The sequence below is a fragment of the Nonomuraea cavernae genome (assembly GCF_014646355.1).
GTDB lineage: Bacteria > Actinomycetota > Actinomycetes > Streptosporangiales > Streptosporangiaceae > Nonomuraea > Nonomuraea cavernae.
In genome coordinates, this window is sequence record NZ_BMNH01000004.1 from 1 (window position 1) to 57671 (window position 57671).

The 57671-nt window shown below is 71.3% G+C and carries 45 protein-coding genes and 2 pseudogenes; 24 read left to right on the forward strand and 23 right to left on the reverse strand.

The window, feature by feature from the left end:
• Nucleotides 1–97: 97 nt before the first annotated feature.
• The gene (locus tag IEY82_RS09260; RefSeq protein WP_189123622.1) at nt 98–859 is read right to left on the reverse strand and encodes an IclR family transcriptional regulator; all 762 of its coding nucleotides are present in this window, start codon (nt 857–859) and stop codon (nt 98–100) included.
• Between the two features lie 371 nt (nt 860–1230).
• Between IEY82_RS09260 and IEY82_RS09265 the strand changes: the two genes are divergently transcribed.
• The 4 genes from IEY82_RS09265 to IEY82_RS09280 all read left to right on the forward strand — a co-directional run bounded on the left by IEY82_RS09265 (nt 1231) and on the right by IEY82_RS09280 (nt 5736).
• Nucleotides 1231–2214 carry a carbohydrate ABC transporter permease gene (locus tag IEY82_RS09265; protein ID WP_189123623.1) on the forward strand — a complete coding sequence of 328 codons (984 nt, stop codon included), beginning with the start codon at nt 1231–1233 and terminating at the stop codon, nt 2212–2214.
• Nucleotides 2198–3067: a carbohydrate ABC transporter permease gene (locus IEY82_RS09270; protein WP_189123624.1), complete on the forward strand. Its 870-nt coding sequence runs from the start codon at nt 2198–2200 to the stop codon at nt 3065–3067. Before IEY82_RS09265 ends, IEY82_RS09270 begins: the two co-directional genes overlap by 17 nt.
• A 39-nt stretch (nt 3068–3106) precedes the next feature.
• Nucleotides 3107–4390 carry an ABC transporter substrate-binding protein gene (locus IEY82_RS09275; protein ID WP_189123625.1) on the forward strand — a complete coding sequence of 428 codons (1284 nt, stop codon included), beginning with the start codon at nt 3107–3109 and terminating at the stop codon, nt 4388–4390.
• Between the two features lie 65 nt (nt 4391–4455).
• The gene (locus IEY82_RS09280) at nt 4456–5736 is read left to right on the forward strand and encodes a Gfo/Idh/MocA family protein (protein ID WP_189123626.1); all 1281 of its coding nucleotides are present in this window, start codon (nt 4456–4458) and stop codon (nt 5734–5736) included.
• Between the two features lie 98 nt (nt 5737–5834).
• Here IEY82_RS09280 and IEY82_RS09285 read toward each other — a convergent pair whose 3' ends face one another.
• From IEY82_RS09285 to IEY82_RS09300, 4 genes are read right to left on the reverse strand one after another with little or no spacing between them, the layout of a single operon-like run.
• Complete coding sequence (locus tag IEY82_RS09285) at nt 5835–7745, reverse strand: DUF6807 family protein (protein WP_189123627.1); 1911 nt, start codon at nt 7743–7745, stop codon at nt 5835–5837.
• Nucleotides 7746–7790: 45 nt separating this feature from the next.
• Nucleotides 7791–8876: a mandelate racemase/muconate lactonizing enzyme family protein gene (locus IEY82_RS09290; RefSeq protein ID WP_372459697.1), complete on the reverse strand. Its 1086-nt coding sequence runs from the start codon at nt 8874–8876 to the stop codon at nt 7791–7793.
• Nucleotides 8869–9753, reverse strand: a complete 885-nt coding sequence (locus tag IEY82_RS09295) for a 5-dehydro-4-deoxyglucarate dehydratase (RefSeq protein ID WP_189123628.1) — start codon at nt 9751–9753, stop codon at nt 8869–8871. The genes IEY82_RS09290 and IEY82_RS09295 overlap by 8 nt, the downstream gene beginning before the upstream one ends.
• On the reverse strand, nt 9750–10637 hold the full coding sequence (locus IEY82_RS09300; protein WP_189123629.1) for an NAD-dependent epimerase/dehydratase family protein: 888 nt from the start codon (nt 10635–10637) through the stop codon (nt 9750–9752). The genes IEY82_RS09295 and IEY82_RS09300 overlap by 4 nt, the downstream gene beginning before the upstream one ends.
• Before the next feature lie 211 nt (nt 10638–10848).
• On the opposite strand from IEY82_RS09300, the gene IEY82_RS09305 reads away from it, so the two are divergent.
• Nucleotides 10849–11820: a LacI family DNA-binding transcriptional regulator gene (locus tag IEY82_RS09305; protein WP_189123630.1), complete on the forward strand. Its 972-nt coding sequence runs from the start codon at nt 10849–10851 to the stop codon at nt 11818–11820.
• Nucleotides 11817–12758, forward strand: coding sequence for an aldose epimerase family protein (locus IEY82_RS09310; RefSeq protein ID WP_189123631.1), 942 nt, complete (start codon nt 11817–11819; stop codon nt 12756–12758). The genes IEY82_RS09305 and IEY82_RS09310 overlap by 4 nt, the downstream gene beginning before the upstream one ends.
• On the opposite strand, the gene IEY82_RS09315 is transcribed toward IEY82_RS09310, so the two are convergent.
• Entirely contained in the window at nt 12740–15211 is a 2472-nt protein-coding gene (locus tag IEY82_RS09315; protein WP_189123632.1) for a SpoIIE family protein phosphatase, read from the reverse strand. The genes IEY82_RS09310 and IEY82_RS09315 overlap by 19 nt on opposite strands.
• A gap of 96 nt (nt 15212–15307) precedes the next feature.
• On the opposite strand from IEY82_RS09315, the gene IEY82_RS09320 reads away from it, so the two are divergent.
• From IEY82_RS09320 to IEY82_RS09355, 8 genes are all read left to right on the forward strand, one after another.
• Nucleotides 15308–19948, forward strand: a complete 4641-nt coding sequence (locus IEY82_RS09320) for a HAMP domain-containing protein (RefSeq protein WP_444544201.1) — start codon at nt 15308–15310, stop codon at nt 19946–19948.
• Nucleotides 19945–20565: a response regulator gene (locus IEY82_RS09325; protein WP_189123634.1), complete on the forward strand. Its 621-nt coding sequence runs from the start codon at nt 19945–19947 to the stop codon at nt 20563–20565. Before IEY82_RS09320 ends, IEY82_RS09325 begins: the two co-directional genes overlap by 4 nt.
• A gap of 50 nt (nt 20566–20615) precedes the next feature.
• Nucleotides 20616–23123, forward strand: a complete 2508-nt coding sequence (locus IEY82_RS09330; RefSeq protein WP_189123635.1) for a DNA translocase FtsK — start codon at nt 20616–20618, stop codon at nt 23121–23123.
• Nucleotides 23124–23201: 78 nt separating this feature from the next.
• On the forward strand, nt 23202–23969 hold the full coding sequence (locus tag IEY82_RS09335; protein ID WP_189123636.1) for a helix-turn-helix domain-containing protein: 768 nt from the start codon (nt 23202–23204) through the stop codon (nt 23967–23969).
• Nucleotides 23970–24014: 45 nt separating this feature from the next.
• On the forward strand, nt 24015–25424 hold the full coding sequence (gene rimO / locus IEY82_RS09340) for a 30S ribosomal protein S12 methylthiotransferase RimO (protein WP_189123637.1): 1410 nt from the start codon (nt 24015–24017) through the stop codon (nt 25422–25424).
• Nucleotides 25421–25993 carry a CDP-diacylglycerol--glycerol-3-phosphate 3-phosphatidyltransferase gene (gene pgsA / locus IEY82_RS09345; RefSeq protein WP_189123638.1) on the forward strand — a complete coding sequence of 191 codons (573 nt, stop codon included), beginning with the start codon at nt 25421–25423 and terminating at the stop codon, nt 25991–25993. Before rimO ends, pgsA begins: the two co-directional genes overlap by 4 nt.
• Before the next feature lie 2 nt (nt 25994–25995).
• Nucleotides 25996–26487, forward strand: a complete 492-nt coding sequence (locus tag IEY82_RS09350) for a CinA family protein (protein WP_189123639.1) — start codon at nt 25996–25998, stop codon at nt 26485–26487.
• A 286-nt stretch (nt 26488–26773) separates the two neighbouring features.
• Nucleotides 26774–27130 carry a helix-turn-helix domain-containing protein gene (locus tag IEY82_RS09355; RefSeq protein WP_113701653.1) on the forward strand — a complete coding sequence of 119 codons (357 nt, stop codon included), beginning with the start codon at nt 26774–26776 and terminating at the stop codon, nt 27128–27130.
• Here the strand turns inward: IEY82_RS09355 and IEY82_RS09360 are convergent.
• The 6 genes from IEY82_RS09360 to IEY82_RS09385 all read right to left on the reverse strand — a co-directional run bounded on the left by IEY82_RS09360 (nt 27127) and on the right by IEY82_RS09385 (nt 33620).
• The gene (locus tag IEY82_RS09360; protein ID WP_189123640.1) at nt 27127–27906 is read right to left on the reverse strand and encodes a DNA-formamidopyrimidine glycosylase family protein; all 780 of its coding nucleotides are present in this window, start codon (nt 27904–27906) and stop codon (nt 27127–27129) included. The two genes, IEY82_RS09355 and IEY82_RS09360, sit on opposite strands and share 4 nt — an antisense overlap.
• A 163-nt stretch (nt 27907–28069) precedes the next feature.
• The gene (locus tag IEY82_RS09365; RefSeq protein ID WP_189123641.1) at nt 28070–28519 is read right to left on the reverse strand and encodes an RrF2 family transcriptional regulator; all 450 of its coding nucleotides are present in this window, start codon (nt 28517–28519) and stop codon (nt 28070–28072) included.
• A gap of 8 nt (nt 28520–28527) precedes the next feature.
• A complete protein-coding gene (locus IEY82_RS09370) occupies nt 28528–30552 on the reverse strand; it encodes an endonuclease/exonuclease/phosphatase family protein (protein WP_189123642.1) in 2025 nt (674 codons plus the stop codon).
• 206 nt (nt 30553–30758) lie between these two features.
• Nucleotides 30759–31976, reverse strand: coding sequence for an aminopeptidase (locus IEY82_RS09375; RefSeq protein WP_189123643.1), 1218 nt, complete (start codon nt 31974–31976; stop codon nt 30759–30761).
• Nucleotides 31957–33102, reverse strand: a complete 1146-nt coding sequence (locus IEY82_RS09380; protein WP_189123644.1) for an MFS transporter — start codon at nt 33100–33102, stop codon at nt 31957–31959. Before IEY82_RS09380 ends, IEY82_RS09375 begins: the two co-directional genes overlap by 20 nt.
• Entirely contained in the window at nt 33099–33620 is a 522-nt protein-coding gene (locus tag IEY82_RS09385; protein ID WP_225262514.1) for an ArsR/SmtB family transcription factor, read from the reverse strand. Before IEY82_RS09385 ends, IEY82_RS09380 begins: the two co-directional genes overlap by 4 nt.
• Nucleotides 33621–33720: 100 nt before the next feature.
• Here IEY82_RS09385 and IEY82_RS09390 point away from each other — a divergent pair, with 100 nt between their 5' ends.
• Nucleotides 33721–34902 carry an ROK family transcriptional regulator gene (locus IEY82_RS09390; RefSeq protein ID WP_189123645.1) on the forward strand — a complete coding sequence of 394 codons (1182 nt, stop codon included), beginning with the start codon at nt 33721–33723 and terminating at the stop codon, nt 34900–34902.
• On the opposite strand, the gene IEY82_RS09395 is transcribed toward IEY82_RS09390, so the two are convergent.
• The 4 genes from IEY82_RS09395 to IEY82_RS09410 form a co-directional block, all read right to left on the reverse strand.
• Nucleotides 34892–36331 carry a glycoside hydrolase family 3 protein gene (locus IEY82_RS09395; protein ID WP_189123646.1) on the reverse strand — a complete coding sequence of 480 codons (1440 nt, stop codon included), beginning with the start codon at nt 36329–36331 and terminating at the stop codon, nt 34892–34894. The genes IEY82_RS09390 and IEY82_RS09395 overlap by 11 nt on opposite strands.
• Nucleotides 36332–36406: 75 nt before the next feature.
• Nucleotides 36407–37258: a carbohydrate ABC transporter permease gene (locus tag IEY82_RS09400; protein WP_189123950.1), complete on the reverse strand. Its 852-nt coding sequence runs from the start codon at nt 37256–37258 to the stop codon at nt 36407–36409.
• Entirely contained in the window at nt 37258–38259 is a 1002-nt protein-coding gene (locus tag IEY82_RS09405; RefSeq protein WP_225262516.1) for a carbohydrate ABC transporter permease, read from the reverse strand. Before IEY82_RS09405 ends, IEY82_RS09400 begins: the two co-directional genes overlap by 1 nt.
• A gap of 11 nt (nt 38260–38270) precedes the next feature.
• Nucleotides 38271–39593 carry an extracellular solute-binding protein gene (locus IEY82_RS09410; RefSeq protein ID WP_189123648.1) on the reverse strand — a complete coding sequence of 441 codons (1323 nt, stop codon included), beginning with the start codon at nt 39591–39593 and terminating at the stop codon, nt 38271–38273.
• A 140-nt stretch (nt 39594–39733) separates the two neighbouring features.
• Here IEY82_RS09410 and IEY82_RS09415 point away from each other — a divergent pair, with 140 nt between their 5' ends.
• The 4 genes from IEY82_RS09415 to IEY82_RS09430 all read left to right on the forward strand — a co-directional run bounded on the left by IEY82_RS09415 (nt 39734) and on the right by IEY82_RS09430 (nt 43738).
• A complete protein-coding gene (locus tag IEY82_RS09415) occupies nt 39734–40882 on the forward strand; it encodes an ROK family transcriptional regulator (protein ID WP_189123649.1) in 1149 nt (382 codons plus the stop codon).
• A 12-nt stretch (nt 40883–40894) separates the two neighbouring features.
• The gene (locus IEY82_RS09420) at nt 40895–41557 is read left to right on the forward strand and encodes a M15 family metallopeptidase (protein WP_189123650.1); all 663 of its coding nucleotides are present in this window, start codon (nt 40895–40897) and stop codon (nt 41555–41557) included.
• A 27-nt stretch (nt 41558–41584) separates the two neighbouring features.
• The gene (locus IEY82_RS09425; protein WP_189123651.1) at nt 41585–42526 is read left to right on the forward strand and encodes a DUF5996 family protein; all 942 of its coding nucleotides are present in this window, start codon (nt 41585–41587) and stop codon (nt 42524–42526) included.
• 126 nt (nt 42527–42652) lie between these two features.
• Nucleotides 42653–43738, forward strand: a complete 1086-nt coding sequence (locus IEY82_RS09430) for a carboxylate-amine ligase (protein ID WP_189123652.1) — start codon at nt 42653–42655, stop codon at nt 43736–43738.
• A 117-nt stretch (nt 43739–43855) separates the two neighbouring features.
• On the opposite strand, the gene IEY82_RS09435 is transcribed toward IEY82_RS09430, so the two are convergent.
• The 4 genes from IEY82_RS09435 to recA form a co-directional block, all read right to left on the reverse strand.
• Nucleotides 43856–45901, reverse strand: a complete 2046-nt coding sequence (locus IEY82_RS09435) for a gamma-glutamyltransferase family protein (RefSeq protein WP_189123653.1) — start codon at nt 45899–45901, stop codon at nt 43856–43858.
• A 206-nt stretch (nt 45902–46107) separates the two neighbouring features.
• The gene (locus tag IEY82_RS09440; protein ID WP_189123654.1) at nt 46108–46935 is read right to left on the reverse strand and encodes a DUF5919 domain-containing protein; all 828 of its coding nucleotides are present in this window, start codon (nt 46933–46935) and stop codon (nt 46108–46110) included.
• 134 nt (nt 46936–47069) lie between these two features.
• Nucleotides 47070–48047, reverse strand: coding sequence for a recombination regulator RecX (gene recX, locus IEY82_RS09445; RefSeq protein WP_189123655.1), 978 nt, complete (start codon nt 48045–48047; stop codon nt 47070–47072).
• Between the two features lie 11 nt (nt 48048–48058).
• Nucleotides 48059–49153, reverse strand: a complete 1095-nt coding sequence (recA, locus tag IEY82_RS09450; RefSeq protein ID WP_189123656.1) for a recombinase RecA — start codon at nt 49151–49153, stop codon at nt 48059–48061.
• Nucleotides 49154–49413: 260 nt separating this feature from the next.
• On the opposite strand from recA, the gene IEY82_RS09455 reads away from it, so the two are divergent.
• The gene (locus IEY82_RS09455; RefSeq protein WP_225262519.1) at nt 49414–49713 is read left to right on the forward strand and encodes a hypothetical protein; all 300 of its coding nucleotides are present in this window, start codon (nt 49414–49416) and stop codon (nt 49711–49713) included.
• Here IEY82_RS09455 and IEY82_RS09460 read toward each other — a convergent pair.
• Nucleotides 49696–49890, reverse strand: coding sequence for a DUF3046 domain-containing protein (locus IEY82_RS09460; protein WP_189123657.1), 195 nt, complete (start codon nt 49888–49890; stop codon nt 49696–49698). The genes IEY82_RS09455 and IEY82_RS09460 overlap by 18 nt on opposite strands.
• A 43-nt stretch (nt 49891–49933) precedes the next feature.
• Between IEY82_RS09460 and IEY82_RS09465 the strand changes: the two genes are divergently transcribed.
• Nucleotides 49934–50128: a hypothetical protein gene (locus IEY82_RS09465; protein ID WP_189123658.1), complete on the forward strand. Its 195-nt coding sequence runs from the start codon at nt 49934–49936 to the stop codon at nt 50126–50128.
• Nucleotides 50129–50137: 9 nt separating this feature from the next.
• On the opposite strand, the gene IEY82_RS09470 is transcribed toward IEY82_RS09465, so the two are convergent.
• Nucleotides 50138–50668 carry a VOC family protein gene (locus IEY82_RS09470; RefSeq protein ID WP_225262521.1) on the reverse strand — a complete coding sequence of 177 codons (531 nt, stop codon included), beginning with the start codon at nt 50666–50668 and terminating at the stop codon, nt 50138–50140.
• A 167-nt stretch (nt 50669–50835) separates the two neighbouring features.
• Between IEY82_RS09470 and IEY82_RS40270 the strand changes: the two are divergent.
• Nucleotides 50836–54333: pseudogene (locus IEY82_RS40270) on the forward strand (DEAD/DEAH box helicase); the annotation flags it as partial.
• On the opposite strand, the gene IEY82_RS40275 reads toward IEY82_RS40270, so the two are convergent.
• A complete protein-coding gene (locus tag IEY82_RS40275; protein WP_372459699.1) occupies nt 54291–54842 on the reverse strand; it encodes a phage baseplate assembly protein V in 552 nt (183 codons plus the stop codon). The pseudogene IEY82_RS40270 and the gene IEY82_RS40275 sit on opposite strands and share 43 nt — an antisense overlap.
• Here IEY82_RS40275 and IEY82_RS40500 point away from each other — a divergent pair.
• Together IEY82_RS40500 and rny are read left to right on the forward strand one after the other, a co-directional pair.
• Nucleotides 54796–55437, forward strand: a pseudogene (locus tag IEY82_RS40500) (Lhr family helicase); the annotation flags it as partial. The gene IEY82_RS40275 and the pseudogene IEY82_RS40500 sit on opposite strands and share 47 nt — an antisense overlap.
• A 454-nt stretch (nt 55438–55891) precedes the next feature.
• Nucleotides 55892–57520 carry a ribonuclease Y gene (rny, locus tag IEY82_RS09480; protein ID WP_189123659.1) on the forward strand — a complete coding sequence of 543 codons (1629 nt, stop codon included), beginning with the start codon at nt 55892–55894 and terminating at the stop codon, nt 57518–57520.
• Nucleotides 57521–57671: the final 151 nt, after the last annotated feature.

The following is a 57671-nucleotide window of genomic DNA, read 5'->3' on the forward strand; positions in this document are numbered from 1 at the left end:
CCTCAATGCCGTTATCTGGCACAACTGGAACATCGGCGCACCCGTGAAACGATCCCTGATCGCCTACGATCACTAAGCCGAATTTCACATCAGCGATCTAGCGGATGCCCTCCCGCCTGAGAGTGGCGGCCAGCTTGCGGGTGTGGTCGATGACCGCGTCGGTGATCTTCTCGACCTCGGCGGGAGGCAGGCTCACCGGCATCGAGCAGCTGATCGCGTCCGTGGCGGGGATGCGGTAGTCGACGGCGACCGCCACGCAGGCCACGCCGGGGGTGCCCTGCTCCCGTTCGTAGGCCCAGCCTCGGGTGCGGACCTGGTCGAGCTCACCGGTCAGCTCGGCCAGGTCGATGATCGTGTGCTCGGTCATGACCGGCATCGGGTCGGGCATGAGGGCGGTGACCTCGTCGTCGGTGAGCTGGGCGAGCAGCGCCTGCCCGAGCGCCGTCACGTGGGCGGGCAGCCGGCGGCCGACCCGGGGGATCACGTGGTGCGCCTCGCGCGACTCGCGGGTGGCCAGGTAGAGGACGTGCGCGTCGTCGCGGCGGGCGAAGTGGGCGGTCTGGCCGGTCTCCGCGCGGAGGTCCTCCAGGGTCTGCTGGGCGAACGGCAGCGCCGGATCCTTGTCGAGGTAGGCCGTGCCGGTCAGCAGGGCGTGCGGGCCGATGCCGAACACGCCTCTGGCCCTGTCGGTCTCCACCCAGTTGAGCTCGACCAGCGTACGCATCAGGGCGTGCAGGCTGCTGCGGGGGAAGCCGGTGCGCTGCTGGAGCTCCGACAGGGTCAGGGGCTCGGGGGAGGTGGCGAGGGCCTCCAGGATGCGTACGGTCCGCTCGGCGGACTTGACCAGCTGCCGCTCCATGATCGCCCCATCTAGCCGACAACTCCGAAATGTCAGGATAGAGGATGGCGTCCAGATATCTGGACGCCATCGTTCGCGCTCAACGATCTGGGCGGCAGCCGGTCAGGGGCCGCGCCTCCGGCGAGGTTCCTGTCGGCGGTCACGCTCCCAGTGTGCAACCGGTTGTAGGACATCCGAGTATGAGCAAAAACGTTAACCGCGTCCCGCTGGCTGCTGTGCGCATCTGAACAGGGATTTCTTGGTTAACGATATATCGGTAACGGGTTTGTAACGCCTGCAAAGGGTTGACGGAACTTTCGCGTCCCCTATAGGAAGGCGCTATCCGATCCCGCCGCGCCGGGCAGGCCCTGGAATGAGGGATGTATGCATCCATGTCCGACTCAGTCTCCGTAACGCCGGAACGCGCGCCCGTGGCCCAGCCGCCTCCGCAACCGCCCGGGAGGCGGCGTCGCGTCAGACAGGTGAACGTTCACAGGAGGCGCGAGGCCCGCACCGCCTACGTCTTCCTCGCGCCCTGGTTCATCGGCCTGTTCGTGATCACCGTCGGCCCGATCCTGGCCTCGCTGTACCTGTCGTTCACCGACTACAGCCTGCTGGAGCCGGCGACGTTGGTCGGGCTGGACAACTACGACAAGATGTTCACCGAGGACGATCGGTTCCTCGCCTCCCTGAAGGTGACCACGATCTACGTGGTCGTGTCGGTGCCGCTCCAGCTGGCCTTCGCCCTGGCACTGGCACTGGCGCTGGACCGGGGGCTGCGCGGCCTGCCGTTCTACCGCTCGGTCTACTACCTGCCCTCGCTGCTCGGCGGCAGCGTCGCCATCGCCATCCTGTGGCGCAAGATCTTCGGCACCGAGGGCCTGGTCAACTCGCTGCTGGGGCTGTTCGGCATCGAGGGCACGGGCTGGGTGTCAGACCCCGACACCGCGCTCGGCACGCTGATCATCCTGCACGTGTGGACGTTCGGGGCGCCCATGGTGATCTTCCTGGCCGGGCTGCGGCAGATCCCGCAGAGCTACTACGAGGCCGCGGCGGTCGACGGGGCCAGCAGGATCCGTCAGTTCTGGTCGATCACGCTGCCCCTGCTGACTCCGATCATCTTCTTCAATCTCGTGCTCGAAGTGATCAAGTCGTTCCAGTCGTTCACCCAGTCGTTCATCGTCAGCGGCGGCTCCGGAGGGCCGGCCGACTCCACGCTCTTCTACACGCTCTACCTCTACCTGAAGGGCTTCAAGAGCTACGAGATGGGCTACGCGGCCGCCATGGCGTGGGTCCTCCTGCTCCTCATCGCCGGCTTGACCGGCGTGAACTTCATCGCGTCGAAGTATTGGGTCTTCTATGGCGACACGAAGTAACGCGGCCCCGTTCCTGTTCCGCCCGTTACCGCGGGGCGGCCGGCTGCTCAAGCACCTCCTGCTGATCGGGTTCGGCCTGATCATGCTCTATCCGTTGTTCTGGATGGTGTCCAGCTCGCTGAAACCGGAGGAGCTGATCTTCCGGGAGCCGGGCCTGTGGCCGAGTGAGGTCACGCTGGACAACTACGGCGAGGGCTGGACCGCGCTCAAGCACACCTTCGGCTACTACCTCTGGAACTCCGCGGTCATCACCGGCCTGTGCGTGGCGGCCAATCTGGTCGCCTGCTCGCTGGCCGCCTACGCGTTCGCCCGGCTGGACTTCCCGCTGAAGAGGCTCTGGTTCGCGATCATGCTCGGCTCGATCATGCTGCCGCACCACGTGACGGTCGTGCCGCAGTACATCGTCTTCGCCGAGCTCGACTGGATCAACACGATCTGGCCGCTGGTCGTGCCCAAGTTCCTGGCCACGGACGCGTTCTTCATCTTCCTGATGGTGCAGTTCATCCGCACCCTGCCGAGAGAGCTGGACGAGGCCGCCGCCATCGACGGCGCCGGCTACTGGCGGATCTTCCTGCGGGTCATCATCCCGCTGTGCACGCCGGCGCTCGCGACGACCGGCATCTTCACCTTCATCTGGACCTGGAACGACTTCTTCAGCCAGAACCTCTACCTGACCAACAGCGACAACCTCACGGTCGCCGTCGCCCTGCGCCAGTTCCTGGACTCCAGCGGGGAGTCGTCCTGGGGGCCGATGTTCGCGATGTCCATCGTCTCGCTCGGGCCGATCTTCGGGTTCTTCCTGGCCGGACAGAAGTACCTGATCCGTGGCATGGCGACCACCGGTCTCAAGTGATCCTCCACACCCCCCAACTCTCCAAGAGGAGGTAGAGCTGTGAATCCCAGCTCTCGCAAGAAGATGTGGACGGCCGTGGTCGTCTCCGCCGCGCTCATGACCGGGGCCGGCGCCTGCGGCGGCGACGGCGGTGGCGAGGCGGCGGGCGGTGACAAGGTCCGGATCACGTTCGCCTACTGGGGCAGCGACGCCCGGCAGAAGCTCACCGACCAGGTCATCCAGAAGTTCGAGGAGAAGAACCCGACGATCGACGTCGAGGGCGACTTCTCCAACTGGGACAGCTACTACGAGAAGATCGCCACCAAGGTCGCCGCGAACGACGCCCCCGACGTCATGAGCATCGAGATCCGCGGCCTGAGTGAGTACGCGGGCCGTGGCGCGCTGGCCGACCTGTCCGGCAAGGTGCCCGCCGCCGACCTCGACCAGCAGGTCCTCACCAGCGGGCAGATCGACGGCAAACAGTACGCCATCCCCACCGGCGTCAACGCGTTCTCCATGATCGCCAACCCCTCGGTGCTGGAGAAGGCGAAGCAGAAACTGCCCGACGACAGCTCCTGGACCTGGGACCAGTGGATCGGCCTGGCGAAGGACATCTCCGGCGCGGGCGGCGTGACCGGCGCCGAGTACAACCCCAACCCCGCCTGGCTGCAGATCTTCGCAGCCCAGCGCGGCGAGAAGATGTACGACGGCACCAAGATGGGCGTCTCGGCCGAGACGTTGAAGGCCTGGTGGTCGATCCACCAGCGGCTCATCGAGACCAAGGGCTCGCCCGACGCCGCCAAGAGCGCCGAGATCGGCGCGACCGGCCCGGAGCAGTCGCTGCTCGGCACCAACGCCGGCGCGATGGGCATGTGGTGGAGCAACCAGCTCAACGCCCTGTCCAAGTCGTCGGGCCAGGAGCTCACCCTGCTGCGGATGCCCAAGGCGGAGGGCGCGAGCACCAGCGGGATGTTCCTGCAGCCGGCCATGTTCTACACCGCCTCGGCCAAGTCGGAGCATCCGGCCGAAGCCGCCAAGCTGATCGACTTCCTGGTCAACGACCCCGACGCGGCCGGCATCCTGCTGAGCGACCGCGGCCTGCCGACCAACGCCAAGGTGCTCGCCGCGGTGAAGGACAAGCTGCCACCCGTCGACCAGAAGACGCTGGCCTTCGTCGACCAGGTCAAGAGCGAGCTGAGCCCGATCGTCGCCCCGCCGAAGGGCGCGCTCCAGATGGAGGACATCCTGAAGCGCAACACCGAGGAGCTCCTCTTCGGCAAGGTGACCCCGGACCAGGCCGCCCAGAAGTTCCTGGCGGAGGCGAACGCCGCCATCGCGGGCTGACCACCTCCGCCCGGCCGGGGGCCCCGCACGGCTCCCGGCCGCCATCCCGGACTCGGGGAGAGCAGTTGAGCACCAGGTACGCCTTCGTCGGGCTCGGCCACCGTGCCCAGATGTACGTCGACGCGCTGCTGGGCGACTGGCGCGACACCGGGACGATCGTCGCCTTCTGTGACACCAACCAGACCCGCATGGACTACTACGTCGAACGCGTCGGCCGCCCGGTGCCGTGCTTCGCGCCGCACGACTACGGCAAGCTGCTGGAGACGGCCGACGCCGTGGTGGTCTGCACGATCGACGCCACGCACGCCGGCTACGTATGCGCGGCGCTGGACGCCGGGCTGGACGTCATCGTGGAGAAGCCGCTGACCGTCGACGCCGAGAGCTGCGCGGCCATCGCCGAGACGGCCGAGCGTGCCCCGGGCCGGCTGGTCGTGACGTTCAACTACCGCTACTCGCCGCGTAACTCGGCGGTGAAGCGGCTGCTCGGCGACGGGGCGATCGGCGACGTCACGTCCGTGCACTTCGAGTGGCGGCTCGACACCATCCACGGCGCCGACTACTTCCGGCGCTGGCATCGCGACCGCGCCAGCTCGGGCGGGCTGCTGGTGCACAAGTCCACTCACCACTTCGACCTGGTCAACTGGTGGCTCGGCGCGGTGCCGGAGCTGGTCTTCGCGCAGACGGAGCTGCGCTTCTACGGCCAGGCGCTGCCCCGGGGGCCGCGTCCGGCGCGCGGCCAGGGTGCGCCGGGCCTCGGTACGGACCCGTTCATCCTGGACATCTCCGCCGACGAACGGTTGCAGCGGCTCTACCTGGACGCCGAGCACGAGGACGGCTACCTCCGTGACCAGGACGTCTTCGGCCCCGGCGTGACCATCGACGACACCATGGCGGTCCTCGTCCGTTACGCGAACCGGGCCACGCTCACCTACTCGCTCACCGCGTACGCGCCGTCCGAGGGGTATCGGGTCGTGTTCAACGGCACCGAGGGACGCGTCGAGCTGGAGGTGTGCGAGCGGCCCTGGACCCCGCCGCATGCCGCCGTGGACCCGAGCGCGGCGAGCAAGGAGCACGTGACCGGTTCCTGGGAGCGGCTCACCCTGCACCGTCACTGGCACCCGCCGGAGGAGGTGCCGATCGAGCAGGGGGGCGGCGGCCACGGAGGCGGCGACCGGCTCCTGCTCGACGACGTCTTCCGCGGTCCCGGCGACGACCCTCTCGGCCGCCCGGCCGGTTACCGCGACGGCATCCGGAGCGTCCTGGTCGGCGTGGCGGCCAACCGCTCGGCCGCCACCGGCCGCCCCGTCCGCCTCACCGCCGACGGCACCCGCCTGACCGGCACGTGAGCCGCGCCGGCGGCGGAAGCGCCCATCGGCTCGCCGGAGGGCCGCGCGATCCAGCGGTCACGCACCGGGCCGGCCGCCGAGCCGGGCCGGTGGCGGGCTCAGAGCTCGGCGGCCAGGGCAGCGGCCTGCTCGGCGGACAGGCGGCCGTCGGCCACCGCCACCGCGACGCCGCGGGACAGCTCGGCCCCGAACTCCAGCGGCGTGTCCCAGGCCAGGGCGGTGCCGACCCCCGGATACTCGGCGACCCGGACGAACCACGGGTCGCCCGAGTCCTGGGCGAAGACGCGGTCCTGGGCGAAGACGAGCGTCCAGTCGTCGGACGCCAGCGCCAGCCAGGGCGCCCGGGAGCCGTGGACGCGTGACTCCCCCTCGGCCGAGGCGGTGAACACGCGCACCCGGCGGGAGGCGACGGGCGCGCGCCAGAAGAAACCGCCGTATCCGGCGCCCGCCCGGCCCTTGGTGGCCGAGCTCCGCACGGTCAGCGGCCGGCCGGTGAGGTTGCGCAGGGTGAAGGCGAACCGCAGCGCCCAGCCGCGCGACAGCGGCGCGGCCCGGACGGTCCGTTCCTCCCGGACGAGCGGTTTCTCGCCCGGCCGCTCCCACAGCAGCGTCTCGGTGAACCCCGTGGCGTCGCGCCCGGCGAACGACACGTGCCGCTGCACGCCGTGGTCGTCGAGCCAGGTGGGGCCCTGATCGCGGACGTACGTGCGACCGCCCCAGAAGTTGCGGCCGCCCAGGTCGGTCACGGCGAGGCCCGCGCCGAGGTGATGCGGATGGTCTTCGGGCCGCTCCTCGGTCACCACCACGCCGCCGAGGGTCCGTACCGGATGCAGGTAGGGGCGGGGCGCGGCGGTGAGCGGCAGCTCCGGGCGGGTGACGTACTCCGCGACGACCGCGCCCGAGACGGCGAGCGGCACCGCCCAGCTCACCCCGAGCTCGGAGAAGAGAGCCAGCCGGTCGGCGCAGGCGCCGACGACGCCCGCGATGCCGGGCAGCACGGGGCCGTCACCGGAGCGGTCCTGGTGGTCCTCGGCGATCGGCAGCGGGTCGGGCGCCAGCCTGATGGCCTCCATGACCCGCATGAACCCGCCCGTCCGCTGGATCGGCACGAGCAGACCGGCGCCCGAGCGGACGTGCTCGACCAGGTTCTCCAGCAGGTCGGTCCGCTCGTAGCGGCGCACCGGCCCGTCGTCCACCTGGACCTCGTCCGTCGTGTACGTGAGCCTGATCCGCCCCCGCTCACCGTGGACCAGCACGTATGGTTCGTCCCGCTCGGCCGCGCAGAGGGTCACGGCGGCCACGATCGGCAGGCCGCTCACCGTGATGATCCGGACGGCCGACGTGTCGTCCGACTCGATGGCGTTGGCGTGGAACAGCTCGGCCTCCACCGACGCGATGGCGTCCCGGTCCTCGGCTCCCGCCACGGCCAGCGCGGTCGCCAGGGCGTGCGCGAACGGGTTGGTGAGCGCGCCGTCCACCACGTCGGCGCCGTCCAGCCGGCGCCGGCCCGACCAGGCGCTCCGGGTGAAGTAGGAGGCGGGCCGCGGCCACGAGCCGGCCACCCCGACGCCGGTGACGCGGCCGATCGCGCCGCTCGCGACCAGCTCGCGCACCGCCGGGACGGCCGCCGAGCCGAGGCTCTGGAACCCCACCTGGCAGGCGAGCCCGGCCTTGGCGGCGGCCCGCTCCATCCGGTCGAAGTCGGCCAGCGTGGCCGCCGTCGGCTTCTCCACCAGCACGTGCGCGCCCGCGTCGAGCGCGGCCAGCGCGAGCTCGGCGTGCGTCGGGATCGGGGTGGCGAGGATCGCGATCCGCGCGCCGGTCCGTGCGAGCAGGCCGGCCAGGTCGGCGGAGAACTCCGGCGTGCCGAGCCCGGCCAGCGACGCCGGGTCGACCGGCCGCACGTCGCAGATCCCGGCGAGCTCGATGTCGGGGGCCAGCCGCCGCAGCCGGTCCAGGTAGTGGGAGCCGTAGCCGTGGGCCCCGGCCAGCACGACACGCGTCGTCACCTGGTCACCTCTCTCAGCGCCTCTCTCGTCGTCAGGGTTCTGTGGTCAGGGCTCTTGTCGTGAGGGCTCTTGTCGTGAGGGCTCGTCGCTCCAGTGGAACCCGAGGCCCCGGTGCTCTCCGGCTCGCAGCTCCGCGCCGCGGACCTGGACGGGGTACGGCTCGGCCAGCAGGCCGAGGGCCGCGAACGAGGCGTCCTCCACCTCCTCGGCCAGGCACGGCAGCGGCAGCGCCAGCGCGAGCTGCCCGGACAGATCGGGCAGCAGGTGCGGATGGACCGGCACGTCGAAGGCCCGGGCCAGCTCGGCGATGCGCAGGAACGGGGTGATCCCGCCCACCCTGACCACGTTGGGCTGCACCACGTCGCACGCGCCCGCCACCAGCAGGTCGCGGAAGCCGTAGACGGTGTAGACGTTCTCGCCGACCGCGAGGGGCACGCCGGTCGCCCGCCGCAGCTCGACGTGCGCGGCGACGTCGTCGGCGGGCAGCGGCTCCTCCAGCCAGTGCGGGTCGTAGGGGGCGAGGGCCTCGGCGGCGCGGCGGGCGCGGTGCAGGTCCCAGCGCTGGTTGGCGTCGATCATCAGCAGCGTCTCCGGCCCGATCACCTCGCGGACCGCCGCCACCCGCTCGACGTCCTCGCGCAGGGCGGGCCGGCCCACCTTGATCTTGACCGCCGGGTAGCCGGCCGCCTTCCACCGCCCGGCCTGCGCGACCAGCTCCTCCAGCGAGTAGTGCAGGTTCACGCCGCTTCCGTAGACCGGCACGCTGTCCCTGCGCCTGCCCAGCACCTCGACCAGTCCGCGTTCGCCGCAGCGCAGGTCCCACAGGGCGAGATCGAGCCCGGCCAGCGCGATCGTGGTGACGCCGCCGGCCCCGGCCTCGCGCAGGTGCCGCCAGAGCAGGTCCCACACCACCTCCGGGTGCGGATCGAGGCCGATGACGGCCTCCCGGATGTCGTGCTCCAGCAGCGCGTGTACGGCCCGCGCCCCGATCCGCGGCGTCCAGGAGAACCCGGTGCCCGTCCGGCCGTCGTCCAGGGTCACCTCGACGACCAGGACGTGGTTGGCGGGTACGTCGGGCCCCCACGGGCGGGGCAGCGTGGCCGTGCGCGACCGTACCGTGAGGTCACGAATCACGGGCACCCGCCAGCGTCCGCCCGTGCGCGATCAACGCCTCCAGCTCGGCCACGTGCTCGGCCGTGGGATCCACCAGCGGCGGCCGGACCGGCCCGGTGTCCAGGCCGCCCAGCCGCACCCCGGCCTTGACCAGGGACACCGCGTAGCCGGGGACCTTCGAGCGCAGCCGTACCAGCGGCTCGTAGAACTCGGTGAGCAGATCGGCGGCGCCGTCGCGGAAGGCGGTGGCGATCTCCGGAGCGAAGGCGAAGACCGCGGAGGAGTAGAGCTCCACCCCGATGCCGCGGTAGGCCCCCATGGTCAGCTCGGCCGTCGGCAGCCCGTTGAAGAACCGGAAACCGTTGCCGACCTCGCGGCGCACGGCCAGCACGGTGCGCTGGATCAGGTCGATGTCGCCCACGCCGTCCTTCAGGCCGATCACACCCGGGATCCGGGCCAGCTCCACCACCCGCTCGGGCGAGAGCACCACCGCCCCGCGCTGGTAGACGATGAGCGGCAGGATCTCCGCGACCGCCCGCACGTAGGCGGCGAATCCCTCCTCGGTGCCCGTCGACAGGTACGGCGGCATGAGCAGCAGCCCGTCGGCCCCGGCCTCGCGGGCGGCCCTCGCCTGCCGCAGCGCCGTGCCGAACGGCCCGCCCGCCCCCGCGAACACCGGCACCCGCCCCCGTGCCGTCTCGACCGCCACCCGCACCACGGCCGCGTGCTCCGACTCCGACAGGGCGGCGAACTCACCCGTGCCGCAGGCCGCGAACACGCCGCCGGGGCCGTGTTCGAGCCCCCGCCGCAGGTGCTCGGCCAGCACCTTCTCGGCCAGCTCGCCGTCGTTGTCGAAGGGGGTGATGGGGAAGAAGAGGATTCCGCTGAGGTTCATCTGATCTCCAGTTCGCTGCGCCAGCTGCGCTTGGCGGTCCAGCCGAGCATGCGTTCGGCCTTGGCCGAGGTGAAGGCGGGGGAGGTGCCGGTCAGCCGCGCGGCGGTCGCGGCGGTCGCGGGGTTGACCGTGGGAAGCAGCTCCGCCAGGGGCTCACGGGCCAGCGCGTCCGCCGCGCCGGCGAAGAACACCTCGCCGCTGGGCAGCTCGAAGAGCCGCTCGGCCAGTACGGCGATCAGCTCGGAGGCGTCCCGGGCGTCGATGTAGTTGAAGAGCGACGCCCCGGCGATGTCCGGCCGGTCGAGTCGTTCGGCCATCGTGTGACCGGACTGGGTGGGCGCGCCCGCCCACTCCTCGGGGGCCACCACGAAGCACGGCCGCACCGCGGCGAACCGGGTGGCCGAGCCGCGCGCGAACGCCGCCATGGTCTGCTCGGCGGTGAGCTTCGACAGGCTGTAGGAGTTCCACGGCTCGGTGGGGTGCTCCTCGTCGATCGGCAGGTAGCGGGGCCGCCAGCCGCCGGGGGCGCCGTAGCCGATGACGGTCGGGCTGCTGGCCACCACGACTCTGCCGACGCCGAGGTTGCTCGCCGCCGCGCACACGTTGAAGGCGAGTTGCGTGTTGGTGCGGAAGGTCAGGCCGTCGGTCCGGCTGAACGGGGTCGCGATCGCGGCCAGATGCACGACGACGTCGGGCCGGAAGCGCGCCATGACGTCGTGGGTCTCGCCCAGGTCGGTCAGGTCGGCCGGCAGCGTGACGGCCGCCTCGTCGGGGGTGCCGGAGCCGACGTCGACGCCGACGACCTCGTGGCCCGTCCGCGCCAGGGTGGCGACCACACTGCGCCCGAGTCGGCCGGCGCTGCCGGTCACCAGTGTTCGTGTCATCGGGTCTTCCACCACTCCTGGGATCTTGCAGCAACCGGTTGCAAAAAGTATTGAGGTTCGGCTTCGAAAACGTCAAGCAGTGAGACCGTCACCAGAGCACGACGAGTGGTCACATGAGGGATAGGATGCGAGGCAGGGCGGGTCGATCGTCGATTGACAACGATACAAACGCTTGCACTAAAGTACAGGTCATGGTCGGAGGAGGCCCAGCGTGGCGGTGACGATTCGCGACGTGGCCCGGGTGTCCGGAGTGCACGTCTCCACGGTGTCACGCGCCTTCTCCGCGCCCCACCTGGTCAACCCCGAGACCCGGGTCAGAGTGCTCGCCGTCGCCGACGACCTGGGTTACCGGCCCAACCGGGCGGCCCGGGCGCTGACCACCGGCCGCACCCACAACCTCGGCCTCATCGTGGCCGACATCGCCAACCCGTTCTTCCCGCCCCTCATCAAGGCGGCGCAGGCGCAGGCCAGACTACGCGACTACCACGTGTTCGTGGCCGACACCGATGAGGACCCCAAGGTCGAGGAAGAGCTGATCCAGACCCTCACCAAGCAGGTCGACGGCGTGCTGCTGTGCAGCCCCCGCCTCACCAACCGCACCATCGAGCGGCTGCGCCAGGAGGTGCCGTTCGTCCTGGTCAACCGCCGGGTCAAGGGGATGGCCACGGTCCTGATGGACGTGGGGCGGGGGGCGCGGCTCGCCGTCGAGCACCTCACCGGGCTCGGCCACCGCCGGCTCGCCCTGGTCACCGGCCCCAGCGGGTCGTGGACCAGCAAGGAGATGCAGGAGGCGGCCGCCGCGATGAGCGAGGTCGACGTCGCCTTCCTCGGCCCCAATCCGCCGACCGAGCAGGGCGGCCGGGCCGCCGCCGCCGAGGTGATCGCCTCCGGCGCGACCGGCGTGCTCGCCTACAACGACCTGGTCGCCATCGGCCTCATCGAGGGGCTCGCCGAGCGCGGCGTGCACGTGCCCGGCGACATCAGCGTGATCGGCGTCGACGACATCGTGGCCGGACGCCTCGGCCGGCCGAAGCTGACCACCATCGCCATGCCGACCGCCACCGCCGGGCGCATCGCCGTCGACATGCTCCTCCAGTCGGTCGATTCCGAGGTGGCCACCGGGGTAACGATGCTGGAGACCGCGCTGATCATCCGCGAATCCACGGGAGAGGCACACTCATGACGTTCGGAACCATGCCGTCGGGAGAGCGCGTGGAGCGCTTCGAGTTGTCCTCCGGGCCGTTGCGGGCCGCCGTGCTCAGCTACGGCGCCGTCCTCCAGACACTGGAGGTGTACGGCCTCAACGTCGTCCTCGGGCTCGACACGCTCGACGACTACCTGACCCGCAGCCGCTACTTCGGAGCCGTCGCCGGCAGATACGCCAACCGCATCGCGGGCGGCCGCTTCGCCCTCGACGGCACCGAATACCAGGTGCCGGTCAACGACGGCCCCAACAGCCTCCACGGCGGAGTCCACGGCTTCGACAGCAAGGTGTGGACCGTCGCCGACGTCACCGGCTCGTCCATCACGCTCACCCTCACCAGCCCCGACGGCGACCAGGGCTATCCGGGCACCCTCAACGCCTCGGTCACCTACACGCTCGAGGCCGAGGCGATCCGCCTCGACTACACCGCCGAGACCGACGCGCCGACCGTGCTCAACCTGACCAATCACTCCTACTTCAACCTGGCCGGCCGCGGCGACGTGCTCGGCCATGTGGTCCGCATCGACGCCGAGCACTACCTGCCCGTCGACGCGGTCAAGATCCCCACGGGCGAGCTCGCGCCGGTCAAGGGCACGCCGTTCGACTTCACCGAGCCGCACGCCATCGGCGAGCGGCAGGGCGGCGCCTACGACCACTGCTTCGTCCTCGACGGTGGCGTCACGGTGGTCGAGCCCGAGACCGGCCGCACCATGGAGGTCACCACCACCGAGCCGGGCGTGCAGTTCTACGCGGGCGGCATGCTCGACCCGGCCGCCACGCCCTACGGCCCGCACGCGGGGCTCTGCCTGGAGACCCAGCACTTCCCCGACTCGCCCAACCAGCCCGGCTTCCCGTCGACCGTGCTGCGGCCGGGCGAGCGCTTCACCTCCAGCACCACCTACCGGTTCACCGGCTGACCGGCGCGCAGCGTCGCCGTGGCCCGGAGCACCAGCAGGGCCACGTCGTCGCCGACCGGCTCCGGGCCGAACGAGTCGACCGCCTGTCGCACCCGCTCCGCGACGGCGTGCGCGCTCAGCCCCGTACAACCCGACAGCAGCCGGGCCAGCCCGTCGTCGTCGTCGAGCAGCCGGTCGCCGTCGCGCCGCTCGGTCACCCCGTCGGTCACGCACAGCAGCACCTCACCGGGCGCCAGCTCGAACGTCTCCACGAAGAACCTGGCCTCGTACTCGATGCCGAGCAGTAGCTGCGGGCTGGCCACGGCCCGCACCTCGCCGTCCGCGCGCAGCAGCAGGGGCGGCGGATGCCCCGCCGAGGCGATCGTGCACAGCGCCCCGCCCTGCGGCAGCGGGGTGAGCTCGCCGCACAGCAGGCTGAGGAAACGTCCCTCCTCGTTCTCCTCCAGCAGCGTCTCGTTCAGCCGGTGCAGGATGTCGGCCACCGTGTAGTGCTCCTTGGCGAGCAGGCGTACGGCATGGCGGGCCAGCCCCGTGACGGCCGCAGCCTCCGGGCCGCTGCCGCACACGTCGCCCAGCGCGAAGCACCAGTGGTCGCCCACCGTGAACAGGTCGTAGAAGTCGCCGCCCACGTCGGCGCCCTCCTCGGCGGGCTCGTACACGACGGCCGACTCCAGGCCCGGCATGGTGGCCACGCCCATCGGCAGCAGGCTGCGCTGCAGCACCCGCGAGGTGGTCGCCTGCCGGGTGTAGAGCATGGCCGTGTGCAGGTTGAGCGCGACCAGCCGGCACAGGTCGGCCAGCAGGTCGGCCACCTCCAGCGGGAGCGTCGGCTCGACCCGTCCGATCACCAGCGCGCCGTGCGACCGGCCCTGGATGAGCAGGGGGAACGACAGCACGCTCTCCGCGCCGACCGGCCAGCTGATCTCGCCCAGCGTCGCCTGCGGGACGGACGGCAGCGACGTGCGCAGCGCGGCGTTGTGCCGCTCCTCGGTGTGCCAGACGTGCGCCAGCCTGGTCATGCCCGTCAGGTCGGTCAGGTAGACCGCCGCCCAGTTGGCGATCTTGGGCACGACCAGCTGGGCCGTCAGCGCCGCGATCAGCTCCTCGTCGTGCACGCCCGCCAGCAGCTCGCCCGCCTCGGCCAGGAACGAGAGCCGGCCCCGGTGGGCGCGCTCCTGCTCGGCGGTCCGCTCGCGCTGCACGGTCACCGCCACCTGGTCGGCGATGTGCTGCAGGCTGACCGTGAGCTCCTGGTCGAACCTGCCCGGCTCGGCGGCCGCCGCCACCAGATAGCCGATCACCTCGCCTGACACGCGCAGCGGCGCGCACACCAGCGACCTGGCCCGCAGCTGCTCGGCCAGGGCCACGTCTCCGGCCAGCAGGTCGTCGACGACCGCGGGCGCCGTGCGGTCCACGCCGAACAGCCCCGCCGCCACCAGCCCGACCAGCCCCGCCGTCGCGCCCGCCCCGGCCGCGACACCGAACCGGTTGCCGCTCTCACCGCGCAGCAGCACGTACGAGGCGTCGCCGCCGCTGGACGTGTGGACGATCTGGGCGATGGTGTCGAGGACCTCGGCGAGCGGCCGGTCGCGGTCGAGCAGGTCCTTGATGCGCCTGCCCGGCTCCCGCCTGAGCGGTGCCGGCGGGCCGGCCAGGACGTACCTGTGGTCGTTGGCCACCACCATCCAGATCGCCCGGCGGTCCCTGGCGCGGCCCTCCGTGCGTAGATGGGAGATGTAGACCGGGACCAACCGGCCATCGCGGTGGCGCATCCGGGACTCGCCGCGCCAGCGGCCGAGGTTGAGCGTGTCGGCCAGCGACAGCGAGTAGGAGCCGTGCCCGCGCCAGGCGACCAGCTCCGCCAGCGGCCTGCCCGTGGCCTGCTCGGACGGCCAGCCGAGCAGTGCCTCGGCTTCGGGATTCCAGGAGACCACGCGCCCGTCGAAGTCGGCCACGATGACCCCGACGTGCAGGGTCTCGACGGGCGCGGCGGCCGCCGCCGGCGCCGCGGCCGGAGTGCCCAGCGCGACCTCGTGGGCGCCCGATCCGTCGGCGAACTCCATGCGGACCCACACCCGTTTGGCGGTGCCGGAGTAGGTGACGCCCCACGCGTCGGCGAGCAGGCCGGCCAGCGCGAGCCCGCGCCCGGAGGTGGCCATGGCGTCGCCGGGCGGCGAGCCGGTCGCCGGGATGGTCCGCGTGGGGTGGTGGTCGTCTACCTCGATCTCCAGCCTCGGCGGCGCGGCGTGCGCGTCCAGGCGGCAGGTCAGCTCGATGCCGGTGCCCGCGTGCACCACCGCGTTGGTGACGAGCTCGCTGGTCAGCAGCACGGCGTCCTCGGCCAGGTGGCCCAGGTGCCACTCGCCGAGCACCTGGCGGACGAAGCGGCGGGCGGCCGCCGGGGCATGGGGCGTGCCGTCGAAGCCCGTGCTCGACACGCGGGTGGTATCCACTATCCGTCCTAGAACATCACTCGATGTGGCAGTTCGGTCACTCTCAGGGTGGCAGACTGTGGGCCGTTCATGCCTCCACTTGTGAAGAAGGCAGCCGTGGTCGCGCAGCTGGAACCCCCTCTCGCCCCCGACACCCTGCGGCAGGCGGACCTCAGGCCGCTGCTCGTGGCCCTTCAGCGGCTACGTGACGGCAACTTCCGGGCGCGCCTCGACCTGCCCTCAGATCCCTTCCTGGCCGAGCTGGCGATGGCCTTCAACCAGGTCGTCGACCGCAACGAGCACCTGACCGGCGAGCTCACCCGGGTCCGCGTCGAGGTGGCCAGGCAGGGCCACCTCGACGAGCGGCTCACCCCGAGCCCCGGCGCGGGCGGCTGGGCGGTCAACGTGACGGCCGTCAACGCGCTGATCGACGCGCTGGTGATCCCGGCAGCCAAGGCCACCCGGGTGCTGAACGCCGTCGCCGACGGCGACCTGTCGCAGCGGGTCGACCTGCAGGAGGACAACCGCCCGCTGCGCGGCGGCCTGCGTCTGATGGGCAAGGCGGTCAACCGGATGGTCGACCAGCTCGCGCTGTTCTCCGGCGAGGTGACGCGGGTGGCGCGCGAGGTCGGCACCGAGGGGCGGCTGGGCGGCCGGGCCAAGGTGCAGGGCATGTCGGGCAGCTGGCGCGACGTGACCGAGGCGGTCAACGCCATGGCGGCCCGGCTGACCGCGCAGGTGCGCGACATCGCGGTGGTCACCACGGCCGTGGCCAGGGGCGACCTGACCCGGCAGGTGACGGTCGAGGCCACCGGCGAGCTGCTGGAGCTCAAGCTGACCGTCAACACGATGGTCGACCAGCTGTCGGCGTTCGCCAGCGAGGTGACGCGGGTGGCGCGCGAGGTCGGCACCGAGGGGCAGCTGGGCGGCCGGGCCGAGGTCAAGGGGGTGCTCGGCACCTGGAAGGACCTCACCGACAACGTCAACTTCATGGCGTCCAACCTCACCACCCAGGTCCGCTCGATCGCGCAGGTCACGACGGCGGTGGCCAACGGCGACCTGTCGAAGAAGATCACGGTCGACGCGCGGGGCGAGATCCTTCAGCTGAAGGACACGATCAACACGATGGTGGGGCAGTTGTCGGCGTTCGCCGACGAGGTGACGCGGGTGGCGCGCGAGGTCGGCACCGAGGGGCGGCTCGGCGGTCAGGCACAGGTGCGCGGGGTGAGCGGGGTGTGGAAGGACCTCACCGACAACGTCAACTTCATGGCCTCCAACCTCACCACCCAGGTGCGCGACATCGCCCAGGTGGCCACCGCGGTCGCCCAGGGCGATCTGAGCCGCAAGATCAGCGTGGACGTCAAGGGCGAGATCCTTCAGCTGAAGGACACCGTCAACACGATGGTCGACCAGCTGTCGGCGTTCGCCGCGGAGGTGACCCGGGTGGCGCGCGAGGTCGGCAGCGAGGGCCGGCTCGGCGGTCAGGCGCAGGTGCGGGGGGTGAGCGGGGTGTGGAAGGACCTCACCGACAACGTCAACTTCATGGCCGACAACCTCACCACCCAGGTGCGCAGCATCGCCCAGGTGGCCACCGCGGTCGCCCAGGGCGACCTCAGCCGCAAGATCACGGTCGAGGTCAAGGGTGAGATCCTGGAGCTGACCAACACCATCAACACGATGGTCGACCAGCTGTCCGCGTTCGCCGACGAGGTGACGCGGGTGGCGCGCGAGGTCGGCACCGAGGGGCAGCTGGGCGGGCGGGCCGAGGTCAAGGGCGTCTCGGGCACCTGGAAGGACCTCACCGACAACGTCAACTTCATGGCCGACAACCTCACCAGTCAGGTGCGCAACATCGCGCAGGTCACGACGGCCGTGGCCGACGGCGATCTGTCGAAGAAGATCACGGTCGACGCGCGGGGCGAGATCCTTCAGCTGAAGGACACGATCAACACGATGGTCGACCAGTTGTCCGCGTTCGCCGGCGAGGTGACGCGGGTGGCGCGCGAGGTCGGCACCGAGGGGCGGCTCGGCGGTCAGGCGCAGGTGCGGGGGGTGAGCGGGGTGTGGAAGGACCTCACCGACAACGTCAACTTCATGGCCTCCAACCTGACCAGCCAGGTGCGCAGCATCGCGGCGGTCGCGACCGCCGTGGCCAACGGCGACCTGTCGAAGAAGATCGACGTCGACGCGCGGGGCGAGATCCTCGAGCTCAAGACCACCATCAACACCACCGTCGACCAGTTGTCCGCCTTCTCCGGCGAGGTGACCCGGGTGGCCCGCGAGGTCGGCACCGAGGGCAGCCTGGGCGGTCAGGCGCAGGTGCGCGGGGTGAGCGGGGTGTGGAAGGACCTCACCGACAACGTCAACTTCATGGCGTCCAACCTGACCAGTCAGGTGCGCAACATCGCGCAGGTCGCGACCGCCGTGGCCAACGGCGACCTGTCGAAGAAGATCGACGTCGACGCCCGGGGCGAGATCCTCGAGCTCAAGACCACCATCAACACGATGGTCGACACCCTGTCCTCCTTCTCCTCCGAGGTGACGCGGGTGGCCCGCGAGGTCGGCTCCGAGGGCAGGCTCGGCGGTCAGGCCGAGGTCGAGGGGGTCTACGGCACCTGGGAACGCCTCACCAAGAACGTCAACGAGCTGGCCGGCAACCTCACCACCCAGGTGCGGGCCATCGCCGAGGTGGCCAGCGCCGTCGCCCAGGGCGATCTGAGCCGCGCCATCAGCCTTGAGGCCAAAGGCGAGGTCGCCGAGCTGAAGAACAACGTCAACCTGATGGTGGCCAACCTGCGCGAGACCACCCGGGCCAAGGACTGGCTGGAGAGCAACCTGGCCCGCATCGCCGGCCTCATGCAGGGCCACCGTGACCTGGTCGAGGTCGCCGACCTCATCCTGCGGGAGCTCACCCCGCTGGTCAGCGCCCAGTTCGGCGCGTTCTTCCTGGCCGGCTCCGGGTCGCTCGACGGCGAGCTGGCCTTCATCGCCGGCTACGGCGCCGCCCACGACAGGGACGTGCTGCCCGGCACGGGCACGCCGGGCCCCGGCCTGATCAGGCAGGCGGCGCTGGAGAAGAAGCGCATCCTGCTCAGCGACGTGCCCTCCGGCTACATCAAGGTGCACACCGGGCTCGGCGAGGCGGCCCCCGCCAGCGTGGTCGTGCTGCCGATCCTGTTCGAGGACAACGTGCTCGGCGTGATCGAGCTGGCGTCCTTCAGCCGGTTCAGCGACGTCCACCTGGCCTTCTTCGACCAGTTCGTGGTCACCATCGGGGTGGCCATCAACACGATCATCGCCAACGCCCGCACCGAGTCGCTGCTGTCGGAGTCGCAGCGGCTGGCCCAGCAGCTCCAGGGCCGCTCCGACGAGCTGCAGCGCCAGCAGGCCGAGCTGCGCAGGTCAAACGCCGCCCTGGAGGAGAAGGCGCACCTGCTGGCCACCTCGTCGCGCTACAAGTCGGAGTTCCTCGCCAACATGTCCCACGAGCTGCGCACGCCGCTCAACAGCCTGCTCATCCTGGCGCGGCTGCTCGCCGACAACCCCGAGGACAACCTGTCGGCGCAGGAGGTCGAGTTCGCCACCACCATCCACAACGCGGGCAGCGACCTGCTCCAGCTGATCAACGACATCCTCGACCTGTCGAAGATCGAGGCGGGGCGGATGGACGTACGGCCCGAGAAGCTGCCGCTGAGCAAGCTCCTCGACTACGTCGACGCCACGTTCCGGCCGCTGACCGTCGACCGAGGTCTCACCTTCGAGATCGAGATCGCCCCCGGCGTGCCGCGCGAGCTGTTCAACGACGAGCGGCGGCTCCAGCAGATCCTGCGCAACCTGCTGTCCAACGCGGTCAAGTTCACCTCCGCCGGCGAGGTCAGGCTGGCGGTCTCCATCGCCCGCGGCCTCGACAGTCCGGCGCTCCGCGACGCCACCGACGTGGTGGCCTTCGCGGTCAGCGACACCGGCATCGGCATCGCGCCCGACAAACTGCCCGCCATCTTCGGCGCGTTCCAGCAGGCCGACGGCACCACCAGCCGCAAGTACGGCGGGACGGGCCTCGGCCTGTCGATCAGCAGCGAGATCGCCCGGCTGCTCGGCGGCGAGATCCACGCCAGCAGCGAGCCGGGCAGAGGCAGCACCTTCACGCTGTACGTGCCCGCCCGCTGCCTCACCTCGACCGTCACGGCCGAGCAGGCGGAACACGATGCCGCGCAGGCGACCGGCCGGCGGGCCGAGCCGGTGCGCGGGACGGTCGAGACCCGCGCCGTCCAGCAGCAGGCCGAGTGGCCCAGTGCCGATGCCGACGACCTGTGGCACTCCGCGACCAGGCTCGGCGAGATGAGCGACGGCCCGGCCGGTGAGGCGTTCGCCGGCGAGCGGGTGCTCATCGTCGACGACGACATCCGCAACGTCTACGCCCTCACCCATGTGCTCGGCCGCCTCGGCATGGAGGTGATCTACGCCGAGAACGGACGGGAGGGCATCGAGGTGCTCGAACGCGAGGAGAAGATCGCGCTGGTCCTGATGGACGTGATGATGCCCGAGATGGACGGCTACGAGACGCTGGTCGCCGTGCGGTCCATGCCGAGGTTCGCCGACCTGCCGATCATCGCCCTGACGGCCAAGGCGATGCCGGGCGACCGGGAGAAGACGATCTCCTGCGGCGCCTCCGACTACGTGCCCAAACCGGTTGATCTGGATCATCTGCTGGACGTCATGCGCGGCTGGCTCGCGGGGGAGAGGAAGGCCGCCGAATGAACCGCCAGGTCAAGATCCTGCTCGTCGACGACAAGGAGGAGAGCCTGATCGCGCTCGACGCGGTGCTGCGCCCGCTGCAGCAACGGCTGTTCAAGGCCAGGTCGGGGCAGGACGCGATGAAACTGATGCTGCGCCACGACTTCGCGGTGGTGCTGCTCGACGTGCTGATGCCGGGCATGGACGGATTCGAGACCGCGAGCCACATCAAGCGGCTCGACCAGACCCGCGACGTGCCCATCATCTTCCTGACCGGCACCGACTCGGGCAGCGGCGCGGCCTTCCGCGGCTACGCCGTCGGGGCGGTCGACTACATCACCAAGCCGTTCGACCCGTGGGTGCTGCGCTCCAAGGTCACCGTCTTCATCGAGTTGTTCCGCAAGAACGCCGTCCTCCAGGAGCAGGCCGCGCTGCTGTGCGATCTGGTGCAGAACGACACCGTGCTGTCGCGCGACTCGCGCGCGCTGGCCGACTTCGCCGACCGGCTGTCCGCCGTCGAGGCCCGGCTGGCCGGCCTGGCCGGCACCTCCTCGGGCGACGAGGGGCTGCGCGACACGATCAAGGATCTGGCCGCCGAGGTGGCCGCCATGCGGGCCGCGTTCGACACGGTTCGTCTCTGATCGGCGTGCCTGAGTGCGCTCGGCCGTGTCTCCGACGTACCTTTGGCATCATGGCCACCCGTCCGCCGAAAAGCGCAGCGAAGGGGCCGGCGAAGCGGTCGACCTCACCTCGATCGACCCCCGCGAAGCGGGGAGCCACGTCGTCGGGGCGACCGAGGGCGAAGGGGGCTGCGTCGGCTCGCAAGCCGCCCATGACCCACCAGGACCCGATCAGCTGGGTCTTCACGATGATCGGCAAGCTGGTCGTCGGCCTGTGGATGCTGCTCGCCAACGGCATCGGCAGCACCGCGCGGGCGCTCGGCAAGAACGCCCGCGAGCTCGACCCGGTCCACCGGCGCGACGGGGTGGGGCTGGCGGTCCTCGCGGGCGCGATCGTGGTCGCCGCGATGACCTGGCGCACGTCCGAGGGGACAGTGCCCAGCGTGGTCAACGCCGCCGTGCACGCCGTGTTCGGCTCGCTGGCCTGGGCCCTGCCGCTGCTGCTCGGCCTGCTGGCCTGGCGCTACCTCCGCCATCCCGACCAGAACGCCGACACCGGGCGGATGGTGATCGGCTGGAGCGCGCTGCTCGTCGGCGTGCTCGGCGTCATCCACGTGGCCAACGACGTCCCCTACCCGGCGGGCACGGCCAACGACGGGATGGAGCGCATCTCGCAGGCGGGCGGCCTCGTCGGCTTCCTCGTCTCGGCGCCGCCGATGAGCATCCTGCCGTCCTGGATCACCATCCCGCTGCTGCTCATGCTGTCGGGGTTCGGCGTGCTGGTGATCACAGCCACGCCGGTGCACCGGATCCCCGAGCGGCTCGCGGAGCTCCGTCACCTGCTGTTCGACCGGCAGGCCCCGGCCGAGGAGCGGCAGCAGCCGGGCAGGAAGCGGGCCAAGCCCAAGAAGCCCGCGTCATCCGAGGTCGGCGACCTGATCAAACCGTACGACACGCCGGTGATCGCCGACCAGGACAAGCGCGGCGACCACTCGCCGGAGATCGTGCCCGGTCTGACCGACGACGAGGAGCCGCCCGCCTCGGCGCGCAGGCAGGAGCCGCCGCAGCCCACCCCGGCGCCGCGCAAGGTCGAGCAGCTCGTGCTGTCTCCTCAGGCCGGCCCGTACGGCCTGCCCGACCTGCAGCTGCTCAAGCCAGGCAGCCTGCCCAAGCCGCAGACCAAGGCCAACACCACCGTGGTCAACGCGCTGACCAGTGTGCTGGAGCAGTTCACCATCGACGCGCAGGTGATCGGCTTCACCCGCGGGCCGACCGTGACCCGCTACGAGATCGAGCTCGGGCCGGCGGTCAAGGTGGAGAAGGTCACGGCTCTCACCAAGAACATCGCGTACGCCGTCAAGTCCGCGGATGTCCGGATTTTGTCTCCCATCCCCGGCAAGTCGGCCATCGGGGTGGAGATCCCGAACGCCGACAAGGACCTGGTCGCGCTCGGCGACGTGCTCCGGGCCCAGGTCGCCCAGGCCGACCACCATCCGATGATCGTCGGCCTCGGCAAGGACGTCGAGGGACGCACCATCGTCGCCAACCTCGCCAAGATGCCCCACCTGCTGATCGCGGGCGCCACCGGGGCCGGCAAGTCGGTCTGCGTCAACGGGCTCATCACCTCGATCCTCATGCGGGCCACGCCCGACGAGGTGCGGATGGTGCTGGTCGACCCCAAGCGCGTCGAGCTGTCGGTCTACGAGGGCATCCCGCACCTCATCACCCCGATCATCACCAACCCCAAGAAGGCCGCCGAGGCCCTCGAATGGGTGGTGGGCGAGATGGACCGCCGCTACGACGACCTGGCGGCCAGTGGGTTCCGCCATGTCGACGAGTTCAACAAGGCCGTCCGGGCCGGCAAGCTCCAGCCGCCGCCGGGCAGCGAGCGTGTCTACCAGCCCTACCCCTACCTCCTGGTCATCGTGGACGAGCTGGCCGACCTGATGATGGTCGCCCCGCGCGACGTCGAGGACTCCATCGTCCGCATCACCCAGCTGGCCCGCGCCGCCGGCATCCACCTGGTCATCGCGACGCAGCGGCCCTCGGTGGACGTGGTCACCGGCCTCATCAAGGCCAACGTGCCCTCCCGGCTGGCCTTCGCCGTCTCCTCCCTCACCGACTCGCGGGTCATCCTCGACCAGCCCGGCGCCGACAAGCTGATCGGCCAGGGCGACGCGTTGTTCCTGCCGATGGGCGCCAGCAAGCCCATCCGCATCCAGAACGCGTTCGTCTCGGAGAAGGAGATCGCCGAGATCGTCGCGCACTGCAAGACGCAGATGCAGGCCGAATACCGCGACGACGTCGCCGCCACGCCGGTCAAGCGCGAGATCGACGAGGACATAGGCGACGATCTCGACCTGGTCATCCAGGCCGCCGAGCTGATCGTGACGACCCAGTTCGGCTCGACCTCGATGCTGCAGCGCAAGCTCCGCGTCGGCTTCGCCAAGGCGGGCCGGCTGATGGACCTGCTGGAGAGTCGCAACGTGGTCGGCCCGAGCGAGGGGTCGAAGGCCCGCGAAGTGCTGGTGAAACCGGATGATCTGCCGGGTTTGCTGGCCGACTTGCGTGGCGAATGACCCCGATGCGACCCTGCCCGGCGATGACTGATTGAATGTGAACGACTACGCATCGTCGGGGGCGGGGAGGCGTGCGCCGTGGAGGAGCAGAGCATAGGGGCCATACTGGCGGCTGCCAGGCGGTCGGCGGGCTTGACGGTCGCGCAGTTGAGCGCGACCACCCGCATCCGCGAGGCCATCATCTACGCGATCGAGCGAGACGACTACGCCCAGTGCGGGGGCGACTTCTACGAGCGCGGGCATGTCAAGGTGCTCGCGCGGGCGGTCGGGCTCGATCCCGACACCCTGGTCCATCTCTACGACGAGCAACACGGCGGCGCGCCGGTGCCGGTGCGGGCCGCGGCGGTGTTCCAGACCGACCGCAAGCTCCGCATCCGTGAGCGACGGGCCCCCAACTGGTCGATGGCGCTGGGCGTCGCGCTGGCCATCGTGGTGGTGTTCGGCGTGGTCAGGGTCATGGGGGGCGCCACCGAGCAGGGCCGGTCCGTCGGGGTGCAGCCGATGTCGGCGTCGCCCAGCGTGCCGCCCAACTCTCCGATCACCGAGGAGCCGCGCGGGTCCGCGCTGTCCGCCGGCCGGGGGAGCGACAACGAGGTGGTGGTCAGGGTCAAGGCCGAGCGCCCCGCGTTCCTCAATGTCCGCGACTCCAGCGGTCGCAAGCTGTTCTCCGGCACGCTGGAGGCGGGCAAGAGCTCCACGTGGCGGGCCGCGTCCCGGGTGAGCCTGCTGATCGGCGACGCAGGTGCGGTGGCCCTCCAGGTCAACGGCCAGGATCTGGGCCATCCGGGGCATAGCGGCGAGATCGTGCGCCGTTCTTTCGGGCCTCCCGCGGCACCTCGGCGGTAGCCCGTGCATCGGGGGTGTCCAACTCCCGATACCGTAGGGTTCACCATGTCATCCCGCCGAACCGCATCGCTGATAACCCTGGGTTGCGCCCGCAACGAGGTCGACTCCGAGGAGCTCGCCGCGCGTCTGGAGGCTGCCGGTTGGCAGCTGGGCGACGACGACCCCGATGTCGTCGTCGTCAACACGTGCGGCTTCATCGACTCGGCGAAGAAGGACTCGATCGACACGCTGCTCGCCGCCGCCGACTCCGGAGCCAAGGTGGTGGCCGCGGGCTGCATGGCCGAGCGCTACGGCAACGAGCTGGCCGAGGCGCTGCCCGAAGCCAGCGCGGTCATCTCCTTCGACGACTACTCCGAGATCGGCGGCCGTCTCGACGACGTCCTCGCGGGCCGGCCGCTCAAGCCCCACACGCCGCGCGACCGCCGCACGTTGCTCCCCATCTCGCCGGTCGAACGAGCCGGCGCGTCGAGGGCCGGCATCCCCGGCCACGGTGACCTGCCCGAGGGGGTGGCGCCGGCCAGCGGCCCCCGCGTCCTGCGCAAGCGGCTCGACGAGAGCCCGGTGGCCTCGCTCAAGCTCGCCTCCGGCTGCGACCGGCGCTGCACGTTCTGCGCCATCCCCGCCTTCCGGGGCGCCTACGTCTCACGCGACCCGGACGAGCTGGTGGCCGAGGCCGACTGGCTGGCCCACCGCGGTGTCCGCGAGCTCGTCCTGGTCAGCGAGAATTCCACCTCCTACGGCAAGGACCTCGGTGATCTGAGGGCGCTGGAGCGGCTGCTGCCCCGGATGGCCGCCGTCGAGGGCATCGACCGAGTCCGCGCGAGCTATCTCCAGCCCGCCGAGCTGCGGCCGGGGCTGATCGACATGATCGCCGGCACCGAGGGCGTCGCCGCCTATTTCGACCTGTCCTTCCAGCACGCCAGCGGCCCGGTGCTACGCCGGATGCGCCGTTTCGGCGACCCCGAGCGCTTCCTCGACCTGCTGGAGACGATCCGCGAGCGAGCTCCCGAGGCGGGGGTCCGCTCCAACTTCATCGTGGGCTTCCCCGGCGAGACCGAGGAGGAGTTCGGCGAGCTGGTCGGCTTCCTGGAGCAGGCCAGGCTCGACGTGATCGGCGTCTTCGGCTACTCCGACGAGGACGGCACCGAGGCGGCGGGCTTCGACGGCAAGCTCGGCCAGGAGGTCATCGACGAGCGGGTGCGCGTGCTGACCGAGTTGGCCGAGGAGCTGACCTCGCAGCGCGCCGAGGAGCGCATCGGCACCGAGGTGGACGTGCTCATCGACGACGACCTGGGCGACGGCGGCTACGAGGGCCGGGCGGCGCATCAGGGGCCCGAGGTCGACGGCTCCGTCACGGTTCAGGGCATCGGCCTGGTCCGGGGCCAGATCGTGCGCGCCGTCGTGGTCGACGCCGAGGGGGTTGACCTGATCGCGCGCATCAAGGCCGGTCCATGACCAGGGACGAGCGCCGCGTGGTGAGCCCGTGGAACATCGCCAACGTGCTCACGGTCCTCCGGTTGGTGCTCGTCCCGTTCTTCGTCATCTGCCTCTTCCTGCCGGGCATGGGCTGGCGTCTGGGCGCGCTGGCGGTGTTCGCGGTGGCCTCGATCACCGATCATCTCGACGGTGAGCTGGCCAGGCGCTACGGGCTGATCACCGACTTCGGCAAGATCGCGGACCCGATCGCCGACAAGGCGCTCACGGGCGCGGCGCTGGTGAGCCTGTCGGTCCTGGGCGAGTTGCCGTGGTGGGTCACGCTCGTCATCCTGGGCCGGGAGCTGGGCATCACGCTGCTGCGGCTGGTGCTGATCCGGCACGCCGTCATCCCGGCCAGCTATGGCGGCAAGGTCAAGACCGTGCTGCAGATCGGCGCGATCGTCCTCTACATCCTGCCCTGGGGGCCCGACCCCGTCCGCTGGGTGGTGATGGGCGCCGCGCTGGTCGTGACCGTGGCCACGGGCGTCGACTACCTCGTACGGGCCGTCAAACTCCGCCAGGTGGCCCGACGCGCACGCGGGGAGTGACCATGTCCGGCGTGGCCGAGGTGCTGTCCCTGCTGGTGGATCGGGCGGCCACGGTGGCCGTGGCCGAGTCGCTGACCGGCGGGCTCATCGGGGCCGCGTTCACCTCGGTCTCGGGGTCCTCCAAGGCGTTCAGAGGCGGGGTGATCTCCTACGCCACCGATCTGAAGCACACGTTGCTGGCCGTGCCCGAAGATCTACTCAATCGGGAGGGGGCCGTGCATCCGGAGGTCGCGGAGGCGATGGCGCTGGGTGTGGCCAGGGTGTGCGGCGCGACCTACGGCCTGGCCGTGACGGGAGTGGCGGGGCCGGAGCCGCAGGACGGCCGCCCGGTCGGCACGGTTTTCGTCGCGGTCAGCGGGCCCGGCGGCAGATTCTGGCGACGAGAACTGAGTCTGAGAGGGTCACGCGAACGTATCAGGGTAAAGACGGTGGACGAGGCTGTAGATCTCCTAGCAAGTGTGCTGAAGGCGAACAAGGGGGAACATTCCGGATGATTACCGTGTTACGTCCCGAGCGAACATGCCAACCACGGTCTCACGCGCTGTCCGTGGATACGGGTACGGTGGAGCTGTGAGTGAGGTCCGTGAGCCAACTGCAAGCACCGAGCGCCCGGCAGGCGGGCCTGATGAGTCACGCAAAGAGCCACGCGCGGCGAGCCAGGGGCGGCAACGCCCGATGATGACGGCGAGGAGTATGTACGAAGCGAAGAAGAAGGATGTGCGGCACGATCCGATCGCGCGGGGCGTGGTGAAGACATCCGCGCCGGGGAGGGAGCGACAGATGATTTTGCTGCGTCAGCTGCTCGGCGACGTGTTGAGGCGGCTGAGGGTGCGACAGGGACGCACTCTCCGCGAGGTGTCCACGCTGGCTCGTGTCTCGCTCGGCTACCTGTCAGAGGTGGAGCGCGGCCAGAAAGAGGCGTCCTCCGAGCTGCTCGCGTCCATCTGTGGTGCTCTCGGGGTGCCGCTGTCGCAGGTGCTTCGTGAGGTTTCCGACCAGTTCGCGCTGGCCGAGCTTCAGGCTGCCCCTGTGCTCGCCGACGCGCCCGAGCACGAGCGGATCCCGCTTGCCGAGTCGGTCCCCGGATCGATCTCCGATTCCGTGTTCCCCGAAGTCAAGGACATGGTGGCCGCCTAGCGCGGCTGGCAGTTGTCACACCACAGGATCAGACGTTCCTGTGACCGTGTTCCCATCTCCCCGCGACTGATGCGGGTGCCGCATCGGCGGCAGGGGCGGCCGAACCTGCCGTAAACCCACGTCTGGTCGGTCGGGCGGCGATCGCCCGTGGTGACTGTCCCTCCGTGTGCCTTGTTGGCGTCCAGCAGCCGGTGCGCCAGCGTGACCACTCCCTCCAGGTCGTCGATCTCTCTCACCTTTCGCCACGGCCAGATGCCGCGCAGGAACAACGTCTCGGCACGGTAGATCGTGCCGATGCCGGCCAGGTTGCGCTGGTCGAGCAACGCCTCACCGATCGTCCTGTCGGGGTCGCCGCGCAGCCTCCGTACGGCCTCGGCGGGGTCCCAGTCGTCGCCGAGCAGATCGGGCCCCAGATGGCCCACCACCCGTGCCTCCTGCGCGGTCTTCAGCAGATCGACCACGCCCAGCCTGATCCCCACGGCCTGCCACTGTTCGTTGGCCAGCACGAGGCGCACCACGTCACCCGGAGCGGGGCGGCGTCCGGCCGGCATGACCCGCCAGCTCCCGTCCATCCTCAGGTGGGTGTGCACGGTCAGCCCGCCCTCGACCCGGGTGAGCAGGTGCTTGCCCCGCGAGACGGTCGTCAGCACCCTCCGCCCGCTCAGGTCGGCGGTGGCGTGCCGGGGGACCCGAAAGTCGGACCGGGTGAGCACCCGCCCGTCGAGGGCCTGCCGCAGCCGCGCGGCGGTGCGGTAGACGGCGTCTCCTTCGGGCATGCGCCCAGTCTAAGAACCCGCCGGAATCGCCTCGCCGCCTCCCTGGCGCCCCGCGCGGTCGCGCTCTGCGCGCCGGGCCGGCTCGCGCTCTGTACGCCGGGCCGGCTCGCGCTCTGTGCCCAGGGAGGCTCGCCGCTCTGTGCGCCGGGTGGTTCGGGCGCTGTCAGTCCCAGGCGGCGGGGTCGGCGGCGAGCTGGCGGACCCGCTCGGGGAGGGCGCCGCCGGCCACCTGCTCCAGCGTGACCTCCTCCAGGATCGACCGCTCGGTGGCGCGCAGCGCGATCCACACCTGTTGCAGCGACTCGGCCGGGCCCCGGTAGCCGACATGCTCGGGACGCTCGCCGCGGACGTTGGCCAGCGGCCCGTCGACCGCCCTGATCACGTCGGCGAGCGAGATCTCCGCAGCCGGCCTGGCCAGCACGTAACCCCCCTCGGGCCCTCGCTGGCCACGCACCAGACCGGCACGGCGCATCTGGAGCAGGATGTTCTCCAGGTATTTGGGCGGCATGTCCTGCTCTTTGGCGAGCTCGCCCACCGTGGTCGGGCCGGCCCCGGCGGCGGCGAGTTCGGCGGCGGCACGGAGGGCGTAGTCGACCCGAGCGGAAAGGCGCATGTTGTCGATTATCCCTCCTGGTCAACAGTGGTTAGCCGCAACGTCGTCAGAACGGGCAGATGATCGGAGTACGGCAGGCGCGGAACCTGCGCGGAAACCGCGGTCACACCCGGGCTGATCAGCACGTGGTCGATGCGCTTGACGGGCTCCTCGGCCGGTGAGGTGGGCGGATCACCCAGCGCGATCAGCGGATCGGACAGGCCGGCCGCCTCCAGCACCCGCATCTCGGGATCGGCCGGTTCGGTGTTCAGGTCGCCGGCCAGGACGACCGGCCTGGGCGCGCCTCCGGAGGTCCGCGCGTCGCCGGCCTGCCCGGCCTGCCCGGCGTCGAGCCCGGCGGCCAGATCGCGCACGATGGCCGCCACCTCGGGCGCCTGCCCGGACGGGGCCTGCAGGTGGGTGTTCACGATGCCCAGCTCCCTGCCTCCCACGTCCAGGACGGCGGCCTGGGCCTGGGCGCCCGTCGGGTAGTCGTGCCGGCCCAGCTGGTACGAGGCGATGCTCTTGATCGGCAGGTTGGTGAGCAGGGCGTCACCCCAGACGTGGTCGGCGGCCGGGGCGAAGTGGTAGCGCATGCCCAGCCCGCGGGCGATCCGGGCCAGGTCGTCGTGGCCGCCGTTCAGCAGCCAGCCCCGGTCGACCTCGCTCAGCAACACCACGTCCGGCCGCTGGGCTGCTGCCCAGGTGGCGATGTCGTCCAGCGACAGCCGCCCGTCGAGCCCGTAGCCCATCCGGATGTTGTAAGTGATCAGCTTGACCGTGTCACCCTCGGCGGGCCGTACGGCGGGCTGGGGTTGCCAGGCGATGTTCGTCGCGACGAGAGCGATCAGGACGGCCAGCACGGTGTTCTGGCCGGTCGCCCCGGAGCGAGGGGCGTGGGCGTGGAGCGGGGTCCGTGACGGCCGCAGGCCCACGGCGACGGCCAGCACCGACACCGCGATGGGGATCGCCTGATTCGGGAGGCCGAGGTCCAGGTCGTAGGCGGCGTAGTAGGCGAACATCGCCACCAGGAACACGATCCCGCCGCCGATCACCGCCACCCCCTGCCGCCGGCCCTCGCTCCCGGTGCCCGACTCCCGTCCGGTGCCCGATCCGCGCTCGGTGTCCGATCCGTTCGGGGTCCCGGCGCCGGTCGCTGTCTGCGCCCGCGCCTCGGGTCCGGTCGTGTTGCGGGAGAGTTCGGCCCCGGCCTCGGCCCCTGATCGGGAGGAAGAGGTGATGAGGGGGGCGAGGCAGAGGATCGTCACCGCCGCGGCCACCGAGCCCACGCCCGGCCAGGGCATCGTGAACAGGCTCGCCGTGGCCGCCACCAGCCCGAGACCGCAGGCCAGGAGGACGGCCGGCCGGTGCCTCGGCCGCAGGGTCGTCGTGATCGCGGCGACGGCCGCCGCGGCCACCGGCCCGACGCCCAGCGCGGTCCACACGAGTGAGGGCCCCTCGGCCGCCTTGGTCCAGGAGGTGGCGGCCATCCCGAACAACAGCAGGGCCGGGCCGAACAGGAACCAGGTGGCGGCCGGCGCGGGCTCAGCCTTCTCGGCAGAAGCAGACAGCCGCACCAGGGCCAGGAACGCGGCGCAGAGGGTCAGCACCGGAAGCCACGGGAACACCCCGTCCCGCCAGACCAGATCAGCCCCGTCGAGCACCAGATGCGCCACGATCGAGAACGACAGGCCTCCCACGATCCCCGCGGGCGCCGCCGCTCTGGGCACGGTGCGGGCGCAGCCCGTGAGGAAGACGAGGCCGGCCGTGACGCCCGCCGAGGCGACGTACAACTGCTCGACGCCGGCCTGTAGCAGCACCCGCGCGAGGACGAGCGCCACCGCGCCGCCCAGGAGCGCCCAACGGGCCGGCAGGAGCAGCGCGAGGAACGGCAGCGTGAACCAGGTGGCCGCGTAGAGGCCCATCAGCTCGGGCGGGGTGGAACCCGCCTGCCCGAACAGCGTGATGAGCGACGGCAGGAACACGCGGAGCACGTCGAACAGGAGCACGATGCCGACACCCAGCGTCAGGGCGGGCACCCGGGGGATGGTCATGAGCCATCCTCAGGTTCGACGTGACTCCGGGGCAAGGGGCGGCGGGCAGGATATCCGGCGACCCGGCAGGTTCGGGTCTTGCAAGTCCCCGGTCTTCCAGGTTCGCGGTCAGGCAGGTTCGCAGTCCGCCAGACTCGCGGTCCAGTGGGTTTCGCGGTCTGCCAGGCCCACGGTCAGGCAGGCCGGCCATCCGGGGATGCCGGTGGTCAGAGCTGCCATTCATCGCCGCGGAGCAGCTCGACCGTGGCGCCGTCGTGCCGGATGCCGGTGACGGTGACCTCGGGACCGCCGACCATGAAGTCGACGTGCACCCCGGAGGTGTTGACCCCGGCCGCGTCGAGCGCGGCGGCGTCCCGATCGCGCAGATCGGCCGGGACGCCGGGTGGCAGGCCGGCGCCCCAGGCGAGATGGCAGGTGGCGTTCTCGTCCAGCAGGGTCTCGAGATAGGTCACGCCGGACCGGCCGACCGGCGAGGTGCCGTCGACGAGCGCCAGCTCACCGAGCCGGGCGGCTCCGGCGTCGGTCGCCTGGTGGGTACGCACGACGTCCGCGCCGGTGCTGGCCCGCACCTCGGTCACCACGCCCCCGGCGAAGGTCAGCTCCAGGTCGCGGATCACGCTCCCGGCGAGAGCGAGTGGCCGCGTCGACCGGATCGTGCCCTCCACCCGGCGGAAGTCGGGGGTGGTGAACACCTCCTCGGTGGGGAGGTTGGCCTGGAATCCGTGTCCCTTGACGGAGGTGAGCCGGGCCGCCGTCCAGTGGGCGCCGGGCAGCAGGCCGATGGTCAGGTCGGTGCCCGGCCCCTCGAACCGGACCCGGTCGAGGCGCAGCTCGGTGAGCAGCTCCGCGCGGGCCAACAGCTCGGCCAGGCGCTCCTCCCAGGCGGCCCGGGGATCGGGGCGGTCGAGTCGGAGGATGGTGCGCAGGTGCTGCCACAGCCGTGCCTCGTCGGGCTCGCCGAAGACCGCGCGCGCCCATTCCGGTGTCGCGCACGGCACCATGGTCCACCGGACCAGGTTGCCGAGCTGTAGCCGTTGCCGCGAGGAGAGGTTGGGCATGCGGTCCAGGCCGGACCGCACCGGGTCCTCGCCCGCGAGCAGGTCGGGGGCCGCGAAGCCGCGGATGTTGACGAGGACGCCATGGTGGCGCTCCAGCTCCTCGTTCCGCGCGTCCAGCCAGGACGGAACCTCGGCCAGCGTCGTCGCCTCCGCGTGGCGGACCCGGGAGCGCTTGGCGTACGGGTCGAAGTACCAGATGTCGGCGTGGCGGGCGCCCCGGGCGTACGCCGCCTCGGCCAGGGCCCGGGCCAATGGGGCGTGCTCGATCTCGGCGTTGATCAGCACGCGGTCGTCGGCGTGGATCGGCACGGCCACGTCGAAGACGATGTCGGCGTAGTCGGCCAGCTCAGCTGGGGTGATGGTCAAGGCTGCCTCCAGAGGGGACGACGGCTCGCGCGCGGCGAGCCATGGGGACGAACAACAGCAGCGCCAGGACGGACACCCCGCCCGCGATGGCGAAGCCGGATGCCAGGCCCAGCGACTGGGCGACGGCGCCGAGGGTGAGCGCCGCGGACAGGAAACCGAGGTCGAAGAACGCGGTCGTGGTGGCCACCGCGGAGCCGCGCTGCCCGGCGGGCAGGCCGGCGACCGCGATCGCCAGGAACGCCGGGAGCCCCAGCGCCTGCCCGGCCCCGATCACCGCGCTCGCGACCAGGGTCCCGGCCATCGAGGGCCAGACGGCGAGCCCGATCAGCCCGGCCGCCGTGAGCGCGAGGGAGGCGAAGCCCCTCCTGCGCGGATCGATCCGGGCCAGCGGGCGGTGTCCGCCCAGCCGTACGGCGAGCAGCACGCCGCCGTAGACGAGGAAGTGGGCGCCGCTGGCCCCGTGACCGAGCGTCGCGACGTGCAGCGGGATGAAGGCGCTGAAGGCGGTGTAGCCCCACACCGCCGCGAGGTAGGCGAGGCCGGGGAGCACCGCCGCGCGGTGAACGAGCGGCCCGCCATCGCGCCGGCCGGTGGGTTCGGCGGGGTCTCCGAACAGCCAGGAAGTGGCGGCCACGCCGGCGGCGGTGACGCCGGAGAGCACCCACACGGCGTCGAACCCGGCGGCGGAGTGCACGACCTCGGCCAACGCGGGCCCGGCGAGCAGGCCCACGTTGACGGTGATGGAGAACAGGTTCATCGCCGCGCCCGGACGCCCCTGGTCGCTCGCGGCGGTGGCCAGGCCGACGTAGGCCAGGGCCTCGCCGACGCCGGCCACGGCCCGGGACGACAGCAGCGCCGGCAGTGAGTCGGCGAGGAGCAGCGCGAAGGAGGCGCCCGCGAGCACCACGGCGCCGGCGCGGGCGGTCGCCGCGCGCCCCCAGCGGTCGGCCAGCCGGCCCGCGAGCGGCCGGGCGAGCACCGCGGTGACGGCCGCGGTCGCCAGGCAGACGCCCACCGTGCCCGTGCCCTGGCCGAGCGGGCCGGTGACGAACCTCGGGATCATCGGGATGAGCAGGCCGACCGACAGGAAGCACAGTCCCGTGCCCAGCAGCAGGGAGCGGTTCAACGATCGTCGCCCATCTCCAGGAGCAGGGCGGTCATGCTGACCTTGACGCTGTCGCCCGAGCGCGGCGGCCGCGCCTTGTCGTGGACCATGGCCACGGCCTGGTCGATCAGCCCGACGACCTCCTCCCACACCGACCTGTCCAGCCACACCTCCGCGTCCATGGACGTCCGCTGGGCGCGGGCTTGCTCCAGACGGCGAGCGAGGTCGGTGAACAGCGCCTCGTGCAGCAGTTGCCTGCCGGTCGAGCGGTCCATGCGCAGCCAGCTGGACGGGTCGTAGCGGTAGCGCCGCCGGGGCCGGCCCCGGCCGCCGGGCGACGGCAGCTCGTCGACCTGCTCCAGGAATCCGGCGTCGGCGAGCTGGCGCAGGTGGTAGCTGGCCGAGGCGTGGGCGATGTCCAGCTCCCTGGCGACCTCGGTGGCCGACATGGAGGCGCCGGTGAGCAGCGACACGATCCGGATCCGCAGCGGATTCGCCAGCGCCCGCAGCGGCACCAGCTCGTCCTTTTCCCAAGACATGTTGGGATTATGCCATTCCCAAGAGTTCTTTGGAAAGTCTGGAACGGGCGAAGAGCGCTAAACTTCCAACAACCTTTTCGAAATGACGGTGGGATACAGCGTGGAGCGACGTCCTGGTGTGCCCAGATTGCTCAGGGAGATCAACGACCGGGCCGCGCTGGAGTTGCTGCTCGCGACCGGGCCGATGACGCGGGGGCAGATCGGCGACCTCACCGGGCTGTCCAAGGTGACCGCCTCGCAGACACTCTCCCGGCTGGAGCAGCGTGGCCTGGTCCAGGTGGTCGGCACGCAGGCGGGCGGGCGCGGCCCCAACGCGGCCCTCTACTCCGTCATCCCCTCCAGCGCCTACGTGGCCGGGCTGGAGGTGGGGCCCGAGCTGGTCTCGGCCGCCGTCGCCGACATCCACGGCCACACGGTGGCGGAGGTGACGTTCGAGCCCGACGGCCAGGACGACCTGGTCCCCGTCGTCCACGATGCGATCATGAAGGCCTGCCGCAGCGCCAAGATCGGCGTCAGCAGGCTGCGCGGGGTGGTGATCGGCACCCCGGGCGTGGTCGACCCGCGCACCGGCGACGTCCGCTACGCCTTCGACCTGCCGGGCTGGCACGAGGGCAGCCACGAGGCGCTGGCCGGCGACCTCAAGCGCGAGGTCACGATCGAGAACGACGTCAACCTCGCCGCGATCGCCGAGCGGGTCGACGGAGCAGCCAAGGGGCGCGACGACTTCGTGCTGCTGTGGGCCAGCCGCGGCCTCGGCCTCGCGGTCGTGCTCGGCGGCAAGCTGCACCGGGGCCGTTCGGGCAGCGCGGGAGAGATCGGCTACCTGGCGGTGCCCGGCGTGCCGCTGCCCGCGGACATCCGCACCGCGCCGGGCCGGCTGCCCTCCCTCGCGGGCGGCCTGCAGTCGCTGGTCAGCGCCGAGGCGGTGGCCGAGCTGGCCCAGGGCTACGGCTTCGCGGCCGGCAGCGCGGGGGAGTGCGTCGAGGTCGCCCTGGCGGCCGGCTCCAGGGGCGAGCCGCTGCTCGACGAGATAGCCCACCGGCTCGCGCTGGGCGTCGCCGCCGTGTGCGTGATCCTCGACCCCGGCCTCGTGGTGCTCGCCGGAGAGGTCGGTCACGCCGGCGGCACCGCGCTGACCTCCCGGGTGGAGGAGGCCGTGGCCCGCGTCTGCCCCGTACGCCCGCAGGTGGTCACCACCGCCGTGACCGACCGCAACCCGGTGCTGCGCGGGGCCGTGCTCGCCGCCCTGGAGCAGGCCCGGGAGTCGCTGCTCAGGCCGTGAGCAGCTCCACGGCCGCCTGGGCGTTGGCCCGGGCCGCGCCGTACGTCGCGATGTAGGCGGCGCTGCCCGGCCGCCAGATCGGCAGCCCCATCTCGATCACCGTGGCGTCGGGGCGGGCGGCCACCAGGGCGGAGACGAGCGACCTGCTGGCCTCGTACCTGTGGGCGTCCTTGACCACCACGACCAGCGACCGCCGGCCGGCCTTGGCCAGCAGCGCGGCCACGTCCGCGGCGGCGGGCTCGATCCGGACGACCTCGGCCTGCGGCAGCCACGGCCCGACGCCCCACGGCACGTCGCCCACCGCGATGGTCGGCGGCGTGTCCACCTCGATCACCAGCGGCTCGACGAGTGGTGCGGTGGAGCCGGTGAGCCGCACCGCGCGTCGGGCGGCGTGCAGGCCCACGCCGTTCTGCTCGGCCGCCGGTTCGCCCGGGGCGGCGAACCAGGCGCGCAGGTCCGCCAGCCTGGCCGCGGCCTGCTCCAGTCTGACCGGCGGCAGCCGCCCGTCCTCCACCGCGGCCACGATCTCCGCGATGATCCGCAGCACGTCGTCGTAGCCGGGGCGCGGTCCCAGGCAGAGCAGGTCGGACCCGGCCGCGAGGGACTGGACCGCGCCGCCGCCCAGTCCGACGCCGCCGGTGATCGCCTCCATGTCCAGCGCGTCCGTGATCACCACGCCGTCGTAACCGAGCTCATCCCGGAGCAGCCCGGTCAGCGCCGCGCCCGACAGCGTCGCCGGCAGGTCGCCGGTCAGCGAGGGCACCGCCACGTGCGCTGTCATGATCGATCTGGTGCCCGCCTCGATCGCGGCCCGGAACGGCACCAGCTCCCGCTCGCGCAGCACGTCCGGCGTGACGTCCACGACGGGGATCGCCAGGTGGGAGTCGACCCGGGTGGCGCCGTGCCCCGGGAAGTGCTTGACGCAGGCGGCCACGTGCGTCGACTGCAGGCCCTGGACCGCGGCGACCGTGTGCCGGGCGACCAGGGCCGGCTCGTCGCCGAACGACCGGGTGCCGATCACCGGGTTGTCGGCCTCGGTGTTGACGTCGGCGTCGGGCGCCATGTCCAGGTTGACCCCGCAGGCGGCCAGCTCCGAGCCGATCGCCCGGTAGACCCGGTGGGTGAGCTCGACGTCGTCGACCGCGCCGAGGGCGGCGTTGCCCGGATACGGGCTGCCCACGTGGTAGGCCAGCCGCGTGACGTCGCCGCCCTCCTCGTCCAGCGAGACCACGGGCTCCCCGGCCCCCCGGAGCGACGCGGTGAGCGACCTCAGCTGGTCCGGGCCGGCCACGTTGAACCCGAAGAGCGTCACCCCGCCCAGGCCGTTCTCCAGCTCGCGCAACACCCAGCCGGGCGCCGTGGTGCCCTGGAAGGCGACGAGCAGCGTGCCGGCCGCGAGGCGGCGCAGCCCCCGATCACTCTGACTCATGGCTCCTCATCAGATGGAAGGTGTGCGGCGTCGGGCACGGCGAGGTGCCGCGCGCCGTACGAGATCCGCGGGGTGTCAGCCCTTGACGGCGCCGGCCACCAGGCCGGAGACCATGCGGCGCTGCACCAGGAGGAAGAAGACGACGACCGGGATGGTCATCATCGTGGAGCTGGCCATGATGGCCCCCCAGTCGGTGCCCTTCTGCCCGAAGAAGTACTGGATGGCGACGGGCATCGTGTAGCCGGACGACTCGCTCATCAGGACCAGCGCGAAGATCAGCTCGTTCCAGGCGGTGATGAAGGAGAAGATGCTGGTGGCCACCAGGCCGGGCGCGACCAGCGGGAAGAGCACCTTCCAGAACGTGGTGAACCTGCTCGCCCCGTCGATCCAGGCCGCCTCCTCCAGCGTCTTGGGCACCGCGGCGACGAACGTGCGCAGCATCCAGATGCCGAACGGCAGCGTGAGGCCCACGTTCACGACGATCAGGCCGAGCAGCTGGTCGTACAGGCCGAGCCGCTTGACGCTGAGGAACAGCGGGATGAGCAGCGCCTCCGCCGGGATCATCTGCACGACCAGCAGCAGGATGAGGAACGTGTTGCGCCCCTTGAACCTGAACCTGGCCACCGCGGTCGCCGCGAGCAGCGAGAAGACCGCGCCGATGAGCACCGTGCCGAGCGCCACGATCGCGCTGTTGCGCAGGTAGACCCAGATCGAGTTGCCGGCCACGCCCTCGGTGAGCACCCGCTCGACGTGCTCGAAGGTGAAGTGGGTGGGGAACGGGATGAACTCGGTGGTGAAGATCTGGTCGTTGGCCTTGAACGCGGTCGAGACCATCCAGTAGACGGGGAAGATCGCGAACGCGAACACCAGGAGGGCGGTGGCGTTCAGGACGACCTTGCCGAGCCGTTTGCGGGCGAGGGGGGTCATCACAGGTCCTCCTGCCTGACCAGTTGCCGGACGTACACCGCGGTGACGATCAGCAGGATCACCGTCAGCACCAGGGCGATCGCCGCGCCCGACCCCATCCGGGGCGGCGACCGGAACGCCTCCGCGTAGGAGTAGACCGACAGGTTGAACGCCTCACGGTTGGCGGGGCCGCCCATGAGCACGTACAGCTGGCTGAAGACCTTGAAGTCCCAGATGATCGAGAGCACGGTCAGCACCGCGAAGACGGGCTTGAGCAGCGGGAAAGTGATCTTTCTGAACGTCCGCCAGGCCGACGCCCCGTCCACCTTGGCCGCCTCGTACAGCTCGGACGGAATGCCCTTGAGCCCGGCCAGCACCGACACCGCGATGAACGGGAAGCTCGCCCAGACGACGGTGAGGGCCAGCACCATGTAGATGGACCAGGCGTCGTTGAGCCAGGGCTCGCCGGTCCAGTCGGCCCGGCCGAAGAGCAGGCTGGACAGCCAGTCGGGCAGCAGGTTGAGGGCCCAGTTGATGACGCCGGCCTCGGCGTCGAACAACCACTTCCAGATGATGCCCTGCGCCACCGGCGGCACGGCCCAGGCGAACATGATGCCGACCACCAGGAACGTGGACATCTTGCGGCCGAGGTTGTTGAGCAGGACGCCCACGGCGGTGCCGACGACCAGCGTCAGCGTCACCGCGACGACGGCGAAGACGACCGTGTTGCGCAGCGCGGACCAGAAGATCTCGCTGTCGAAGATCCGGGTGAAGTTCTCCAGGCCCACCCATTCGGTCGGCCGCCTGCCGCTGATCTGCGCCAGGCCGACCTTCTGGAAGGCCATGATCCCGACCTGGACCATCGGGTAGAGCAGCAGCGCCCCGATCACCAGCAGGCCGGGGATCAGCAGCACGTACGGGATCGACCAGACGGGCAGGCCGCTCGCCTTGGTCCGGCCACGAGGGCGGCGGGGCCGCCCCGGGGTGGAGGAGCGTTCTCCACCCGGGGCGAGCGTCGACATGTCGGTCATGGTCAGGAGGCGTTGAGGATGTCTTCGATTTCGTTGTTGGCCTTGGCCAGCGCCTCGTCGGCCGTCGCCTTGCCCTCGATGACCGTGCGGGCCGCGTTCTGCAGCACCGCCTTGGTCTCGTTGGCCTCGGTCCAGTTGGGGCTGGCCGGGAACGCCTTGGCCTTGGCGAAGGCGGCGGCGAACGGCGCCTGGGCCGGGTCCTCGGCCAGCTTGGCCAGGGCGTCCGGGTAGACCGGGAGCAGGCCGCCGTCGGTGGCGTACTTGACGCCCCACTCCTTGCCGGAGGCGAGCTTCACGAAGTCCTTGGCGGCGTCCTTCTCCTTGGCTCCGCCCCACACGGCGATGTCGTTGCCGCCGAGGAAGGACTGGGCCTCGCCGCCGTCCTTGGACGGAAGCGGGAAGAAGGCCAGCTTGTCGCCCTTGAGCTTGCCCTTGCTGTCCTCCTCGATGCCGGGCAGGTCCCACGACGCGGTGAGGTACATGCCGACCTTGTTGTTGGCGAAGCGGGTGCGGATGTCCACGGTGTTCTGGGTCAGCCGCGCCTTGCTGGACAGGCCGTCGGTCACCAGGCCGGTGTACTGCGCGAAGCCGGCCTTGAAGCCCGGCTCGGTCAGCTTGCCGACCCACTTGTCGCCCTCCTTGACGGCGTACTCGCCGCCGGCGGTCCAGGCGAGGGCGCCGAGCAGGTGGTTGGCGTCGGAGCCGCCGTTGAAGGCGAAGCCGTCGACGTCCTTGCCCTTCTCGGCCTGGATCTTCTTGGCCGCGGCGACCAGCTCGTCCCAGGTCTTCGGGGTCTCGAGTTTGAGCTCCTTGAACCAGTCGGCGCGGTAGAGGACCGCTCGGCTGCCGCCGCCCCACGGCACGGCGTACGTCTCACCGTCGATGGTCTCCAGGCCCATGAGGTTCTTGGGGATCTGGGCCTGGTCTCCGGCGCCGACGACGTCGGTGATCGGCTCCAGGGCGTCCTGGCTCTGCCAGAGCGGCACCTGGTCGTTGCCGATCTCGGTCACGTCGGGCCCGGCGCCGCCGGCCGCGGCGGCGGTGAACTTGTCGTTCACCTGCGGCCACGGGATCCACTCGACCTTCACCTTGGCGCCGGTCTGCTGCTCGAACGCGGCCACCAGCTCGTCGGTGTACTTCTGGGCGGCCGGGTTGCTGTCACCCAGGCGCCAGAAGGTCAGCTCCTTGCCCGCGTACTTCGGGCCGGAGGCGGACGCGGCCGTGCTCGGCTCCGCGTTGGGGGCCTCGCTGGAGCCGCAGGCGGCCAGACCCAGGGCCAGCGCGGCCGTGGTGACCGTAGTGGCTGTGATCTTCGCGATCTTCACAGGGTTCTCCCTTCCCGGGTGCTGGCCTACGGTCGGCACCTGGCTGAACGTCGATCTCGCGGACGAGTGCTGTTAAACTAACAAGAAACTTTCCTTTAAGAAACGCCTGTTAGCCGATCGTGACGAGAGGGGCGGGGCGGATGACCAAGAGCCCGGGCACACCCAGGCTGCTGCGCCGGCTGAACGACCGCTCGGCCCTCGAACTCCTCCTCGCCGACGGCCCGCTCACCCGCGCCGAGCTCGGCGAGCTGACCGGGCTCTCCAAGGTAACCGCAGGTCAGCTGCTGTCTCGCCTGGAGGAGCGCGGCCTGGTCGAGGTGGCCGGGGAGCGCGCGGGCGGCCGGGGTCCGCACGCCACCCTCTACGCGGTCGTCCCCTCCAGCGCGTACGTGGCCGGGCTCGAAGTCCTGCCCGACAGCCTCAAGGTCGGTGTGGCGGACATCACAGGCCGCATCGTGGTCGAGATCACGCTCAACCCGTCGGACTTCAGGGACCCGGTCAAGGCGGTGCACGCCGCCGTGCAGCGGGCCTGCGCGACCGCCGGCGTGGACAGCTCCCGGCTGCACGCCTTCGTGATCGGCACCAGGGGCGTCGTCGACCCGCGCGGCGGCGACGTCCGCTGGTCCTACGACCTGCCGTCCTGGCACGTCGGCGTGCTCGCCGGCCTGCGCGAGACGCTCGGCGTCCCCGTGACGATCGAGAACGACGTCAACCTGGTCGCGCTGGCCGAGCACCGCTACGGCGCGGCCGTCGGCCATGACGACTTCGCGGTGATGTGGGCCGGCGTCGGCCAGGGCCTCGGCGTCATGCTCGGCGGCAGGCTGCACCGGGGGATCAGCGGGGGAGCGGGCGAGATCGGCTGGCTGCCCGTGCCGGGCGAGCCGCTGCCCGCCGACGTCTCCCAGCCCCAGTCGGGGTCCTACCAGCGCCTGGTGGGCCAGGCGGCGCTGCGCGAGCTGGCCGAGGCGCACGGCGTGCCCGGCCTGTCGGTGGCCGATCAGGTGCGCCACGGCGACGACGGCTTCCTCGGCGAGGTGGCGGCCCGGCTGGCCGTCGGCGCCGCCGCCGTGGCCGTGGTGCTCGACCCCGGCCTGATCGTGCTGGCCGGCGACGTCGGCAGGGCCGGCGGGGCGAGGCTGGCGGCCAAGGTCGAAGAGGCGGTCGCCCGGATCTGCCCCAGCCAGCCCCGGGTGCTCACCACCGGCGTGGCGGGCAACCCCGTGCTGCGCGGCGCTCTGGTGGCGGCGCTCGAACAGGCTCGCGAACAGGTTTTCTCCGACACTGTGTGAGAATTTCTGCCCATGTGGCAGCCATCGAGCGACATTGTGCTCATATCCGACCCCCGGGTGGCCGCGATCCCCCTGTGGGAGTCCGGCGAGGCGTTGGCCGACGCGCGCCAGCGGCTGCGCGTGGATCGGCGCCTGGCCGACGACACCGGAGCCTACGCCCACCTGCGCGCGGGCCTGCTGGCCAGGCTCGAACGGGCCGAGCGGCGCCTTCCTGACGGATACCACCTGCTGGTCGTCGAGGGCTACCGGCCCGTCGCGACGCAGCGCCGGTACTTCGAGGAGTATCGGGACGAGCTCCAGGCCACCTTCCCCGACATGTCGCCTGACGAGGCTTTTATCGCGGCGAGTCGGTACGTGTCGCCCGTGGAGGTCGCCCCGCACACCGCCGGCGCCGCCGTCGACCTGACCCTGTGCGCCCCCGACGGCACCGAGTACGACATGGGCACCGAGGTGAACGACAACCCGGAGGACAGCGGCAACGCCTGCTACATGGCCGCCCCCACCGTCTCCGCCGAGGCCCGAGCCCACCGCAAGATCCTGGCCGCCGCCCTCGAACCGGCCGGCCTGGTCAACTACCCCACCGAGTGGTGGCACTGGTCGCACGGCGACCGCTACTGGGCGTACACCAAGGGTGTCTCCGCCGCCCGCTACGGTCCCGTAGATTCCCCGGTGTAGCGCCTCAGCCGGGGAATGACTGCCCTCATGGAGCTCTTCCCCGCGATGCCACTGGCCGGCTGGCAGCCCACCAAGGCCACGATGCACAGGTTCTGCCAGGTGGTGGGCAAGATCCGGCTCGCCGCCGGGGTCCGGCGCAACCACTGGTGGAACGCGCCGTTCCACCTCACCGGCCGCGGGCTGACCACCCGGCCGATGGGACAGGCCGACGGCAACCCGATCTTCACGATCGACTTCGACCTCGTCGGCCACCGGCTGGTCGTGACCACGCTCGACGGGCGGGAGGTGTCCTTCCCGCTGTACGGCCAGTCCGTGGCGTCGTTCTACCGGGCCACCATGGAGGCGCTGGCGTTCCTGGACGTACGGGTCGAGATCGACCTGCCCCACCCGTTCGACCTGCCCGACGCCGGCCGGTCGTTCGCCGAGGACACCGAGCACGCCCAGTACGACCCCGTCCAGGTCACCCGCTACTGGCAGGTGCTCAGCCAGGTCAACCTGGTGCTGGAGGAGTTCGCCGCGGGCTACTCGGGCAAGGTCAGCCCGGTGCACCACTTCTGGCACACCTTCGACATCGCCTGCACCAGGTTCTCCGACCGGGTGATCGACCAGCCGCCCAGCGTCGACCCGGTGACCCGCGAGGCCTACTCGCGCGAGGTGATCAGCTCGGGGTTCTGGTTCGGCGACGACGCCTTCCCCGAGCCGGCCTTCTACTCCTACACCGCTCCCGAGCCCGAAGGACTGGACCGCGAACCCCTCGTGCCGGCCGCCGCCGGCTGGATCGAGCAGCGCGGCGGCCACCTGGCCGTGCTGCGCTACGCCGACGCCCGATCCGAGCCCGACCCGCGGGGCGCCGTGCTCGCCTTCTACCAGAGCGCCTACGAGGCCGGAGCCCGGCGCGCGGGATGGGACATCGAGCGGCTGGCCTGCCCGGGCGGAGTCACCGATCCGGTGCTGAGCGGCGACCGCTGACACCTGCCGAGGGCAGTGGCCGCAGGGGTGGGGTTCGGTGTCCTGCGTGGTCTGGGGAGTTTCGCGGAGATCTGACAACGGGCACAAACGGTACGGAGGCTCCCTGACTACCCTGCGAGGTGGGTCGTGGTTCCGTTGATCGGGATTGAAGAGGAGTACCTCGTCGTCGATCCGCACACCCGCCACGTGGCTCCGCGAGCCGCCGACGTGCTGGCCGCGGCGACCGACGTGCTGGACGTGGTCCACGAGATCACCCGCTTCCAGGTGGAGGCCCGCACGGCGCCCTCCGCCGACCTCACCGAGCTGGGCGCGCAGCTGCGCGCCACGCGCAAGGAGGTGGCCGGGGCCGCCCGGTCGTGCGGCCTGGCCGTCGTCGCCAGCGGCATCCCGGTGCTGGGCAACGTCATGCCGCCCCCGCTGAGCGACGACGTCCGCTACGAGCAGGGCCGGGTGCTCTACCGGGCGCTCCACGACGAGATCAGCATCTGCGCCCTGCACGTGCACATCGACGTGCCCGACGAGGAGCACGCCGTCTACGTGGGCAACCACCTGCGCCCGTGGCTGCCCACGCTGATCGCGCTGGCCGCGAACTCGCCGTTCTTCGTCGGCCGCGACACCGGCTACGCGTCCTGGCGGGTGATCAGCTGGGGGCGCTGGCCGGTGTCCGGGGCGCCGCCGTACTTCCCGACGTTCGCCGACTACGAGCTGGCCCTGCGCGCGCTCTCGGAGTCCGGCGCGCTGATGGACCCCAAGACGGTGTTCTGGGACGCCCGGCCGTCGCCCAAACTGCCCACCGTCGAGGTACGGGTCGCCGACGTGCCGCTGGACGTCAGCGACAGCCTCACCATCATCGGCCTGATCCGCGCCCTCGTCGTCACCGCGCTGGCCGAGGTGCGGCGCGGCGACCGGGGGCTGCCCATCCCGTCGGAGGTGCTGCGGGCCGCCTACTGGCGCGCCGCCCGCGACGGCCTGCAGGGCGACAGCCTCGACGTGCGGGCCGGCACGCTCGTGCCCGCCCCGGTCATGGCCGGTCGCCTCTTCGAGCACGTACGGCCCGCGATGGCCGAGGCGGGCGACCTGGCGTACGTCCAGGAGGGCCTGGACCGGCTGCTCCGGCGAGGATCCGGAGCGACGCGCCAGCGCCGGGTGCACGCCCGCGGCCACGACCTGGCCGAGGTCGTGGACGACCTCATCGAGGCCACCGTGGCCTGAGAGGGCCATGGTCCGAGAGGGCCACGGCCCGAGAGGGTCACAGTCGGCCACGGCCACGGCCCGAGAGGGCCACGGTTTGGCACGGCCACGGTCGGCAGGGGCCGTCACGGGCCCGGCTCAGCGGCCGGCCGCGTAGCCCTGGGCGCCGCGCGGGTTGGCCGCCGCCTTCAGGAACACGCCGTCACGGGCGACCGCGCTCAGCCTGCCGAGCGACCACGAATCCCGCACCTCCACCTCGTGGCCGCGCCGGCGCAGCTCGGCCACCACCGCCGCGCCCACCCGGTCCTCGATGTGCATGACGCCGGGCCGGGACTCGCGCGGGAAGAACGAGCTGGGAAAGTGCTCGGAGTGGAACATGGGGGCGTCGATGGCCTCCTGGAGGTTCAGGCCGCCGTGCACGAGGGCCAGGAAGAGGTTGAGGCTCCACTGGTCCTGCTGGTCGCCGCCCGGCGTGCCGAACGCCAGCCACGGCCGGCCGTCCCGCAGCGCGAACGACGGCGACAGCGTGGTGCGCGGACGCGCGCCCGGCCGCAGCGAGGCGGGCAGCCCCTCCTGCAGCCAGAACATCTGGGCCCGGGTGCCCAGGCAGAAGCCCAGCTCGGGGATCGTGGGGGAGCTCTGCAGCCAGCCGCCGCTGGGCGTGGCGGACACCATGTTGCCGTGCCGGTCGACGACGTCTACGTGGCAGGTGTCGCCCCGCACGGCGCCATCTGGGGAGACGACCTGCTCGGCGCCATCTGGGGAGACGACCTGCTCGGCGCCACCGGCGGAGACGACCTGCTCGGCGCCACCGGGAGAGGCGATCCGCTCGGCGCCGTCGGGGGGCATGACCCGCTGGGCGCCGTCGGGGGAGACGATCCGCTCGGCGCCGTCGGGGGGCATGACCCGCTGGGCGCCGTCGGGGGGCATGTCCCGCTGGGCGCCGTCGGGGGAGATGATCCGCTTGGCGTCGGGGGAGATGTCCTGCTGGGCGACGCCCCGTCCGACCGTCGGCTCGCCTACACCCGCCACCGCCCCCGGAACGCCGGGCGCGTTCGTCGCCGGCGGAGGGGCAGGCAGGCGGGGGATCCGGCCGCCGGGGCTGCCGGGACGCAGCTCGGTGCTGGCCTCGGCCCCCACGAGCGCGCGCCGCCCGGCGTTGTAGGGCTCGCTCAGCAGGTCGGCCAAGGGCACGTCGGTGTCGCCGTACCAGGCCTCGCGGTCGGCGAAGGCCAGCTTCGCCGACTCGACCACCGTGTGCACGTAGTCGGCGCTGAGATGTCCCATCCCGCCCAGGTCGAACCCGGACAGCAACGCCAGCTGCTGCAGGAAGACCGGGCCCTGGCCCCACGGCCCCGTCTTGCACACGGTGTGCCCGTGGTAGTCGAACGTGACCGGCTCCTCCACCGACGCCGTCCACCCGGCCAGGTCGTCGCCGGTCAGCAGCCCACCGTGCACCTCGCCCGAGCTGTCACGCCAGGCCGTCCGGGCGCTGAAATCCGCGATCGCCTCCGCCACGAACCCCTGGTAGAAGGCGTCACGGGCGGCCGCGATCTGTCCTTCGCGGGTGCCCGAGGCCGCCTGGGCCTCCGCCACCAGCCGGCGGTAGGTCGCGGCCAGCACCGGATTGGCCAGCGACGTGCCGGGCACCGGTACCTGGCCGCCGGGCAGCCACGTCGCCGCCGACGTCGGCCAGTCAGCCGTGAACAGGTCGCGTACCTGCTCGATCGTGGCGGAGATCCGCTCCAGCACCGGGACACCGCGCTCGGCGTAGTGGATCGCCGGCGCCAGCACGTCGGCCAGCCGCCAGCTGCCCCACCGCTCCAGCATCAGCATCCAGCCGCCGAACGCCCCCGGCACCGTGGCCGCGAGCAGCCCGGTGCCCGGCACGACGTCGAGCCCGAGCCCGGCGAACCGCTCGATGGTGGCGGCCGACGGGGCGACGCCCTGACCGCACACCACCGCGACCCGCTGCTCCTCCTCGCTCCACAGCAGGATCGGCACCTCGCCGCCGGGACCGTTCAGGTGCGGCTCGGCCACCTGCAGCACGAACCCCGCGGTCACCGCGGCGTCGAAGGCGTTGCCGCCGCGTTCGAGCACGCTCATGCCGGTGGCGGCGGCCAGCCAATGCGTGCCGGCCACCATGCCGAAGTCTCCGGTCAGCTCAGGTCTGGTGGTGAACAACGCGTGTTCCTCTCAAGGGGGCAAGGGGGATGACCGCCGCGCCCAGCCGGTCGCGGAACACGTCCAGCACGTCGGCTTGGACGGTCAGGTCCGGGGTCGTGGCTCGTCGGCGATCAGCAGGCGCGGCAAGCGGGCCACCGTAATCGTGATCATTACGCGCTGGCGTCTGCTCATGAAGGGGAGGGTTTTGGGAGACTGTATACAGACTACACTTCGGAGAACTTGTCACCGCTGGTGGCGAACCCGTCAGTCGCCGAAGCCGGGCGGCTGACCTGCCACATGCGCTCGAACTCCGCATGGAAGTGCTGGTACCAGCGGTGGTCGTGCCGTGCGCGGAGAGTGAACACCGGATCAGGGCCAGGGGATCGGTGCGTCCCCAACTCGACGTCGATGATCCCGTCGTCACTGTCGACGTCGATCAGGACGAGGCCGAACGCGGGCACGAACGACATGAACCGCACCTCGATCCGGCCCGGCACGTCGGGAGTGCCGGCCAGGTGGCGGAGCAGGTCGATCGTGGACTTGATGCGGTGCTCGAAGACCTCTGGACGATCGGGAATCGTGCTCCGGCGAGCCGCTTCCAGAGGCGCCGTCCCGTCGGGATCGATCAGCAGGACCTTGATGGAGGCCCCCCGGCGCAGCCGGTTCTCCAGCTCGCCCACGTGGTTGCGGATGGTCCGGTTCAGCGTGACGCCGGCGATGCGGATGTCATCGGCCCGGACGATCCGCTGCTCGAGCCCCTGCCGGGTGGTCGCGAGAAAGGCGTCGGCGGCCACCTCGCCGGCGATTCTCTTCTCGACCAGTTCGTTGAGACGCATGATCCGGGACTCCAGCTCGGCCACATGATGTCTCGGCCCGAGCGCGTTGACAGCCAGCAGGGCGAGCGTGGCCAGTGTGGCGGCGCCCACCACCTTCGTATCGACGACGTCGAAGACGCCGAGCACGCCGACCACCAGGGCGATCAGCGCAGTGAGGTAGATCTCGAGATTCTTGCCGGTGCTGAGGTCGGCACGTAGCCGTGCCAGGAGGCGCATCCTCCCATCCTCGTCCGCCGGCACCTTCCGTCAAGATCGGGAGTATTCGCGCCTGATCACGGGTGACGATGACCGGGGTGAGCGACGCTCGCCGGACGGGACAGGAGAGTCATTCGCCGACCGAGAGGAGAGAGTCAGGAGAAATCATCCTCGACCTCGACCCCTTCCTGCTCCAGCGCCTCCCTGATCACTCGGAAGGCCAGGCCGGGAGGGTAGCCCTTGCGGGCCAGCATGCCGGCGAGGCGGCGGGTGCGGGCCTGGGAATCGAGGTGGCGAGTGCCGGAGAGTTTGCGGCCCACGAGGCGCCGGGCGGTCTCCAGCTCCTGATCCGGGTCGAGCCGTTCGACGGCCTCGTTGACCGTCTCGGAGTCGACGCCGCGGTGACGGAGCTCGGCGGCCAGCGCGCGTTTGGCCAGGCCCCGACCGTGGTGCCGGGAATCGACCCAGGCTTCGGCGAACGCCTCGTCGTTGATCAGCCCCAGCTCGGAGAACCGGTCGAGCACGGCCTCGGCCGCTTCGTCGGGCACGTCGCGCTTGCGTAGAGCCTCGGCCAGTTGGGCCCGGGTCTTCGGGGCCATGGTGAGCAGTCGCAGGCAGATGGCCCGTGCCACGGCCTCCGGATCGGCAGGAGGTGTGGCGGCGGCTGCCGAACCCTCGTCAGGCCCATCGGGGGTCCATCCACGGCCTCCCTCCGTTGACCGCCCCCTCTTTCCACTCCGGCCACCCGACCCTCGCCTCTTCGCCGCCCGCCTACCGCCCGGCTCCCCGCCATAACCGCCTGGACCAGCCTCGTCGTAACCGGCTCCGCCATGCCTGTCCCCGCCATGGCCAGTCTCGCCGTAACCGGCTCCGTTATGGCCGGACCTGCCGTGACCATCTCCGCCATATCCGGCTCCGCCGGGTCCGGACTCGTGGTGCGGGGTGTTGGCGGGTGGGGTGTCGGGCCATGAAGAGGGAGCACCGGGACTGGCGTGGTCTGCGAGGCCGGTGTCGTCGGGGGATCCGGAGGAAGGGGGGCCGCCGCGCTTGCGTTTGCGGCCCCGCGACGGGGTGGGGACATCAGGCCAGGCGCCCCAGTCGCGAGACGCCTCTGGCGGGTCGGTGGCACTCACGCGGCTACCGATCAGACGTCACCGGGCTTCGGCGTGGCGGCCTTGGATCCGCGGCCCGAAGGAGCGGCGGCGGCTGGCGCGGGCGCCGGGGCGTCGGTGGGCTTGTCGAGGCGCGGCCCCACCCCCAGCTTGTCCTTGATCTTCTTCTCGATCTCGTTGGCCATGTCGGGGTGGTTCTTCAGGAAGTTGCGGGCGTTCTCCTTGCCCTGGCCGAGCTGGTCGCCCTCGTAGGTGTACCAGGCGCCGGACTTGCGGACGAAGCCGTGCTCGACGCCCATGTCGATCAGGCCGCCTTCGCGGGAGACGCCCACGCCGTAGAGGATGTCGAAGTCGGCGACCCGGAAGGGCGGGGCCATCTTGTTCTTGACGACCTTGACCCTGGTGCGGTTGCCGACCGCCTCGGTGCCGTCCTTGAGGGTCTCGATGCGACGGATGTCGAGGCGTACGGAGGCGTAGAACTTGAGCGCCTTGCCGCCGGTCGTGGTCTCGGGCGAGCCGAACATCACGCCGATCTTCTCGCGCAGCTGGTTGATGAAGATCGCGGTGGTGCTGGTGCTGCTGAGGGCGCCGGCGACCTTGCGCAGGGCCTGGGACATCAGGCGCGCCTGGAGGCCGACGTGGCTGTCGCCCATCTCGCCCTCGATCTCAGCCTTGGGCACCAGGGCGGCCACCGAGTCGATGACGATGACGTCGACGGCGCCGGACCTGATCAGCATGTCGGCGATCTCGAGCGCCTGCTCGCCCGTGTCGGGCTGGGAGACGAGCAGCGCGTCGGTGTCGACGCCGAGCTTCTTGGCGTATTCGGGGTCGAGGGCGTGCTCGGCGTCGATGAACGCCGCGATGCCGCCGGCCCGCTGGGCGTTGGCCACCGCGTGCAGGGCGACCGTGGTCTTGCCGGAGGACTCGGGACCGTAGATCTCGACGATCCGGCCACGCGGCAGGCCGCCGATGCCCAGTGCGACGTCAAGGGAGATCGCCCCGGTGGGGATCACCTCGATGGGAGCTCGGGCATCGTCGCCGAGGCGCATGACTGAGCCCTTGCCGAACTGCCGCTCGATCTGGGCGAGGGCGGTCTCGAGGGCCTTCTCGCGGTCGTTGATAGCCATGGGAACTCCCCTGGAGGGTCGTGGTCCGATCAGTCGAGTGAAAGCTATGGCCTGCCACCGACATTTTCCTGCGATCGCCGGGGAAGCCATGGCCCGGCGGAGTCAATCGTAGCCGAACGACTGTTCGATCACATCGGCAACACGCTGCCCGGCCCGCGCGATCGTACGGGCCGGCGCGCGAACGCCTCGCGCGTGACGGCCCATCCGTTCATCCGCGAGCGGACGAGCGTGTTGTGATGCGTCATGAGCTGGGAAGACTGGTGCAGAGGGTTGGAGGCGGCGACGTGGCCAACACGTACACCGAGGAACGACGCACCCATCTGGAAGCTCTCGCCGAGCTGCTGCCCGCGCAGGGCCTGGTGAGCCGCATGCTGGGCGGAGACGATCCGATGCTGTGGGTGTGGCACCCGGGCAGCGGCCGTCAGACGATCATATTCGCGACACCCTCACGAGCCGGCTGGGTCTTCCTGTGGTCGCCGGGCGGGAAGAGCGGTGTCGACGATCTCACGCGCACGGCCCGCACGCTCGGGGAGACGCTGGCCTCACCGAAGCCTGGGTGAGACGTCCTCCACCTGGCAGACCGCCCGCCAGACCGTCTTGGCGCTCTCGCCGTCGGCCAGTGCCTGCGTCACCGTGCGGCCTTCCAGCGGGGCCAGCACGTAGTCACGGGCCCACGAGTCGGCGTAGGTCTCGCCGAAATGGGCGCGCATCCGTCTCCAGAACTCGGTCAGGCGCATCAACCAAGTATGGAACCGCCGGGTGCGTGGGTAGGACAGGCGCATGGCAAAGACCCCCAAGTCCTCCCCGTCCAAGTCCGCCAAGGTGAAGGCCAACCGCCTCAGGCGCCGTGCGTTACGTCTGGTGCGGCGGCTGGCCGTACAGAGTGAGAAGGCCGAGAGATCCGAGCGACACGCGGGCATCAGGCAGACGCCCCGTACCGGCAGGCCGCGGACGCGCCGGGCGTCGCGGCGCTAGCCACGAGAGTCACATCACGCGCGAGCCGTACATCTCCCCGAGATGGTCGGCGAGCAGCTCCAGCCGGGTGCCGTCGGGGTCCTTGAAGTAGATGGAGGCACCGCTCTCGATCTGGTGCGGCACGCCGGCCATCTCCAGCTTGCCGCGCAGGCGCTCCCAGGTGGCGGGGTCGACGGAGATCGCGAGGTGGTGCAGCCCGCCGAGCACCTCCTGGTAGGGGCCGAGGTCGAGCCCTGGGAAGTCGAAGAAGGCGAGCAGGTTTCCGTTGCCGATGTCGAAGAAGAAGTGGCTGGAACCCTTGAAGTCACGGTTCTCGAAGATCTCCGTGAGCGGAAACTCCAGAAGCTCCTGGTAGAACAGGATCGTCCGCTCCATGTCTGATGAGATCAGGGCGAAGTGGTGCAGGCCGCGCCCGCTGCTCAGAGACCGGCGCGGTAAGACGTGGCGCTCCCTGAGGTCCTCGCGGCGAGCCCCAATGGCTGCGTAGTCGATGCCCACGGTCGCTGTATGTCCGCCGATGCCCCGGCTCAACCGCTCCACGCGGGGACAATGCGTTTTCTGTCGGTGAGGCGAGGCACTATGGGCAGGTGAGCTCGCTCGACCAGTTCAGCCAGGTGACCAGGCGATGGTTCACCAGTTCCTTCGCCGCGCCCACCACCGCCCAGGAGGGCGCGTGGGAGTCGATCGCGCGCGGCGACAACACGCTGGTGGTCGCGCCGACCGGGTCCGGCAAGACGCTGGCGGCCTTCCTGTGGTCGCTCGACCGGCTGGCGGCCGAGCCCGCCGAGCCGGGTGAGCGCGCAGGCACCCGGGTGCTCTACGTCTCACCGCTCAAGGCGCTGGCCGTCGACGTCGAGCGCAACCTGCGCGCTCCGCTGGCCGGGCTCAAGCAGACGGCCAGGCGGCTCGGGCTGCCCGTGCCGGAGATCTCGGTGGCGATCCGGTCCGGCGACACCCCGGCGGAGGATCGCCGGCGGTTCGCGGCCCGGCCCTCCGACATCCTCATCACCACACCGGAGTCGCTGTTCCTGCTGCTGACGAGCCAGGCGCGCGACGCGTTGCGCGGTGTGCGCACCGTGATCGTCGACGAGGTGCACGCGGTGGCCGCCACCAAGCGGGGCGCCCACCTGGCGCTCAGCCTGGAGCGGCTCGACGCGCTGCTCGAACGGCCCGCCCAGCGGATCGGGCTGTCGGCGACCGTGCGTCCGGTGAGCGAGGTCGCGGCGTTCCTGGGGGGCGCGCGGCCGGCGACGGTCGTGCAGCCGCCGTCGGACAAGCGCATCGAGGTCGAGGTCGTGGTGCCGGTCGAGGACATGACGGAGGTGGAGGCGGGGCCCCGGCCGGGCGAGGGCGAGGAGCTCGTCCCCGATCCCGCCGGCCGGTCGATCTGGCCGCACGTCGAGGAACGCCTGTTCGACCTGATCGAGGCGCACAGTTCGACCATCGTGTTCGCCAACTCCAGACGGCTGGCCGAGCGGCTGTGCACCCGCCTCAACGAGCTCGCCTTCGACCGTCGGCAGGGCCCGGAGGCGATCGATCTCTCGATCTGGGAGACGCCCGAGCCGCCGGGCCCCACACCCGACCCGCCGCACCCCACGGCCGGTCCGCCGCGGACAGCCGCCGAGTCCCCGCGACAGACACCCGCCGACGCCTCGCGGCCGGCGGCCGAGGGCCCGCCGCAGCGGATGCCCGCCGAGTTGATGGCGCAGGCGGGGGCGAGCAAAGGCGTCGTCACCGAGGTCGTGCGCGCTCACCACGGGTCGGTGTCCAAGGAGGAGCGGGCGCAGATCGAGGAGGCGCTCAAGTCGGGGCGGCTGCCCGCCGTGGTCGCGACCTCCAGCCTGGAGCTGGGCATCGACATGGGCGCGGTCGACCTGGTGGCCTGCGTCGAGTCGCCCCCGAGCGTGGCCAGCGGCCTGCAGCGCATCGGCCGGGCCGGACACCAGGTGGGCGCCGTGTCCAAGGGCGTGATCTTCCCCAAGTACCGTGGCGACCTGGTTCAGACGGCCGTCGTCGCCGAGCGCATGCGCACCGGCCAGATCGAGGAGCTGCGCTACCCCCGCAACCCGCTCGACGTGCTGGCCCAGCAGATCGTCGCGATGACCGCGCTCGACGAGTGGACGGTCGACGAGCTGGAGGCCCTGGTCAAGCGGGCCGCCCCCTACGCCACGCTGCCGCGCACCGCGCTCGAGGCCACACTCGACATGCTGGCCGGGCGCTACCCGAGCGAGGAGTTCGCCGAGCTGCGCCCGCGCGTCGTCTGGGACCGGGTGACCGGCACCCTGCAAGGACGGCCCGGCGCCCAGCGGCTGGCCGTCACCAACGGCGGCACGATCCCCGACCGCGGCCTGTTCGGCGTCTTCCTGGTGGGCGAGAAGTCCTCCAGGGTGGGCGAGCTCGACGAGGAGATGGTCTACGAGTCGCGGGTCGGCGACGTGTTCGTGCTGGGCGCGACGTCCTGGCGGATCGAGGACATCACGGCCGACCGGGTGCTGGTCTCCCCGGCGCCGGGTCAGCCGGGCAAGCTGCCGTTCTGGCACGGCGACGCCCAGGGCCGCCCGGCCGAGCTGGGCAGGGCGATCGGCTCGTTCCTGCGCGAGCAGGCCGAGCACGGCTCCACCGAGCGGCTGACGGCGGCCGGGTTCGACGAGTTCGCCTCGGCCAACCTGCTCTCCTACCTGGCGGAGCAGCGCGAGGCCACCGGCTACGTGCCCGACGACCGCACCCTGCTGATCGAGCGGTTCCACGACGAGCTGGGCGACTGGCGGGTGGTCATCCACTCGCCCTACGGCGCGCGGGTCCACGCTCCGTGGGCGCTGGCGATCAACCGGCGGCTGCGCGAGCGTTACGGCGTCGACGTCCAGGCCGTCCACTCCGACGACGGCATCGTGCTGCGCATCCCCGACACCCTGGCCGAGCCGCCGTCCGACGTGGCCGCGTTCGACGCCGAGGAGATCGAGCAGATCGTCACCGAGGAGCTGGGCGGGTCGGCGATGTTCGCCTCCCGGTTCAGGGAGTGCGCCGGGCGGGCCCTGCTGCTGCCGCGCCGCACGCCGGGCAGGCGCAGCCCGCTGTGGCAGCAGCGCCAGCGGGCGGCCCACCTGCTGGGGGTGGCCTCGCGTTACGCCTCGTTCCCGATCGTGCTGGAGACGATGCGCGAGTGCCTGCAGGACGTGTTCGACGTGCCGGGGCTGGTGCGGCTGATGCGTGACATCGCCGCGCGCCGGGTGCGGCTGGTGGAGGTGGAGACGTCGCAGGCGTCGCCGTTCGCCGCGTCGTTGCTGTTCCGCTACATCGGCGCGTTCATGTACGAAGGTGACGCGCCGCTGGCCGAGCGGCGGGCCCAGGCGCTGGCCCTCGACACCGCCCTGCTGGCCGAGCTGCTGGGCCAGGCCGACCTGCGCGAGCTGCTCGATCCCGACGTCATCGCCGAGGCCGAGCGTGAGCTGGCCAGGCTCGACCGGCCGCTGCGTGACGTCGAGGACCTCGCCGACCTGCTGCGCTCGCACGGGCCGCTGCTCGCGCCCGACGTCAGCGTGCGCGGGGGTGATCCGGCCTGGCTCCAGGAGCTCGTACGCGCCCGCCGGGCGATCAGCGTCCGGATCGCGGGCGAGGAGCAGTGGGCGGCGATCGAGGACGCGGCGCGGTTGCGTGACGCGCTGGGCGTGCCGCTGCCGGTCGGCGTCCCGCACGTGTTCCTGGAGCCGGTGGCCGATCCGCTGGCCGACCTCGTCGCCCGCCACGCCCGCAGCCGCGGGCCGTTCCACGCGGACACCGCGGCGGTCAGGTTCGGCCTCGGCGTGGCCGTGGTGGGCGACGCCCTGCACCGGCTGGCCGCCTCGGGACGGGTGGTCAACGGCGAGTTCAGGCCGGGCGGCCGGGGCGAGGAGTGGTGCGACGCCGGTGTGCTGCGGATGCTGCGGCGCAGGTCCCTGGCCAGGCTGCGCAAGGAGGTCGAGCCGGTCGCGCCCGAGACGCTCGCGCTGTTCGCTCCCGCCTGGCACGGCATCACCGGCTCGTCCGGCGCGCCACGTCCGGTGGCCGGCGCCGCCGGGTCGGCGCGGGCGATGGACGCGCTGGTGCGCTCGGTCGAGCAGCTCCAGGGGGCGGTGGTGCCCGCGTCGGCGCTGGAGACGCTGGTGCTGCCCTCGCGGGTGCCCGGCTACCATCCGGCGCTGCTCGACGAGCTGACCTCGTCTGGGGAGGTGATGTGGGTGGGCCAGGGCTCGCTGCCCGGTGGTGACGGGTGGGTGTCGCTCTTCTTCGCCGACACAGCGCCCCTGCTGCTGCCCGAGCCGGCCGAGATCACCATGACCCCGCTGCACACCCAGGTGCTCGACGTGCTCGGCGGGGGAGGGGCGCTGTTCTTCCGGGGGCTGTCCGACCAGCTCGGCTCGCTCGACGACCCGGCACTGGCCACGGCTCTGTGGGACCTGGTGTGGTCGGGTCGGGTGTCGGGAGACACGCTCGCGCCGCTGCGCGCCACGCTCGGGTCCGGCCGCCCCGCGCACCGTCCGGCCACGACGCGGCGCCGCCGGGCGGTGCTGCCCAGCAGGACCGGCCCGCCGACCGTGGGCGGGCGGTGGTGGCTGCTGCCGTCCCCGGCGGCCGACGCCACCCAACGGGCCCAGGCGCAGGCGGAGGCGCTGCTCGAACGGCACGGCGTGGTGACGCGGGGGGCGGTGACGTCCGAGCGGCTGCCGGGCGGGTTCACGCCCGTCTACCAGGTGCTGCGGGCCTACGAGGAGAGCGGGCGGTGCCGCCGCGGCTACTTCGTCGAGGGGCTCGGTGGCGCCCAGTTCGCGCTGCCGGGGGCGGTCGACCGGATGCGGGCGATGGCGCCGGGCATCGCGCCCGGCTCGGTCGGGCCCGCCGGTGAGGGTTCGGCCGACGCGTTCGGTCCCGGAGGATCCAGGGCGTCAGGCGCATCCAGGGACCCGGCGCGCAGGGCCGTGGTGCTCGCCGCCGCCGACCCGGCCAACCCCTACGGCGCGGCCCTGCCGTGGCCCCCCCGTTCCGGCGACGCGGGGCACCGGCCGGGGCGCAAGGCCGGGGCGCTGGTGGTGCTCGTCGACGGGTTCCTGGTGCTCTACGTGGAGCGGGGCGGCAAGACGCTGCTGTCGTACGCCGACGACGAACGACTGCGGCCCGCGGTCGACGCGCTGGCGCTGGCCGTGCGCGACGGCGCGCTGGGCAAGCTGACCGTCGAGCGGGCCGACGGCGCCTCGATCGTCGACTCGCCCTTGGCCGCGGCCCTGGAGGAGGCCGGATTCCATCCGACGCCGCGGGGGCTCCGGCTGCGCGCTTAGCGAACGGTGAGACGCCTTTGACCGACCGTCCGCACTCACCGCCGTGCCCGCCGTGGTCGCGACGGGCGACGATCTTCAAGCTGGCCGACCTGCCCGAGCGGAGCCCGGATGTGCGGGGCTTTTACGGAGATGGCTGCCAAATGGAGAGATGCCAGCCCGTTAGACACGCTTGATAACTCGTTTGCTTGCTCGTGACCTGTTCGACGCATAACCTCGACGGCAGTGAGGAGTTACTCCGCGCAGTGCGGATTGCCATACCGGTGAACAACGGACGAGCGAGCTTGGTTGATCGAGACAGGCGAGGTGTCGGCTATCGGAGTCGACGCCCGGTCAGTCTTGGCTTGATATCCGTCGTGGTGATGCCGCCGATCGGGCTTTCCGCGCCGCGTACGTGACCCCTCCCGTTTTGAGGCCGCGTTATGGGTGATGGGGACGCGAGGAGGGCGGGGCGCACATGGGGCCGCTTGTCGTGGTGCTTTCGGTGGCGGTGCTCCTGCTCACGTTCGGAATGATCGCCGCGCTGCTCGTCGTGGTCCGGCGCACCTCGGGCGGCGTCTCAGGTGGCCTCTCGCGGGGTGGCGAGCCCAGTCCAGAGCAGTTGCAGGCCGTACACGAAGAGCTCGAACAGGCGCGTGCGGAGGCCGGGGAGATCCGTGACAAGGCCGAGTCCGACGCCGAGGAGATCCTGCGCAGGTCGGAGGCCGCGGCCGAGAGCGCGGCGCAGATGCGGCGCGAGGTCGAGCAGGAGAGCCGGATCCTCAAGAACGAGCTCAAGGAGCTCAGGTCCGACCTCGAACGCAGGGAGACCCGGCTGGCCGAGCGCGAGCAGCGGCTGGACGAGGAGGCCCGGCGGCAGTCCGAACGTGACCGCAAGCTGGCCGAGACCGAGATCGAGCTGGCCGACCGGCGTTCCGAGCTGCTCAAGGTCGAGGAGGAGCGGCGGGTCATCCTGGAGCGGGTGGCCGGGCTCACGGGCGAGCAGGCCAAGGCCGAGCTGGTCAGGGAGATCGCCAACCAGGCGAAGCGCGAGGCCGCGCTGATCATCAGGGAGATCGAGGGTGAGGCGCGCAAGGAGGGCGAGAAGCGCGCCACCAAGATCGTGACCCTGGCCGTGCAGCGGGTGGCGGCGGAGCAGACGGCCGAGTCGGTCGTCAGCGTGCTGCACCTGCCGGGCGACGAGATGAAGGGCCGCATCATCGGCCGGGAAGGCCGCAACATCAGGGCGTTCGAGTCGACCACGGGCGTCAATCTGATCATCGACGACACTCCCGAGGCCGTGCTGCTGTCCTGCTTCGACCCCGTACGCCGGGAGACCGCCAGGCTCACCCTGGAAAAGCTGGTGCTCGACGGCCGGATCCACCCGCAGCGCATCGAGGAGGCCCACGAACGCAGCCGGGCCGAGGTCCAGGACCTGTGCGCCCGGGCGGGCGAGGACGCCCTGGTCGAGCTCGGCATCACCGACATGCACCCCGAGCTGACCCTGCTGCTCGGCCAGCTCAGATATCGCACCTCCTACGGCCAGAACGTCCTCAAGCACCTCATCGAGTCCGCGCACATCGCCGGCATCATGGCCGCCGAACTCAAGATGGACCAGACGCTGCTGAAGCGCTGCGCCCTCCTGCACGACATCGGCAAGGCGCTCACCCACGAGGTCGAGGGCAGCCACGCGCTGATCGGCGCCGAGATCGCCCGCCGCTACGGCGAGCAGGAGGACGTGGTGCACGCCATCGAGGCCCACCACAACGAGGTCGAGGTCCGCACCGTCGAGGCGGTGCTCACCCAGGCGGCCGACGCGATCTCCGGCAGCCGCCCGGGCGCTCGCCGCGAGTCGCTGGAGGCGTACGTCAAGCGGCTGGAACGCCTGGAGGAGATCGCGCAGTCCTACGAGGGCGTCGAGAAGGTCTTCGCCATGCAGGCCGGCAGGGAGATCCGGGTGATGGTCAAGCCCGACGCCATCGACGACATCCAGGCCCAGGTCATCGCCCGCGACGTGGCCAAGCAGGTCGAGGAGGAGCTGACCTACCCGGGCCAGATCCGCATCACGGTGGTGCGCGAGTCGCGCGCCACCGAATTCGCCCGTTGACGCCCCGGGCCGGCTGAAAGCCGCTGGCAGAAGACCGCCGGCCCAGGCGGAGCCAGGAGCGGGCGACGCCGGTGGTGGAGATGGGGGACGGCCAGATGGGCATGGCCGCTGAATCCTGCCGGAAGATCGGCGGGCGCGCGGAGCGGTCACC

Excerpts from the sequence above, each read along its gene's own strand:
- IEY82_RS09260 (WP_189123622.1), bottom strand. The coding sequence starts at position 859 with ATGGAGCGGCAGCTGGTCAAGTCCGCCGAGCGGACCGTACGCATCCTG.
- IEY82_RS09265 (WP_189123623.1), top strand. The coding sequence starts at position 1,231 with ATGTCCGACTCAGTCTCCGTAACGCCGGAACGCGCGCCCGTGGCCCAG.
- IEY82_RS09270 (WP_189123624.1), top strand. The coding sequence starts at position 2,198 with ATGGCGACACGAAGTAACGCGGCCCCGTTCCTGTTCCGCCCGTTACCG.
- IEY82_RS09295 (WP_189123628.1), bottom strand. The coding sequence starts at position 9,753 with ATGAACCTCAGCGGAATCCTCTTCTTCCCCATCACCCCCTTCGACAAC.
- IEY82_RS09300 (WP_189123629.1), bottom strand. The coding sequence starts at position 10,637 with ATGACACGAACACTGGTGACCGGCAGCGCCGGCCGACTCGGGCGCAGT.
- IEY82_RS09310 (WP_189123631.1), top strand. The coding sequence starts at position 11,817 with ATGACGTTCGGAACCATGCCGTCGGGAGAGCGCGTGGAGCGCTTCGAG.
- IEY82_RS09325 (WP_189123634.1), top strand. The coding sequence starts at position 19,945 with ATGAACCGCCAGGTCAAGATCCTGCTCGTCGACGACAAGGAGGAGAGC.
- IEY82_RS09330 (WP_189123635.1), top strand. The coding sequence starts at position 20,616 with ATGGCCACCCGTCCGCCGAAAAGCGCAGCGAAGGGGCCGGCGAAGCGG.
- rimO (WP_189123637.1), top strand. The coding sequence starts at position 24,015 with ATGTCATCCCGCCGAACCGCATCGCTGATAACCCTGGGTTGCGCCCGC.
- pgsA (WP_189123638.1), top strand. The coding sequence starts at position 25,421 with ATGACCAGGGACGAGCGCCGCGTGGTGAGCCCGTGGAACATCGCCAAC.
- IEY82_RS09350 (WP_189123639.1), top strand. The coding sequence starts at position 25,996 with ATGTCCGGCGTGGCCGAGGTGCTGTCCCTGCTGGTGGATCGGGCGGCC.
- IEY82_RS09355 (WP_113701653.1), top strand. The coding sequence starts at position 26,774 with ATGATTTTGCTGCGTCAGCTGCTCGGCGACGTGTTGAGGCGGCTGAGG.
- IEY82_RS09360 (WP_189123640.1), bottom strand. The coding sequence starts at position 27,906 with ATGCCCGAAGGAGACGCCGTCTACCGCACCGCCGCGCGGCTGCGGCAG.
- IEY82_RS09365 (WP_189123641.1), bottom strand. The coding sequence starts at position 28,519 with ATGCGCCTTTCCGCTCGGGTCGACTACGCCCTCCGTGCCGCCGCCGAA.
- IEY82_RS09370 (WP_189123642.1), bottom strand. The coding sequence starts at position 30,552 with ATGACCATCCCCCGGGTGCCCGCCCTGACGCTGGGTGTCGGCATCGTG.
- IEY82_RS09385 (WP_225262514.1), bottom strand. The coding sequence starts at position 33,620 with ATGTCTTGGGAAAAGGACGAGCTGGTGCCGCTGCGGGCGCTGGCGAAT.
- IEY82_RS09395 (WP_189123646.1), bottom strand. The coding sequence starts at position 36,331 with ATGAGTCAGAGTGATCGGGGGCTGCGCCGCCTCGCGGCCGGCACGCTG.
- IEY82_RS09400 (WP_189123950.1), bottom strand. The coding sequence starts at position 37,258 with ATGACCCCCCTCGCCCGCAAACGGCTCGGCAAGGTCGTCCTGAACGCC.
- IEY82_RS09405 (WP_225262516.1), bottom strand. The coding sequence starts at position 38,259 with ATGTCGACGCTCGCCCCGGGTGGAGAACGCTCCTCCACCCCGGGGCGG.
- IEY82_RS09415 (WP_189123649.1), top strand. The coding sequence starts at position 39,734 with ATGACCAAGAGCCCGGGCACACCCAGGCTGCTGCGCCGGCTGAACGAC.
- IEY82_RS09420 (WP_189123650.1), top strand. The coding sequence starts at position 40,895 with ATGTGGCAGCCATCGAGCGACATTGTGCTCATATCCGACCCCCGGGTG.
- IEY82_RS09425 (WP_189123651.1), top strand. The coding sequence starts at position 41,585 with ATGGAGCTCTTCCCCGCGATGCCACTGGCCGGCTGGCAGCCCACCAAG.
- IEY82_RS09440 (WP_189123654.1), bottom strand. The coding sequence starts at position 46,935 with ATGCGCCTCCTGGCACGGCTACGTGCCGACCTCAGCACCGGCAAGAAT.
- recA (WP_189123656.1), bottom strand. The coding sequence starts at position 49,153 with ATGGCTATCAACGACCGCGAGAAGGCCCTCGAGACCGCCCTCGCCCAG.
- IEY82_RS09460 (WP_189123657.1), bottom strand. The coding sequence starts at position 49,890 with ATGCGCCTGACCGAGTTCTGGAGACGGATGCGCGCCCATTTCGGCGAG.
- IEY82_RS09465 (WP_189123658.1), top strand. The coding sequence starts at position 49,934 with ATGGCAAAGACCCCCAAGTCCTCCCCGTCCAAGTCCGCCAAGGTGAAG.
- rny (WP_189123659.1), top strand. The coding sequence starts at position 55,892 with ATGGGGCCGCTTGTCGTGGTGCTTTCGGTGGCGGTGCTCCTGCTCACG.